This window comes from Streptomyces sp. E11-3 (assembly GCF_046540415.1).
Lineage (GTDB): Bacteria > Actinomycetota > Actinomycetes > Streptomycetales > Streptomycetaceae > Streptomyces.
On record NZ_JAZGRL010000002.1, the window covers coordinates 1,547,672 to 1,590,621 of the forward strand.

The window sequence follows — 42,950 nt, forward strand, 5'->3', positions numbered from 1 at the left end:
CTGGTCGGCGTCCGGGGCGGCGGGGCCGGGTCCCTCGTCCGAGTCCGCGCCGGGACCCTCCGCGGGGACCGACTCCGCGCCGGGCGCGGCAGCGTCGCCGGGCCCCGGCGCGGAGTCAGCGGTGCCGGGCTCGGCGCCCGAAGCGGCAGGTCCTGGGGCGTTTCGGCGGGTGGGGGCGGGCGCCAGAGACTGGTCCCCCGCCCCGCCCCTTCCCGAAAGGCCTCGCCGGCCGGGCTCACCGATGGCCTCAAACGCCGGCCGGGCTGACATTCGGTCCGATGCCGCCGACGCGCGGGCCTCGTCCTGTTTACCGATGGCCTCAAACGCCGGCCGGGCTGACATTTGGTCCGCCGCCGCGCGGGCTTCGCCCTGTCTGCGGCCTCTGCGGAGGCCGAAGTAGTACGCCAGTACGCCCGCGCCCAGTGCCGCCTGCAGGGCGAACAGGGCCGACTCGACCTCGCCCGACGGCGGTTCGTAGAGCGGGGTGAACCAGGGCTCGTAGTCGGGGTCGATCTCGGTGATCGCGCCCTCCGCCTCGCCGTCGGCTCCCGTGAACGGCTCCTCCTTGTCGTCGCCGAGGCCGAGCGCCAGGGGCAGTACCGCCAGCGCGGCCACCACCAGCAGCAGGAGGGTGTTGATCTTCGCGTTCCTGGTCATCGGGACTCCGCCTCCGTACCCTTCGCCGCCTGCGCCTGCGCCTGCGCCCGCGCCTGCTTCCGCGTCAGGAGCACGCCGAGCCGGGTCAGCTCCCCCTTGCTGGACCGCACCAGAAGGCGCATCACCAGCACCGTCAGCAGCCCTTCGCTGATCGCGAGCGGGATCTGCGTCACCGCGAAGATCGAGCCGAACTTGCCGAGCGATCCCAGGAACCCGCTGCTCGGGTCCGGGAAGGCCAGCGCCAGTTGGACGCTGGTGACGCAGTAGGTCGAGAGGTCCGCGACGAACGCGCCGCCGAACACCGCGCCCATCAGCGGCACGTCGAACCGCTTCAGGAGGCGGTAGACGCCGTACCCCGCCCACGGCCCGACGATCGCCATCGAGAAGACGTTGGCGCCGAGTGTGGTGAGCCCGCCGTGCGCGAGCAGCAGCGCCTGGAAGAGCAGGGTGATGGTGCCGAGTACCGCCATGATCGGCGGCCGGAAGAGGATCGCGCCGAGCCCCGTACCGGTCGGGTGCGAGCAACTGCCCGTGACCGAAGGGATCTTCAGCGCGGAGAGGACGAACGTGAAGGCGCCGGACGCGCCGAGCAGCAGCGTGCTCTCGGGGTTGGACCTGACCTCACGGGTCAGGGCGCGTACGCCGTGGACGACGAACGGCGCCGCCGCGGCGCTCCAGGCGACCGCGTGTACCGGTGGGAGAAAACCCTCGGCTATGTGCATGGCTGAGCAGACCCTCTCCAGCACCTCGTGGATGGACAACGCGCCTTGGCCGGTCTCCTGGCTTACGGGTCGTACCGCCCGAGACTCCGCCTTCCCGGGTACACGGAGGTACCCAGTGGCTGCCCCTGGGGGCTGGAGCCGGACTTCCCGATCACAGTGGCGAGGGCCGCATCGGCATCACACCGATTTCCCGTACACCAAGGCGTGGTGACACTAGTCCGCTGGTACCGGACCTGACAACTACAGACGACTGCGGGCCGTGACCCCCCACTTCCCGTGGGTTCTCGCGCGGTCTATGGGCAGTCGCCGTCGAAGATGCGCTCGTACGTGCGGAAGAGCTTGGCGCCGCCCTTGGCCTTGCCCTTGGGCTTCGGCTTGGCCGGGTACTCCATCACGGGCACCGGCTTGCACACCGACCACTTCTGCGTGTCGCCGGAGTCGTCGAAGCCGAACGTACCCGAGGCCCCGAGCACGCAGCTGACACAGCTGGTGCCGCCCGCGGTGTCGAGGATGCCCATGTTCACGATGGTTTCGTAGATGTCGTCCTTCGTTGGCATGACCCGAGGTTCGCCTTCCTCGGTCGTCTCGGGGTCGTTGATGTCGTTGTACGCCTGGTCGAAGGCCTCGGAGAGCACGGTGAAGGCATCCCGGTACATGATCGAGTAGCCGTCGTCCAGCGGCCGCTCCCCCAGCTTGTGCTGCTTCTCCACCGCCCCGAACTGCTCCAGGAAGGCGCCGAGCCCGTCCGGCCGCTCCTTGTGCTTTTTCTCCTCCCACCACGCGGGGTCGACCGAAGCCGCGTTCACCAGCGTGATGTTGGCGTCCCGCATCCGCTGGGTGAGCTCCGGCGTGGTGTACTCCAGGCCGAGCCCGATGCCCACCTTCAGGATGCGCAGCGGCCGGGAGCGGTCGCAGGAGGGTTCCTTCACCAGCCTGTTGATCAGGTACGGAAGGTCGTGGTCCCGACCGGCGAAGAAGACCGTGTCCGAACCGGTCACACAGACCTTCTGGGCCACCGAGGAGAAGCGGCGCGGGATTCCGGCGTCCTCTCCGGTCATGCCCAGGAAGTAGGCCCGGTTCTTGCGCAGTCCGTACTTCTTGCCGAACTCGACCTCGAACACCTCACGCAGGTCGAGTGAGTACGAGTCCGTCCGCCGGTTGTCCGCCACCAGGAATCCCCGCTTGCCCGGCTCCTCAGCCAGGTACCCGTCCAGGGCCTGCGCCAGAAGTTTGTTCGACGGAGAGGTCTTGAAGAGGTAGTCGTCCCGCATCGTCGTCCCGGTGAGGATCGGCCCGACCGAGGGGATGCTGTGCTCGCCGAGCGCCTCGACCGCGGCGAGGGTCTGCGGGGTGCTGCTCGGCATGCCGAGCACCCCGACCAGCGGTGAGTCGCCGCCCGTCATCCCGGCCAGCCGGTCCACGGCCGGGCGCCACTTGTCCAGGTCCTTGCCGTCGTTGGCCAGCAGGAGCTGGTAGTGCGGGCCCGCTTCCGCGTTGGCCTCCAGCTGGGCCGTGTAGGCGCCTGCCAGAGCCCGCCTGATCTCGACCGGGCTCATGGTGCTGCTGTCATCCGATGTGAAGGGCATCAGGAGCGCGATCCGCGCATAGGCAACGGGCGGCCTGCCGCCCTCCGGGTCCTCCCAGGCCTTCTTGACCCGGGCGTTCTCCTTCGCGACGGCGCTGATCAGGGTCTTGATCTTCGGGTCGCCGTCCAGTGAGTCGGTCGCGGTGACGCCCACGCACTCGCCGCCGACCTCCTCCAGACCGTCGCCACAGTCCTCGGGCAGCAGGGTGACGACGAGCACGCCGAGCCCGACGAGGAGTGCGAGGCACACCACCGCGGCGATGGCCTTGTCCAGCGGGCCCCAGACATGGTTCCTCCAGCGCGTCAGCATGGTTCGTCTCCCCTTACGACTGCGGCTGCGATGGTTCGATCAGGACTGCGACGGTGATGGTTCGACTACGGCTGTGACTACGACGACTACGGCTGCGGCTGTGATGGCTCGATCGGGCAGGGCCATCCGTGCCGCAGCGACACCGGCCAGGTCTGCGCGGCCCGGTTCAGTACGGCGTGGCCCGACGGGTGTTGTACGGAGAGGTACCGCAGCTCCGTACCGACGCCGTCGCAGAGGTCGTCCAGTGGCTCGGCGTACGTCTCGCGCAGGTACCAGACCGCGTGCAGCAGCCGGTTGACGGAGCGTGCGGTGGCGTCGGTGTCGGCGCGCAGGTGGTCGTGGGCGCCGCGGGCGATCTCGGCGCGCTGGTCCGTCCACTGGGCTCTCGGCGGGTGTGGTGCGGTGGTGATGTGGCGCAGGGCGCGCAGCCAGTCGGCCGCGTCCTGCTGGTCGAACCGCTCGGTCAGCCGGGTCACCACCGGGTCGGGGCCCGACGCGGCGAGGGTGTGCCGCAGGACGTCGGCCTCGTGTGCGGCGCCGAGTGCCTCGTAGTGCTCGCGCAGGACGGTGTGCGTGTGCTGCCACCGGCGGCCCTCGTCCGGGCCCCCGCGCGCCCGGTGGACCAGCAGGTCCCGCAGGAAGGGGTCGGGGACGAAGCGCGGGCGGCCGTCATCGGCCGCCTCGTCCGGGGCGGCCGTGTGGGCCGTGTTGGCCGCGTCGGCGGTCCAGTGCTCCTCTTCCAGGTACCGGGCGGCCTCGGCGGCGGGCAGCGGGGCGGTTCCGACGCCCGTCGACCGGGACGCGAGGGTGTCGGCGGCGTCGCGGTCGGGGGCCGGGGAGAGCAGCACGAGGTGGTCGCGGTGCTGGGGGTGCGGGATCAGGCGTTCCAGGAGCAGTTCGGCGACCGGGCGGTCGTCCTCGGTGCGCAGGTCGAGCAACTCATCGGGCCCGACGGTCCGTTCACCGGCCGCGCGGACGACGGCCGCGCCGAGCAGGGCGCTGCCCGCCGGGTGCCCGCGGGTGAGCGCGTGCAGGGCGGATGGCAGTTGGCGGTGCAGGGGTGCGTCGGCGCGGTCGAGCATCAGCAGGACATCGTCCAGGTCGAGCGGTGCGAGCGGGACGACGAGGAGCCCGGCCGATGTCGACGCGGGTGTGGTGCGGGACCAGCCGGAGGTGCTGAGGAGTTCGGTGAGCTGGCGGCGGGTCGCGTCCGGGTAGCGGGCGGTGGCGTCGCCGAGCCGGGTCGCGACGAGGACCAGCGGGTCGAAGGCGCCGGGGCCGGCCGCCGCCCGGTGTTCGAGGATCAGGTCGAGCAGTTGCTCACCGCCCTCGGTGTGGACGTTGTCCAGCAGGACCAGCGGCCGGGGGGTGCGGTTCGCCCGCTGCCAGCGGCCGTAGGCCCCGGCGAGGTCCTCGACGAAGGCGGCGACCAGGAGGCGTTCGACCGCGTGCCGGTAGGCGCCGCCCTGGTGGAAGCGGAGGCAGAGCCGTACCAGCGCGGCCTCGCCGTCGTCGGAGCCCGCGACGTGGCCGTGGTACCACTCGCGCACGGCGCGGGCGGGGCGGGTCTTGGTATGCCTGCGGAAGTACTGCGTGACGACGGCGGTGGCCACGGCTTCCAGGTCCTGCTGTCCGCCGGTGTGGGCCAGGCCCTCGCTGACCTCGTACGTCCAGTCCCCGCCGCCGCCGTCCTGGCCCGCCTCGTCGGCCTTCTGCAGGTCGCAGGCGACGAGCAGCCGGTCGATACGGACGCGGGCCAGGCGCCGCTCGTGGTCGCCGCCGCGGTGCCAGCTGGAGATGGCGAACAGGCCGGGGAGCAGCCGGGGGAAGCCGGTGCGGCTGAGGGCGGGCGCGAGGTCACACACCAGCTGGACGAGCACCTCCACCACGGCGGAGGTGTTCGAGGCCGGGAAACCGGCGTGGCGCGCGGGGTCGACCTCCGCCACATCGACCCTGCCTAGGGGGACGCGCCCCCGGTAGGCCTGGTCCAGGGCGTCCAGGACGGCGGTCTTGCCCATGCCGTGGCGGCCGGTCAGCAGGACGACGGGCTGGTCGCCCGGGTGTTCCTGGCGCACCAGTTCGCGTTTGGCGGGTGCCAGGCCGACGAGTCGGGGCACCAGGGCGTGCAGCAAGGGGTCGCGTGCGTACAGGTGTGGCCGCATGGTCCTCCTCTTGCCGAAAGATCAGATGGGAAACGCGTCAACCGCCGAGCAGCCTTCCCAGGGCCTGCCCTATCGCGTCGAGCGCGACCTGTCGGCCCACGGTGTCCGGGCTGTCGCCGAGCAGCCGCCTGACCCTTTCCATCAGGCCGCGCTGGCGGTCCGGGTCGGGTTCGCCGTCCGGGCCGCCGGGCCGTGCCAGGTCGTCCGCGCTGTTCAGCAGTGCTGTGCGGGACGCGTCGTCCGGGGCCAGTACGGGCGCCAGCTGGCGTATCAGGCGGGACAGTTCGGCGGGTGACAGGGCGGTCTGGATCGACTGGTGGAAGTCGCCCTGCGCGACGTTGACCGTCTCGGCCTCGATGTGGGTCTGCTGGGGGCGTTGCCGCTGCCGCGCCACGAACTCCCCGATGTCGCCCGTCTCGCTCTCGCTGAGTACGGCGTCCGTACCGAGCGAGGTGAGGGCCACCTCCGATCCGACGCCGCCCTGGAACTCCGGTCCCGTACAGGTGATCAGGCGCGAGTCGGCGAGGTAGGACAGGGCGCGGGCGACTTCGGCTCGGGACAGGGCCTCGCCGAGGAAGAACAGCTCCGCCGAGTCGAAGAAGGCCTCGATGCGCAGCGGCTGCCGGTCGGAGCGTGCGTAGATCCAGCGCAGTACGGCGCTGGTGGCGTGGCGGCCGCGCCGTACCGGGTCGGCCCTGCGGGCCTGCAGCAGCCGGGCCTCGGCCACGCCCTCGGGCAGCAGGGTCACCGTGGGGGCGTACTGCCTGGGGCCCTGTGCGCTGATCAGCTGCTGCTCGCCGAGGCGGTCCACGAGGGACCATACGGTGCTCTGCGGGATGCTCTGCCAGGTGCCGAACTCGGCGCAGTCCACGGGGAGGCCGGGGCTGCGCATGACCTGGTCCCAGACCCACAGGAGCAGGCGTGAGCGGAACCGGTCGAAGCTCTCGCTGTCGTGGTCCGGGAACGGAGGCGCTGCGGCTGACACTGTCTCAGTCCTGTTCATCCTCGGCCGACGGCTTGGGCGGGTGCCATACCCGGGCGAGCTCGCTTGCCCCCCGAAACTACACAGGTTCCACGCGCCTCACCACGGAAAGTCAAAAGGCAACTACCCTCCTTCCCCCAGGAGTTCACCGCATGCGCGTACGAATGGATCAAACGTTCTGACGACGGTGTCAGCCGTGCCGGGCGAAGGCTTCGGCGATCTCGTCGCCGAGTACCTCCGGCGCCCGCGTGCGTCAGCGTGCCAGGGCGTCGCGTACCGCCTCGTCGGTGCGGGCGACGACTGCCGTGCCGTCGTCCGCGGTGATGATCGGGCGCTGGATCAGCTTCGGGTGCGCGGCCAGCGCGGCGATCCACCGGTCGCGGACGTCCGCGGTACGCGGCCACGCCTGACGGTCCGCCAGGCCGAGGGCCTTGGCGTCGGCCTCCTGGGTGCGGGTGATGTCCCAGGGTTCCAGGCCGAGTCGGGCGAGTACGGCACGGATCTCGTCCTCGGTGGGTACGTCTTCCAGGTAGCGGCGCACGGTGTAGTCGGCGCCTTCCGCGTCGAGCAGTTTGATCGCGCTGCGGCACTTCGAGCAGGCCGGATTGATCCAGATCTCCATGCCCCAAGCGTAGGGCGACAGGTGGGGCGGACGGGGCATCAAAGGGCTTCTGGCCAGCGGCTTTTGTCAGTGCCCCGCAGTAGAATAGAAGCAGTGTTCGAGATGGTCCGCGAGGGCCTCGACCACCCCTGGAGGATGCCCATGGCCGCTGCCGTACTCACCGCGAAAACCCTGCCGATCGACCTGCCCTACATGCCCCTGGTAAAGAAGCCGCTGCCCGCCGGACGACCGCGCGAGTGGTACATCCGGCACAACCGCCGACTGAAGGCCATGCGCCTGGCCATCGCCCTGCTCGACTCCGGCGTCTACCGCGCCGAGCAGGCCGACGACCGCAGGATACGTTCCACCGCCGAGCTCGTCGGCGTCCATCCGCCGTCCGACATCACCTGCCATATGGTGCGGGCACTGATGCGCTACAGCCGCTGATCACCCACCTCCACGGCTCCGCGCCACCGGGTCGTCGCTCAACGCGGCCTGGTGGCACGGACGATCGCGGAGTGCATACGGTCGGCGACCGCGTGCGTGGCGGTGATCTCGATGCCGGTGAAGCCAGCCGCCGCCAGGCCCGCGCGGTACTCGGCGAACGACAGGGCGCCCGCGACGCACCCCACGTGGTCGCCGCGTTCGGCGCGCTGCTCGGGGGTGAGTCCGTCCTCGGCGACCACGTCCGTGACGCCGATGCGGCCACCCGGCTTCAGCACCCGGAAGGCCTCCGCGAAGACGGCGGGCTTGTCCGTCGACAGGTTGATCACGCAGTTGGAGATCACCACGTCGACGCTCGCCGACGGCAGCGGCACCAACTCGATGGCGCCCCGGAGGAACTCCACGTTGGTGGCACCGGCCGCCGCGTTCGCCCGCGCCAGGGCGAGCATCTCGTCGGTCATGTCGAGGCCGTACGCCCGGCCGGTGGGCCCGACCCGGCGCGCCGACAACAGGACGTCGATGCCGCCGCCCGAGCCGAGGTCCAGTACGTGCTCTCCCGCGCGGAGTTCGGCCACCGCGGTCGGGTTGCCGCAGCCGAGTGAGGCGGCGACGGCGTCGGCGGGGAGGGCGTCGCGCTCGCCCGCCGCGTAGAGCTCGGCGCCGAACTCCGGGCCGGTCTCCACGGGCGTGGGGCCACAGCAGGCCGTGCCGCCTTCGGTGACGGTGCGGGCGGCGGCGGCGTAGTTGGCGCGGACGCGTTCGCGCAGGTCGTCGTGCGGTTCGTCGGGCTGATGGGTCATGGTCAGCTCCTGTATCGACATCCGTGAATACAGAGTGCTCCCTGAATCGACGAACGTCAACATAGGCGCTCATCGAATCAACATCCGCCGAATCAACGTCTGTCGAATCAACGTCCGTCGAATCAGAGCGTGCGGAAAACAGCCCAGGTCAGCTCGACAGTTCGCGCTCCAAGGGCGTGCGGAAGCGCGGAGTGAAGCGGACCGCCCCGGTCCAGGCGGCCAGACGGGCCGCCTCCGCGTCGATCGCCGCCTTCGCCTCGGCCCCCACGTCCGTCAGCGCGCGCCACACGATCTCGCCGTCCGCGCGCTGCGCCCAGCCGCCGACGACCTGCCCGTCCCACCACACGGTGGGCCCGATGTTGCCGCTGCGGTCGAAGAGCTCCCGGCGGTGCGCCTCGGCGACGTACCAGTCGCGGGCCTGCCAGCCCATCGCGGTCGGGTCGAGGCCGGGCAGCAGCGCCGCCCACGGCTCCGGCGGCTCGGTGGCCTCGGTGTCGCCCGGCAGAACGTACGCCGTCGTCCCGTCCGCCAGGTCGACCTCCTCCGCGCCGAGCCCGGCCAGGGCCTTGCGTACGTCGGTCACCTTCCAGCCCGTCCACCACTTCAGGTCGGCCTCGGTGGCCGGACCGCAGGCGGCGAGCCAGTGCCGCAGCAGCTCCGACTGGCTCTCGGCGAGTGGGAGTTCCGGCATGTCGGGGGCCAGCGCCCAGCGGAACTGGCTGGAGGTCCAGGAGCCGAGCGGCCGCCCGCGCACCACCCGGCCCTCGGTGCCGAGCACCCGCAGCAGCCGGGTCGACACGGACTGCGCGGTCTCGTAGGACTTGCCCGGCGCGTAGACGAACTGCTCGCGCAACCGCGGCTCGTCCTGGGCGAGTTCGGCGGCCGTGGCCTCGCCGCGTGCCCCGAGTGCGGCGAGCGTGCCCGCCTCGACCGAGGCCAGCCAGGCCTCGTCGAAGTCGCTGCCCGCCAACAGGCTCTTGACCATGCTGGCCCGTTCGCGTACGGCGCCCGCCCTGGCCGTAGAGGCCTCCACGACGGGGGCGAGGTCGGCCGGGAAGACGAAGATCGTGTGCCGCATGCCGTGCATCCGTACCAGCGACCGCTCCTCGTACAGGGCGCGTTCCAGTCCGGCCACCGGACCGCTGTCGTCCGCGAGGCGTGCGCCCACGGCCAGGAACACGGTCGCCGGGTCGGTGGCGTGCAGCGCCACCAGCGAACGGGCGACATCCTCGGTCACCTGGCCGCGGGCCTTGGCGGCGAGCCGGTGCCGGACACCGAGCCGGGCCCGCCGCTCCTCGTGGGTGATGGTCCGCCGCGCGCTGCCCATGCCCTAGGTCCCTCCGCCATCCGAAGTCCGCAGTCCGCAGTCAGTAGTCAGCAATCCGAAGTCCGAGACCGGAGATCCGTGTCGATCGCTGTCTGGCCCATGGTCTCGCGAATCCGGCGCACCGCCCCCTTGAAGTGTGCCGGGCACCTGTGCCACACATGTCCAGACCAATGTGCCGAAGAGAGGCCCACCTGTGCGACGTGCCCCCACACTCGCCGCGTCGACCGCCGCCGCCCTCTGTCTGCTGCTGACCGCGACCGCCTGCTCGGACGCGCGCGGCTCCGAGGACAACGAGCCCCCCACCGTGCCGCGCGGGCTCACCGTCGAGGCCGGGAGCGCCACCTCCGTCCATGTCATGTGGAACAAGTCCACCGACGACGTCGGCGTCAGCGCCTATCTCGTCTACCGCGGGAACACCAAGGTGAAGGAGGTGTCGGGCGACCGGCACATGGTGGACGTCACCGGGCTGACGCCGAAGGCCTCGTACGCCTTCAGCGTCCGCGCCCGGGACGCCGCGGGCAATGTCTCGCCCGTCGGCGAGAAGGTGCCGGTCACGCTGCTGGCCCCGACCGCCGACGACCGCGAGGCACCCACCGTGCCCACCGGCCTGACGGCGCGGGGTGCCGGGCCGCGGGCGGCGAAGCTGCGTTGGGATGCCGCGAAGGACAACGAGAAGGTCACCGCGTACGACATCTACCAGCGCGGTACGCGGATCCACAGCGTGGCCGGGTACGCCACCAGCACCCTGGTCACCGGGCTGCACCCCGGCACCGACTACACCTTCACGGTGAAGGCGCGCGACGCCGCGGACAACTCCTCGCCACCCAGCGGCGCCGTGGGGCTGACCACCGCGACCGCCCCCGCGTCCGGCGCCGGGCCCGGCAGCACGGCGCCCGGCGACTTCGAGGTGCGGGCCCGCGCCGAAGGCGGCGCGTACCACCTGGACCTGTCCTGGGAGCCGCCCGAGACGGGCGGCGCCGTCGCCGCGTACGAGATCCACCTCGACGGCCGGGCGGCCACGACCCTGATGTGGGGCGGCGACGCCCCCGAGGGCCGGGCCGAGCACAGCTTCTTCGTCACCAAGGAGCGCGGCCGCACCTACCGCGTGAAGCTGCGGGCCCGGCTGCCCGACGGCAACTGGGGGGCCTTCTCGGCCGAGCGGACGGTGACCACGAGGTAGCCCCGTGGCGGCCGTTCGGTCAGCGACCTTGGTCGAGGTAGGCGAGGACCGCGAGCACTCGGCGGTTGTCGTCGTCGGAGACCGGCAGGTCCAGCTTGGCGAAGATGTTGGAGGTGTGCTTGGCGATGGCCCGCTCGGTGACGAAGAGCTGGCCCGCGATCGCCGCGTTGGAGCGCCCCTGGGCCATCAGCTCCAGTACCTCGATCTCGCGCGGGGTGAGCCCGCCCAGCGGCGGGTCGGCGGCCCGACGGGACAGCAGCTGCTGGATCACCTGCGGGTCCATCGCCGTACCGCCCGCCGCGACCCGCCGTACGGCGTCGATGAACTGCTCGGCGTCGAAGACCCGGTCCTTGAGCAGGTAGCCGACCCCGCCGTTGCCGTCGGCCAGCAGCTCGCTGGCGTACAGCTGCTCCACGTGCTGGGACAGGACCAGGACCGGCAGCCCCGGCCTGGCCCGGCGTGCGGCGAGCGCGCACTGGAGTCCCTCGTCGGTGTGCGAGGGCGGCAGGCGTACGTCGCACACGGCGACGTCAGGCTGCAACTCGGCGAAGGCCTTGGTGAGTTCGGGTCCGGTCTCGACGGCGGCGACGACCTCGAAGTCGTAGGCCTCCAGCATCCGGACCAGACCGTCGCGCAGCAGGAAGAGGTCTTCGGCTAGCAGAACGCGCAAGGGATCTCCATGGTCACCATGGTGGGGCCGCCGGCGGGGCTGCTGACGGCCAGTACGCCGTCGAATGTACCCAGTCGCCGCTCAACTCCGGTCAGGCCACTGCCCGATCCGATCCGGGCGCCACCGCGGCCGTCGTCGGTGACCGAGATCCGCAGCATGCCGTCCGCGTGGTGCATGTCCACCCAGATACGGTCCGCACCCGCATGCTTGACCGCGTTGGTGAGCACCTCGCTCACCGCGAAGTACGCGGCCGACTCGACCGGCGCGTCCAGGCGGCCCGGCAGGTCCACGTCGACGTCGGTGCGCACCGGCAGCCGCAGCGCCAGGGCCCGTACCGCGTCGCCGACGCCGCGCTCGGCGAGCACCGGCGGGTGGATGCCGCGCACCAGGTCGCGCAGTTCGGTGAGCGCTTCGGCGGACGACTGGCGGGCCTGCGAGAGGAGTTGCTTGGCCTTCGCCGGGTCCTTCTCGATCAGGGCCTCGACGGTGCCGAGGTCCATGCCCATGGCGACCAGGCGGGCCTGGGCCCCGTCGTGCAGGTCTCGTTCGATCCGGCGCAGTTCGGCCGCCGAGGAGTCGACGGCGTCGGTCCGGGTCTCGGTGAGCCGGTCGATGCGCTGGGCGAGTTGGGCCTGGCGGGTGGGGGCGAGCGGGACGGCGGCGATACGGAAGTGGGTGCGGACCAGCAGCGGGTTGACGTACGTCGCGAGGATCAGCCAGACGCAGCCGAGCAGCGCGGCGAAGAACGCCGAGACCCAGCCGTAGACCGGGATGAACGCGTACCAGTAGCCGCCGATCGGCTGCCAGAGGCCGCCGAAGAGCAGCAGCCCCAGGACACCCTCGGCGATCAGTCCGGGGGCCAGGATCGCGACGACGGCCCCGGCCGTGATGTCCATCACCAGCCACTGCAGGTCCCGCCAGGTCGCCGGGTCCTTGAGCATGTGGACGGTGCGCTCGACCTGGCCGGTGACGCCGGTGCGCAGGTCGTGTGGGAAGGGGCGGTACGGGACGGGGATCTGGACCTCGGACCACTGGGCGGCGAACAGCCGCCGCTGGTTGGCGTGGGCCCGCACCACGCTGAGCACCAGGGGGGTGGTGAAGACACCGATGCCGAGCACGATGAAGACGATCGACAGCACCGACAGCACGAAGAGCGTGAGCGACCCGATGAAACCCAGCAGGGCGAGTGCCAGGCCCTGTGCGGCGGCGATCAGGGCGTCGCGCACCCTCGTTGTGTCCATCGTGGCTGGCTCCTTGTCGGTCCTCGTGTCAGGCCTTGTGTCCGGCCTTGTGTCCGGCCTTGTGTCCGGCCTTGTGTCCGGCCTTGTGGCAGCTGTCGCGCCGTCGCGCCCAGTCTGGCGCGTGTGCGGCTCCCGGCGCACGGGGGTGACACCCCGAGCGGGGGGTGTATCCAGCACCACCCCCCGGGCCTCGGGTTTTCCGGGGCGGTTAGGGGTGGCGCTGGACGGCTTGCGACTGCTGCTCAGGCGCCGAGTACCTTCGCCTCCACCGCGGGGTCGAGGCCCACGACCGGCCGGTCGGGCCGCTGCGGTGCCGTGCCGCCGACGGACTGGAGCCAGGCCCAGGTGTCGGCGACGGTCTCCGCGGCCGGCCGGCACTTCAGGCCCGCCGCGACCGCCTTGGACACATCGCTGCCGTGCAGCGCGTCATGCAGCTCACCGCCCGGCGGCACCCAGATCGGCAGCTGCGACCACGGCTCGATCCCGGCCTCGGCGATCACCTCGGGCGCGGTCCACCGCAGTTCGGCCGCACCGCCGGTGACCCGCACGCAGGCCTCAAGGAGCTCCCCGATGGTGGTGTGCCCACGCGGGCTGATCAGGTTGTACGGGCCGCTGAGCCCGGCCGCGGCCGCGTCGAGCACCCACTCGGCGAGGTCGCGGACGTCGATGTACTGCAGCGGCAGCTCGCGCGGCCCCGGAGCGAGCACCGGGCCGCCGCGCTCGGTGCGGCTCAGCCACCACGGCAGCCGCCCGATGTTCTCGTACGGCCCGATGATCAGCCCCGACCTGACAAGCAACGAACGGTCCTCGCCGAAGGACTCGAGCACGGCCAGTTCGCCACCGCGCTTGTCGTGCGGATAGGCGGTCTGTTCCGCGTCGGGCGCGCCGTCGACCAGCGGGGCGTCCTCGGTGAAACCGGCCGCCGGGGGCCAGGCGTACACCGAGCAACTCGACACATAGACATAGCGACCGACCCGGTCGGCCAGCAGCCGCGCGGTCTCCTGGATCACCCGTGGCGCCGCCGACCAGGTGTCGACGACCAGGTCCCACGCACCGTCGGCGAGCGCGGCCAGCCCGTCGGGGCTCGTACGGTCGCCGTGCAGTGCGGTGACACCGGCCGGGGGCTCATGCCGACCGCGGTGGAAGACGGTCACCTCCCAGCCTCGGGCCAGCGCCGCCTCGGTGAACGCGCGGCCTACGAACTCCGTACCACCCAGCATCAGAAGTCTCATGGCGGCGACTCTGCCCCGCCGCGACCCACAGGGGGAATCGGATTCCGCTGACAGGAAACACCTTCCGCTCGCAGGGGAAGAGGAACCACCCCCACCGCTTGTCTTCCGGGCGGGAGATGACACGATGTGCGGCCATGACGGATACCCGGTCGCCGATGCGAGCCCTGCGGGCCGCACTCTTCGCGGCGGTATGCGTCACCTTGGCCGGTGTGGGGCATTCCTCCATGTCTGGGCACGCCCTCCCGATCGGTTCCCTGCTGGCCGCGTTCGGCGTCACGCTGGGCGTCGCCTGGCTCGCGGGCGGGCGGCGGCGCGGGGCCTGGTCGATCGGGGGCGTCCTGCTCGGGGCGCAGGGCGCGCTGCACCTGATCTTCTCGATGGGGCAGGCGCACGCCGCGTCGCACGCGCCACCGCATGGCGCGCGGCACCACGGCGACGACGGCGTCCCCGGCGCCCACGGCGACTACGCGGCCCAGTCGACGGCCGTGGACACGATGGGCCACGCCTCCACCGGCATGCTCGCCGCGCATCTGCTCGCCGCGGTCGTCTGCGCGCTGTGGCTCGCGCGCGGCGAGGCGGCGTTCTTCGGACTGCTGCGTGCGCTGCGCACCCTGGCCCGCACTCCGCTGCGGCTGCTGCTCGCGGTCGTACGGGTGCCGTCGGTGCCGGGCCCGGTGCGGATGCCGCGGCCGGGGCGGGGCGGGGCCCGGCCGCGTATCGCCGACCTCGCGCATGTGGTGTCCCGGCGCGGGCCGCCGACGGGAGCCGTACCACTCCCTCGTTACGCGCCCACCGCGCTCTGACGCCTGCCTGAAGAACCCTCAGGACTCCTCGCGTTCGGCTCTGCCGTGGGTGCGCTGCCCCCTGCCGTCGTACGAACTCCGAAGGACGTCATGACCCTTGACGCCCGGCCCGAGCCGGACACCTCAGAACAACCCGACCAATCCACGCCGTCGAGCTGGTCCGCCCTGCGCCCGCTCCTGCTGCGGCTCCACTTCTACGCGGGCGTGCTGATCGCCCCCTTCCTGCTCGTCGCCGCCGTGAGCGGGCTGCTGTACTCGCTGTCCTTCCAGGCGGAGAAGGTCGTCTACCGCTATGAGTTGAGGGCGCCCGTCGGTGAGACGACCGTGCCGCTGAGCGAGCAGGTCGCGGCCGCCCGCGAGACGCAGCCGGACGCCACCGTCACCGCCGTCTGGCCATCCGCCGACGACGAGGCGACGACCCGCGTCCTGTTCGACTCACCGAAGGTCGCCGACGGCGAGTCCCTCGCCGTCTTCGTCGACCCGTACACCGCCGAGGTACGCGGGGAACTCGCCAGCTACGGCAGCTCAGGCGCCCTGCCGCTGCGCGCCTGGCTGTCCCGACTGCACGTGGACCTCCACCTGGGCGAGCTCGGACGGAACTACAGCGAACTCGCCGCCAGCTGGCTGTGGGTCGTGGCCCTCGGCGGCGTGGCGCTCTGGTTCGGGCGCAGGCGGACCAGGCGTCGCGACCTGGTCATCCCCGCCGCCGGGCAGCGCGCGGGGCGCGCCAAGACGCTGTCCTGGCACGGCACGGTCGGGCTGTGGGCCGCGCTCGGCCTGGTGCTGCTCTCGGCCACCGGGCTGACCTGGTCGCGGTACGCGGGCGAGAACATCGGCGACCTGAGGTCACAGCTCGGCGGGCAGACGCCCGCGGCGGACGCGACCCTCGCCAGCGGCGCGGGCGCGGCCACGGGCGGCGGGCACGAGGGCCACGGGGGCGGCCACAGCGCCACCGGCCACCAGGGCGCCGACATCGGCATCGACCGGGTCCTGGAGATCGCCCGCGGTGAGGGTGTCGACGGCAAGCTGTCGATCACACTGCCGTCGCAGGACAGCGGCTACGTCGTCAAGCAGACCGACAAGCACTTCCCGGTCCACCTGGACTCGGTGGCGATCGACCCGGCCGACGGCACGGTCCTGGACACCCTCCGGTTCGCCGACTACCCGGTGCTCGCCAAGCTGACCACTCTCGGCATCGCCGCCCACATGGGCGTCTTCCTCGGCCTGGCCAACCAGCTCGCGCTGGCCGCGCTCATGCTCGGCACCGTCCTGCTGATCGTCTGGGGCTACCGGATGTGGTGGCTGCGCCGCCCGACCAGGGACCGTGCGCTGAGCCTCGGGCGGCCGATGCCGCGTGGCGCCTGGCGGAAGGTCCCGCTGCCCGTACTGCTGCCGCTGGCGGCGGCCGCGGCGCTGGTCGGCTGGTTCGTGCCGCTGCTCGGGATCAGTCTGCTGGCGTTCCTGGTCCTTGACGTGGCGGCGGGTCTCGTCGCGCGGACCCGAGCCAGGGCCTGACACGCGCAGGGCGCCCCCGCAGGTGGCGGGGGCGCCCTCTCGCTGTTGTCGCCCGACTACGGGCGGCGGATCAGACCTGGCCGGCCTTCTCCAGACCGGTGCAGCAGGTGTCGACGATCAGCCGGGTCACCACGTACGGGTCGATGTTGGCGTTCGGACGGCGGTCCTCGATGTAGCCCTTGCCGTCCTGCTCGACCTGCCACGGGATACGGACCGACGCGCCGCGGTTGGAGACGCCGTAGCTGTACTCGTTCCACGGGGCGGTCTCGTGCAGGCCGGTGAGGCGGTCGTCGATGCCCGCGCCGTAGTTCTTGACGTGGTCCATCGGCTTGGAGCCCTCGCCCAGCGACTCGCAGGCGGTGATGATCGCGTCGTAGCCCTCGCGCATCGCCTTGGTGGAGAAGTTGGTGTGCGCACCGGCGCCGTTCCAGTCGCCCTTCACCGGCTTCGGGTCGAGCGTCGCGGAGACCTCGAAGTCCTCGGCGGTGCGGTACAGGAGCCAGCGGGCGATCCACAGCTGGTCGGAGACCTCCAGCGGGGACAGCGGGCCGACCTGGAACTCCCACTGGCCCGGCATGACCTCGGCGTTGATGCCGGAGATGCCGAGACCGGCCTTGAGGCAGTTCTCCAGGTGCGCCTCGACGACGTCACGGCCGAAGATCTCGTCCGAGCCGACACCGCAGTAGTAGCCGCCCTGCGCGGCCGGGAAGCCGCCCTCGGGGAAGCCGAGCGGGCGGGAGCCCTTGAAGAAGGTGTACTCCTGCTCGATGCCGAAGATCGGCTCCTGGGCGGCGAACTTCTCCGCCACCTCGGTCAGCTGGGCACGCGTGTTGGTGGCGTGCGGCGTCATGTCCGTGTTGAGGACCTCGCACAGCACCAGCACGTCGTTACCGCCGCGGATCGGGTCCGGGCAGGAGAAGACCGGCTTCAGCACGCAGTCGGAGGCGTGCCCCTCGGCCTGGTTGGTGCTCGACCCGTCGAAGCCCCAGATGGACAGCTCGGCACCGTCGGCCAGTATCTTCGTCTTGGAGCGAAGCTTGGCGGTCGGCTCGGTGCCGTCGATCCAGATGTACTCGGCCTTGAAGGTCACGGGGCGCCATCCTTTGCGGGCTCTGCTGCGGGTGGTGTCACGGCGGCCGGTGGCACGCACGCTGTAGCCGCAGCTTGGCAATCGGCGATTTCCCGTCCGTTGCCCGACTGTGAACCCCTTGTAACGCGGCACGCACACGCGCCCCAGGGGGTGTGGAGGGGGCTCGCACGGGTCGTATACAGGGCCGCGGCCCTCACTCACGGAGGCCACGGCCTCTCACTTCCAGAGCCCCGGCCCTCACTCACAGCGCCACAGCCCCTCACTTGATCAGCGCGTTGGCCCCGGCGATCAGCAGCCCGATCATCGCGTCCGCGCCGCCGATCGCCACCGCCGACCGGCGCCGGTAGCCCACGCGCAGGGCCGCGAAGGTGCCCCAGCCGAAGAGCAGCGCGGCGTTCAGGGCCAGGCCCGCGGTGGTGACGTCCTCCGCGGGCCAGTCGGCCGCACCGGCCGCCACCAGCAGCAGCGCCGTGGGGAGACCGGCCACCACCACCGGCCACTCGTCGGCGAGCGTACGGCCGAGCTGCCGCCACCGGTGGCTGCCGGAGCCCGGCTCATGGGTGGCCATGTGGTGGGCATAGCCGTGCGCGAGGGCGGCCGTGCCCGCGGTCACCATGACCCAGGCGGCGTCGTAGTACGGCGTGAAGCTGCCGTCCGCCTGCAGGGCGGCGAGCAGCGCGCTGGCCAGGACCGTGCCGTACACACCACCGAACATCCAGTTCCGCATGGGCACTCCTCCCGGCCGACTGATATGGCTGACGTGACTGACGTGACTGACGTGACTGACGTGACTGACGAAGCCTCCACGCTATGAGCACGAGCAGGTCCAGTTCCGCCCTCTTAGGGCCCTTTCGCACCCCACGAAGGTCCCGTCCGCTCCGGGCCGAAAGTCCCGGACCGGGATTTCGGACCGGGATTCAGGGCTTCCGCAGGACCTCGATCACGCTCGCGTAGCTGTCCGAGCCGTGGCCCGCCGCCCTGGCCCGCTCCATGGTGGATTTCAGGAGCGCGGGCAGCGCGTTGTCGAGACCGCGCGCGTCCGCGGCGTGCAGCAGGTGGTCGATGGCCGCGATCTGTACGTTCACGGTGGCGTCGTCGCCCGGGTAGGACCCGGCGTCCACCTGGGCCGCGTACGTCGTCATAAAGCCGGTGACGGCGGTCAGCCAGCGGATCGCGACGGGGGTGAACTCGGTGGCCGCCGCCTGCTCGGCACCGACCAGCGCGGTCCCGTGCAGCCAGCCGGTGAAGGCGGACCACATCAGTCCGAGCAGGGCGGCGTCGTAGAGCGAGGCCAGGCCGGGTTCCGTACCCAGGTGAACCGGGTCGCCCAGGGCCGCCAGGGTCGGCCGGTGGGTGTCGAAGACCGTACGAGCGCCGCTGTAGAGGAACATCATCTCCGGGCTGCCGACACCGGGCGGGGTGGTCATGATCGCCCCGTCAAGGTAGTCGGCGCCGTGCGACCGCGCCCACTCGGTGGCCTCGGCGGCCTGCTCCGGGGAGCCGGAGGTGAGGTTGACGAGGGTCTTGCCCGCGAGTGAGCCCGCGGCGGGGTCCAGGACCGAGTACAGCGCCGGATAGTCCAGTACGCAGGCGACGATCAGCTCGCCGGCCGCGATCGCCTCCTCGGGTGTCGCGGCAACCCGGGCGCCCCGGTCGGCCAGCGGCCGGGCCCTGTCGGCCGAGCGGTTCCACACGGTGGTCGGGTGACCGCGGTCCAGCAGCGTCGCGGCCAGCGCGGAGCCCATCGAACCCAGTCCGATGACGGTCACGGCCGGGTGGTCAGCGTTCTCGGCGTTCATTGCCACAACTCCTTGGGTACGTCCGGCACTTGCACCGGCGCGGTTGATCACGTGCGGACCACGTTCGCAGCGCCGGACGGCCCGGAACAGTGACAGTGGTGACGGCCACCACCAGATTCCTGCCATACGCTTCAGGTCATGAGCGCAGGTACCGTGGCCGTCGTCGTGCCGGAGGACATCGGGGTGCCCTCCTGGGACCTGTACGAACTGAGCATCCCCTGCACGGTATTCGGGAAGCCGCAGCCCGATCTCGCCGACCCCTGGTACGACCTGCGACTCTGCGCCATGGACGAGGGCGCGGCCGGCGACTCCCCAGGCACGGGCGGCGACTCCCCGGCCGGCGCCGGACTGTCTCTCAGGACCCGCCACGGGCTGGACGACCTGATCGGCGCGGACACCGTCATCGTGCCCTCGGTGCCCGATCCCTGCGTCGAGAACGGCAAGCCCCTGCCGCCGAAGCTGATCACGGCCCTGCGCGACGCCCACGACGCCGGAGCGCGGATCGTGTCCCTCTGCACGGGCGCCTTCGCACTCGCCGAGGCGGGGCTGCTCGACGGACGCCGCGCCACCGCCCACTGGATGCACACCGGCCAACTGGCCACGCGCTACCCGAAGGTGCGGGTCGACGACTCCGTGCTGTACGTAGACGAGGGCGACGTACTCACCAGCGCCGGGCTGACCGCAGGGCTCGACCTCTGCCTACACTTGGTCCGCCGCGACCTGGGCGCGCACATCGCCAACCAGCTGGCTCGCCGGATGGTGGTGCCCGCCCACCGCACCGGCGGCCAGGCCCAGTTCATCGACCTCGCCGTCCCCGCAACCGCGGACCAGGGCCTGGGACCCGTACTGGAATGGGCCCGAGCCCACCTGGACGAGCCGCTGACCGTCGACGACCTGGCCCGCAGGGCCGCGATGAGCCCGCGCACGTTCTACCGGCACCTTCAGGCGGCCACCGGCACGACCCCGCTGCGCTGGCTTCTCAACCAGCGCCTGGGGCGGGCCCAGAGCCTGTTGGAGACCACCGGCCTGCCGATCGAGAAGGTCGCGGAACTGAGCGGCCTCGGCACGGCCAACAACCTCCGCCACCACTTCCTCAAGCACATCGGGGTGTCCCCGGGCGACTACCGCCGGGCCTTCCCCGAGGCGGCGCCGGTGTAGAACTCCCCTGCCACCCGGCGCCGCCCGCACACCGGAGGGTCAGCCCACCCGCTCGATCCGGGCGTTGCGGATCAGGAACTTGCCCTCCTCGCGGACCTGCTCGAACGCCGCGTCGTTCAGCAGTGCGCAGCTGCCGGAGGCCGAAGTGACCTCCACCGTGGTCGACTTGTCGTTGTCCAGGTTGGTCACCTTCAGCTGGGTGCCGACCGGGAACTCATTGCTGGACGCGGCCGGAGCGCCGCCCTCGCCCGAGAGCGTCACGGTGGATCCGGCGCACACGACCTCGCCGACGGCGCCGGACTCGCCTGCTCCGGACGCCTCGGACTCCTCGGATGCCTCGGACTCCTCTGCGGCCGGCGGCGCCGTGGTGTCGTCGGAGGCTTCGCCCGAGCACCCCGAGGCCTCCTGTTTGCGCTTGATCTCCTCGATGACGGCTTCCCGGTTGGCGATCCGGGCCTCGGACTGGGCGTCCGGGTTCGACCGCTGCGCGGCGATGAAGCTCTCGTTGTTGCTCAGCGCCGTGGCCAGCCCGTCGCAGACGACGGACGAGCCCTGCGCTGACGATGCCTGGCCGGACGAAGCCTCGCTGACGGACGAGGCCTGACTCGTGGTCGCCAGCGTCGCGGCAGCACCACCGCCCAGCACCACGGCGCCCATCAGCAGCGCGATCTTCTTCTTCGGGGTGAGAGTCCTCTTACGTGACACGCGTACCTCCTCCCCGGCCATGGCGGAACCACGGCCGGAAGCGTTTCGTGTGCCGCTACGTACGAGTAACCCTTCGGCGTCGTTCACCCGTCACATCAGTCACGTGCGTCACACAGCGACACCCGGGTTCGCCGTATCCGCCCGCATTGCAGGGGAGTTGTGTACGGAGGTTTCTACGAAAAGGGCAACGGGCTGAACACCCGCCACATCATCCCCGTATGGAACGGAGCGCTTCTCCCCTGCCGGACCCCACACGTCCCCCGGCGCCGAAGCTGAGGAGTTCCATGCGAAACGCAACACGTAAACGACGCTCCACGCCTGCCAGGCGGGCGACCGCGGCCGCCGCGGCGCTGATTCTGGGTGCGGGCGGTCTGGTCGCGGTCAATGTCTACGCCTCCGCGGGCGAGGGCTGGTCCGGCAACCGCACGCAGTCCGGCGACAGCCGCGACAACACCGAGAACACCGCCCAGCGGATGTCCACGATCGACTGTCCTGACGTCGGCAACGAGATCCAGGAGGTTCCGGACAGCGCACGGGCCGAGGTGGACCGTGAACTCGCGGGCATCGACACGCAGATCACAGCGGCGTACCAGAAGTTCGCCGAGTCCAAGCGGCAGTTGGAGCAGGACCCGAACGCGGCACAGAACATCATCCTCGGGCCGCTCGAGTCGAAGAGAAGGGCGGCCATCGACCGGATCACCATCGCCATCGACCGGTCGGCCGACCGCCCCGAAGGCCTCGCCGTGCTGGCGCCGTGCACCCTGCGCGCCGACGACAACCAGAACGACGGCAACAACAACGACGGCAACAACAACGACGGCAATGACGGCAACAACGACGACGGGAACAACAACGACGGGAACAACGACGGCGACGGGCAGCAAGGCAACGACGGTCAGGACCAGGGAGACAACGGCGGTAACGGCGACAACACGGGCAACGGGGGCCAGGCCGGGAACGGTCCCGACGACGACGACTTCGTCGAGATCGAGTCCGTCCAGCCCAACGTCGACGAGCCCCGGCAGCGCCGCGGCGCGTCGAAGGGCACCTTCTCCACCGACTGCGGCGTGAACGAGAACGGCAAGTTCAACCCGGACAACATCATCGTCGCGCCCGGCGTCGCCAACGGCGCCCACCATATGCACGACTACGTCGGCAACCAGGCCAACGACGCCTTCGCCAGCGACCGCGACCTGGCCAGGGGCGACACCACCTGCCGCAACCAGGGCGACCGCTCCACGTACTACTGGCCGGTCCTGCGCGTCCAGAACGGCGCCGACGAACGCGACGCGGGCGACGACGGCGGCGGCAAGGACCAGAACGTGGGCGAGATCCAGACCCCCAGCGAGGTCGAGCTGAAGTTCGTCGGGAACCCGGTCAGCCGGGTCACCGCGATGCCGCGCTTCCTGCGCATCATCACCGGTGACGCCAAGGCGTTCACCAACGGCGACGCCAACGCGAACGCCTCCTGGAGCTGCACCGGCTTCGAGGACCGCCAGCTCACGGACAAGTACCCGCTCTGCCCCGAGGGCAGCAGTGTCGTGCGCACCTTCAAGTTCCAGAGCTGCTGGGACGGTCAGAACACGGACAGCGCCAACCACCGCACCCATGTGGCGTTCGCCCAGGAGGACGGCTCCTGCCCGCAGGGCTTCCAGGCCATCCCCCAGCTCCAGCAGCGCATCGTCTACGACGTGCCGGCCGAGCGGAACTTCGCGATCGACTCGTTCCCCGAGCAGCTCCACAAGCCCATCACCGACCACGGAGACTTCATCAACGTCTTCAACAGGCGGCTGATGGACAAGGTGGTGAACTGCATCAACCGGGGTGCGAACTGCCGCTGACGCGGTAGCCGCACCACCCCCTGTAGACCTGCGCGGTCAGCTCGACTGGTGACCGGAGTGATCTCCGTCCTCGCTCCCCCCACCACCACTACTCCCCGAGTGGTGCGAGGACTCCTCCACGGTCCCGCCGAGCTGGCCGCGCAGCGCTGTGACCACCTTCTTGTCACCGACCGCGACCCACTTCCGGCCAACCAGGTACGTACCGCCGTAGTCGTTGGCCTCGTTGAGCCACTCCCGCTGGCCGCGGTCGGTGCTGAAGGTGGCGAGTACGAACCGGCCGTCGTCGGTCTCGCAGTTGGCCTGGCGGAGCTCGGCCGCCTCCCGGCTCGCGCTGGGGTCGCAGTCGACCTTGGCGGCGAGCTCTTCCAGGCTGCCTTCGGCCGTGTCGGGGACGCTGTCGCCGTCCGTGGTGCATCCGGTCGCGAGCAGGGCCAACACCGCTGCTCCCGCTGCCAGTAGAGATCCCTTGTGCCGTCCGCGCATACGCCCCATCGTGCCCTTTCGGCCCGCCTGGCGAGGGAAAACCGCCAGGTTGCCGTGGCCCCGTTGTCCGCCTTGGTGCCCGTCGTTAACGTGCGCTGCGCACACTCCTGCTGTCGCCCGCGCCACTGTGGAGGAGCACTGATGACGGATCTGCCGCGCCGTACGCTGCTGGGAGCCGCCGGAGTGATCGGCGCCGGGATCGCGCTCACGGGGCACTCCCCCGCGACGGCGGCCCCAGGCCCTGAGGGTCCCGGGGACCGTGAGGACTTCGACACCGGGCCCGCGCGGCGGGCGCTCGGCCGTCTGCTGCCGCACCACGCGGGCCAGTTCACGCTCACGCGCCTGGTGGGCGGCCCGGAGCGGTTCCGGGTCACCGGGTCCACCGGCCGGATCAAGGTCGCCGCCACCGGCCCGGGCGTCGCCCTGACCGGGGTCCACTGGTATCTCAAGTACGTGTGCGGGGCGCATATCTCCTGGTCGGGCAGCCAACTGCGGCTCCCCGGGCGGCTGCCCGCGCCCGGTGCCCCGCTGGAGCGGTCGGCGACCGTCCCGCACCGGTTCGCCTTCAACGACACCCATGACGGCTACACCGCGCCCTACGCGGACTGGGCCCGCTGGGAGCGCCTGATCGACGTACTCGCCCTGCACGGCTGCAACGAGGTGCTGGTCACTGCCGGACAGGAGGCCGTCTACCACCGGCTGCTGAAGGACTTCGGGTACTCCGACGCCGAGGCCAGGGCCTGGCTGCCCGCACCCTCGCACCAGCCCTGGTGGCTGCTGCAGAACATGAGCGGCTACGGCGGCCCGCTCAGCCCCGAACTCATCGGCAAGCGAGCCGACCTGGGGCGCCGGATCGCCGACCGGATGCGTGAGCTCGGGATGCGCCCGGTGCTGCCCGGCTACTTCGGGACCGTCCCGGACGGCTTCGCGGAGCGCAACCCCGGCGCCCGTACGGTCCCGCAGGGCAACTGGGCGGGCCTGAAGCGGCCCGACTGGCTGGACCCGCGCACCGAGTCCTTCGGGCAGGTCGCCGCCGCGTTCTACCGTCATCAAGCCGAACTCTTCGGTCCCGTGAAGCATTTCAAGATGGATCTGCTGCACGAGGGAGGCAATGCCGGGGACGTCCCGGTCCCCGAGGCGGCCCGCGCCGTCGAGACGGCCCTGCGCACCGCCCGCCCCGGCGCGATCTGGGCGATCCTGGGCTGGCAGGCGAACCCGCGCCGCGACCTCCTCGACGCCCTGGACAAGGAGTACCTGCTGGTCGTGGACGGCCTCTCCGACCTGGAGACGGTCACCGACCGCGAGAAGGACTGGGGCGGCGCGCCGTACGCCTTCGGCACCATCCCCAACTTCGGCGGGCGTACGACGATCGGCGCGAAGACCCAGCAGTGGACCGAGCGGTTCACCCAGTGGCGGGACAAGCCGGGCTCCGCCCTGGTCGGCACCGCCTATATGCCGGAGGCGGCCGAGCGCGATCCGGCCGCCCTGGAGCTGTTCAGCGAACTGGCCTGGCGGCGCGATGCCGTTGACCGTGCGGAGTGGTTCAGGGGGTACGCGGATCTGCGGTACGGGGGCCGGGACAAGGCGGCTCGCAAAGCCTTCGCCGCGCTGCGGGACACCGCGTACGAGATCACCAGCGCCGACGGCCGTCCACACGACTCGATCTTCGCGGCCCGGCCGAGCCTGTCGGCCAACTCCGGTACGTACTACGCGACGCACACCCCGGCCTTCGACTCCGGCGACTTCGACCGGGCCTTCGCCGCGCTGCTCGACGTACGGGCGCCGCTGCGCCGCTCGGACGCGTACCGCTACGACCTCACCGACCTGGGCAGGCAGGCGATCGCCAACCGCTCCTGGCAGCTGCTGCCACAGCTGAAGGCGGCGTACGACCGCGAGGACCTGGACACCTTCCGGGCGCTCGCCCGGCTCTGGCTGAAGCTGATGCGGCTGAGCGAGGACATGACCGGGGCGCACCGGGCGTTTCTGCTCGGGCCGTGGCTGGCGGACGCGCGGCGGTCGGCGTCGTCGGCCGCCGAGCGGGAGCAGCTGGAGCGGACGGCCCGGGTGCTCGTGACCACCTGGGCCGACCGGGTCACCGCCGACGGCGGGCGGCTCGCCAACTACGCCAACCGCGACTGGCAGGGCCTGATCGGCGACTTCCATCTGCCGCAGTGGCAGGCGTATCTGGACGAGCTGGAGGACGCGCTGGCGCAGGGCCGCGAGCCCGACTCCTTCGACTGGTACGCGATCGAGGAGCTGTGGACACGGGAGCGCAAGGAGTACCCGGTGCGTCCGGTCGGCGACGCGTACCGCACCGCCCGCCGCGTGCACGACGTGCTGGCCACCGCCCCCTACCAGGGCACGGTCACCGTCACCGCCGAACCGTCGGTCTTCCCGCCTGGCGGCCAGGCACGGGTGCGGGCCGCCTTCCGCAACGTCAACGGGCTGCGGGCCACCGGCAGGGTCGACTTCACGCTCACCGGGCTCGACGCGGAGCCGGACGGTCCCATCTCGCTGCCGTCCGTGCCGCCCGCCGGGACCGGCGAGGCGGCCTGGCGGGCCACGGCCCCGGACGAGCCGCTCACCGACCCGCTGCGGCCGCTGCCGTACGAACTGAGCACACGGTACGGGCCGCAGGGCGAGCGGCCGGTCACCAGCGTGCGGCGGGGCAGCCTGTATGTGGCCGGTCCGCTGGACGCGGGCCTGCGGACGTACACCAACAGCGAGGCGGTCTTCGGGCAGTTGGGCGAGCGGTACGCCATCAACGGCGGAGGCATCGATCTGTGGAAGGGGAGGACGGAGTTCGGCGCGGTCTATCGCGCGGGCGCGCTGCGGGACGGGGTGAGTGTCACCGTGCGCGTGGACGCGCAGGAGGCGACCGGGCCTTGGGCGCGCGCGGGCCTCATCGCCCGCAGCTCCCTTGCCACACCTGGCTCACCGGGCTTCCTCAACCTCGCCGTCACCCCCGCGAACGGCGTCGTCCTCTCGTACGACACCAACGGCGACGGCACGGTGGACACTTATCGGCGCATCACCGGGATCAAGGCGCCGGTGCTGCTGCGGCTCACCCGTACGGGTGGTTCGTACCGCGCGGAGTGCTCGACCGACGGCGGGGACACCTGGCGTACGGTCGCGACGGTGCCGGTGCCGGGCGCGGCGGAGGTCCAGGATGTGGGGCTGTTCATGTCGGCCGCGCACGGCGGGCGTGAGGTGCGGGGCACGGTGGAGTTCAGCGGGTGGCGCATCGTCTGAGGCCCTGGCGAACGGGTGACCATCTCATGATTCGCTCGTTTTGCTGAACGTGAGTTCTCCGGATGTCGCCACGCGCCCCTCCCCCGAATCAGACCCGTCCGACCCGTCCGACCCCACGGTCGATGTGGAGCAGGCCGAGGCCGCACTCGTCGAGCACTACCCGCGCCTGGTGCGCCTGGGTTATCTGGTCCTGCCGCCGTCGCTCGGCCGCAACCGCCGCGTGCTGACCGCGCACTCGCTCACCCAGCGCGCGCTGCCCAGGGGCCGCGTCACGGGCGAGGGCGTGACCGTCCCCGGGCAGGGCGGCGGCCCGCAGGGGCCCGGTGGCGACCCCGGGTACGCGTATGTGCGGCTGCGGGTGCTGCGCGGCGCGCTGCGGGCGGGGCTGCCGCCGCGGCGGATCGCCTGGCCCCGGCGGGCGCAGCTGCCGCCGCTGCTGCCGCAGGTGTGGGGCCTCAGCCTCTTCCCACGCTCGGGCGGCGCCGACGAACTCGCCCTGGACCAACAGCTGTCCACACTGAGCGGCCCCGCGCGCGCCGCGTTCGTGCTGCGCGGTCTGGAGCGGCTGCCGGACACGGAGGTACACAGGCTGCTGGACGCGGCCGGGGTCGTCGACCCGCATGCCGCGCTCGACGAGGCGGACGACATCGAGGCGCCGTACGCGCTGCTCAGGTCCCCGGAGTTCGACCCGTGCTCGCTCCAGGCCAGGCCCACCGACCTGATGCGCCGCCGCCAGCACACCAAGGCCGCGCTCGCCGCGACGGCCGCGGTGCTGGTCTGCGGGGCGCTGCTCGGGCTGCCCGGTGACGGCTGGGGCCCGGACGGGGCCGCGGCACCTCCGTACGCGAAGAACCCGGCGGCCGAAGCGGCCCTCGACCCGGCCAAGTTGACGACCGCGCCGAACGCCGCCTGGCAGGACTCGTCCCGTACCGACTTCTCCGTGTGGCCCGCGCGCGGCTCCCTCACCGACGACAAGGAGCTGCTGCGCCGGGCGCTGGCGGTCTGGGCGCGGCCCGGCGAGTCGGTCCAGGTCTCGGCGACCCCCGGCACTCCGTCCGGGGCGCCCCCGGGCCCCGCGCAGCTGCTGTACGCGGGCGAGGTCGACCAGGCGCGGGTGGTGCTGCTGTACGACGGGCTGCGCATCGTCCGGTACGCCGAGCCGCGCGGCGGGAAGGGCGGGGTCGCGCTGGACTTCGCGCGGGTGGACGGCGCCGACAAGGCGGGCTCCGGTGCCGTGGTGGCGGGCCGCCAGAACGGCAACGTCCGCTATCTGACGGCCCCCTGGGTGCGCGGCACGGCCGTACGCGACCTCCTCACGCCGGACGCGGGACCGAAGACGCTGAAGCGCGCGGCCGACGGTGTCACCGATCCACTCGCCAGCCCCGTACGGGAAGGCGAGTGCCGTACGGTCAACACCCTGGAGCTGCGCGACGCGACCGCGACCCGACTCCTGGCCGACCTCGGCGAGCTCACCCCCGCCCAGCTCACCTGGGGCCGCCCCGAGTCCCCCCGCGACGTGTCCACCGCCAAGGCCCGCGCCAGCTGGTCCGGCACCGCCTGCCTGCTGCCCGCCGTGGGCTCGGGCGGCGTGCGTACGGTGAACTCCTGGCCGTACTCCTACCAGCGGCTGCCCGAGGCGAACGGCACCGCCACCTGGAAGTGCACCAGGGCGGAGACCTGGCGCGGCACCGGCAGCAGGACGCTCGCGCAGTTCCACCCGCCGGGCAGCGAGTCGGGCGCGATCGCTGCGAAGGCCGAGAACTCACCGGCCTGCGGCGCGCGCTCCGCGCGGGTGCTCGCCGGGGTGCTGTGGAAGTCCACGGGCGGCTCCTGGTACGTACTGGCGGCGGGCAGCAAGGACGTCACCTCGGTGACGGCGACGGGCGGCGCCAAGGGCTCGGCCCGGGGCAACGTGCTCGCGGTGCCCGCCGAGGAAGGTGCCCGGGCGGAGCTGACCGGCCGCCTCGCGGACGGGACCGAGGTGAAGGGTCTGCGCTAGAGCCTGATCCGACGGGCAGGCCCTGCTCCCTCCCCACAACTACCTCCCGCTGCATAGTCTTTCTGCAACTTTCACGGGAGGAGTGCGGAGATGCACCCCACGGATCACGCGGACCAGGTGGATCACTACGACGTGCTGGTCGTCGGCGGCACCGGAGTCGACACGGTCGTCCGGGTCGACGCCCTGGAGGTGCCACCGGGCGACTCGGTGTTCGTGCCCCCGGTCCGCGACTACGTCGGCCACACCGGCAACGGCGTGGCGCTCGGCTGGCAGGCGCTGGGGCTCGCCACCAAGTTCATCGACTTCCTCGGCGACGACATCCAGGGCCGGACGATCCTGGAGGCGTACGCCGCGCACGGCCTCGACTTCAGCCATGTCGTCTCGCCGCACGGCACACCGCGCGGCATCAACCTGGTCGACCGCGAGGGCCGCCGCTTCTCCTTCTACGACGGCCGCCACCCGTCCGACCTCCGCCTGCCACGGGACTTCTGGCTGCCATTCCTGGAGCGCACCCGGCACGTCCATCTGTCGATCGTCGGCCACAACCGGGACCTGTACGAGGACATCCACCGCCTGGGCGTGACCAGTTCGACCGACCTGCACGACTGGGACGGCGAGAACCCGCACCACCGTACGTACGCGCTGCACTCCGACTACGTCTTCCTCAGCGCGGCCGCGATCCACGACCGGCTCGACGACGTACTGCGCTCGATCTTGGACGAGGGCCGGGCCCGGCTGGTGGTCGCCACCGACGGCGGCGACGGCTGCCACCTCCTGGAGCGCGGCGAGGCGAAGGTCCGGCACTTCCCCGCGGTACGGCCCGAGCGGCCGGTCGTCGACACCAACGGCGCCGGGGACGCGTTCGTGACCGCCTTCCTGCGGGCGCACTTCGCCGGGGAGCCGGTGGAGCGGTGCGTGCTCGCCGGGTCGGTGTCCGGGGCGTTCGCCTGCGGCAGCGCGGGCACCCACACCGAGTTCATCGACGCGGCGGGGCTGCGCGCCGGATGCGTACGGGCGGCCGTGGACTGGTGAGAGCCCCCGCGTGAGAAACCCGGCGCACAAGGGTGTTGCCACCGCCGTACCCGTCAGTACATTGACGCCATGTCTAACAAGCAGGCCCGGCTTCCCCAGCCCGTCGTGTCTGAGCACGTACCGCTCAAGGCGCGCAAGGTCTCCTTCGCGTGGGAGGAGACGCCACTCCACTGGATTCCCGGCGACCCCTTCACCACGCACACCATCAACGTGCTGCACCTGCTGCTGCCCGCGGGTGAGCGCTGGTTCGTGCACGTCTACAAGCAGGTGCTGCCGTACATCAAGGACGAGCGGCTGCGCGCGGACGTCATCGGGTTCATCGGCCAGGAGGCGATGCACTCGCAGGCCCACGACGAGGTGCTGCCGCACCTCAGGGAGCAGGGCCTGGACCCCACGCCGTACACCGCGCAGGTCGACTGGCTCTTCGAAAAGCTGCTCGGGGACCGTACGCTGCCGCCGGGCAGGGCCCGCGAGTGGTGGCTGATGGAGCGGGTTGCGATGATCGCGGCGATCGAGCACTACACGGCCTTCCTGGGCGACTGGGTGCTGAACGCCGACGCGTTGGACCGGCGCGGCGCCGATCCGACGATGCTCGACCTGCTGCGCTGGCACGGCGCCGAGGAGGTCGAGCACCGCTCGGTCGCCTTCGACCTGTTCATGCACGTGGACGGCGGCTACCGGCGCCGGGCCAGGACCTGGGCGACGGCCTTCAGCGCGCTGGTCTTCCTGTGGCAGCGCGGGGCCCGGTACTTCATGGCCAACGACCCGACGCTGCCCGACGGCAAGGCGTCCCTCCAGGAGTTCTTCGCGAAGGGCAGGCAGGGCGTGCTGCCGACGGCGGGGGCGATGGTCCGGTCCATCCCCCGCTATCTGGGCCGCGCCTACCACCCGTCGCAGGAGGGCTCGACCAGGCAGGCCGTCGCCTATCTCGCGTCGTCGCCCGCCGCACGCGCCGCCGAGGCCCGCGAGAAGGGTGCCGCCTGAGATGCCGCGCACCCGCACGGTCGTCACCCTCGCCGGTGTCGGTGCCGCGCTGCTCGTCAGGCGGGCGATGCGGCGGCGTATCGCCCGCTCGCCGCTGTGGCCGCTGCCCGCCCTTGAGCAGCCGGTCTCCGGCCGTCCACGGGGCCGGACGCTCCGGATGACGGTCACCGGCCGGGACACCGTCGCCGACGGGGTGGTCCAACTACGCCTGGAAGGACGGGACCTGCCCGCCTGGTCGCCCGGAGCGCATCTGGATCTGGTGCTGCCGTCCGGCGCGGTCCGCCAGTACTCGCTGTGCGGCGACCCGGACGACACGTCCTCGTACACCGTGGCGACCCGGCTGATCCCCGCAGCGGAGGGCGGCCGGGGCGGCTCCCGCGAGGTCCACGAGCAGTTGCACGCGGGCACCGAGGTCGAGGTACGCGGCCCCCGCAACCGCTTCCCGCTGGTCTCGTCGCACGCGTACGTCTTCGTCGCGGGCGGCATCGGGATCACCCCGATCCTGCCGATGCTGCGCGCCGCCGAGGCGTCGGGGGCTCAGTGGCGGCTGTTGTACGGGGGCCGGACCCGGGCCTCGATGCCGTTCCTGGAGGAGATCGAGAAGCTGGGCGGTCCGGAGAAGGTGACCGTGGTCCCGCAGGACGAGGCGGGCCTGCCCGACCTGGGCGCGCTGTTCGACGGCGTACCGCAGGCCGCCGCGGTGTACTGCTGTGGGCCCCAGGGCCTGATGGACGCGGTGTCCGCCGCGCTGCCGCCCGGCTGCACCCTGCACCTGGAGCGCTTCACGGCCGCCGGGCCGGTGGCGGACGACGGGCCCTTCGACGTCGAACTCCGGCGCAGCGGCCGGACGATCACCGTCGCACCCGACGAGTCCGTCCTGTCCGCCGTGCGCCGGGAGCTGCCGGACACCCCGTACTCCTGCGAGCAGGGCTTCTGCGGGACCTGCCAACAGCGCGTCCTGGCGGGCGAGATCGACCACCGGGACGAGCTGCTGACCGACGCCGAGCGCGCCGACTCGGTGCTCATCTGCGTGTCACGCGCGAGTGGTGAGGGAATGGTGCTCGACCTGTGAGGTCTGGATCGCACCCCGGACCGTTAAAGTGTTCGTATGACGACCGGGGTGCGCCGCAGGATGGGTGTCGAGGAACGGCGGCAGCAGCTGATCGCCGTGGCGCTCGAGCTGTTCAGCCACCGCTCCCCCGACGACGTCTCCATCGACGAGATAGCCGCGGCGGCCGGTATTTCCCGCCCCCTCGTCTACCACTACTTCCCCGGCAAGATGAGCCTGTACGAGGCCGCGCTGCGGCGGGCCGCCGAGGATCTCGCGGAGCGGTTCGTGGAGCCGCACGAAGGCCCGCTGGGCGCGCGCCTGCTGCGTGTGATGGGCCGCTTCCTCGACTTCGTCGACGAGCACGGCCCCGGGTTCTCGGCCCTGATGCGGGGCGGCCCCGCGGTGGGCTCCTCGGCGACCAACGCCCTGATCGACTCCGTACGCCAGGCCGCGTACGAGCAGATCCTGTCCCACCTCGGCATCACCCGCCCTCCGGCCCGCCTGGAGCTGGTCGTACGCTCCTGGGTCTCGCTGGCCGAGTCCACGGCCCTGATCTGGCTGGACGGCCGCCGCATCCCGCGCCGCGAGCTGGAGTTGCAGCTCGTGCACGACTTCGCGGCACTGGTCGCGGTGAGCGCGGCGTACGACGAGGAGATGGCCGCGATCCTGCGCGAGGTCCTGGCGGCGGAACCGGCGGACGGCCCGTTCGGCGAACTGGTCGCCCGCCTGATCTCACTGGCCCCGCAGCCGGACCGGGTTGCCTGATCGTCGACCATGGTCGGCATGAACGTTTCCTTCCGTCCTGCGATGGACTGCGCAGCCGATCTCGCCCTGCTCGTCGGGCTCTACGACGACGCCGCACGCTGGATGATCGGCCACGGCATCGACCAGTGGAAGCCCGGCGAGAAGGACACGGACCACTTCCGGCGCTGGATACGGCAGGGCGAGGTGTGGCTCGCCGAGGCTGTGGAAGAGGCCGCGGAAGAGGCCGTGGGCGGCTGGGAGTTGTGGTGGGAGGACGTTCCGGCATGGGGCGAGCAACCGCCCGTGGCGGGCTACGTACACCGGCTGATGACCAGCAGCTCGGCCCCGGCCGGGACCGGGCGGGTGCTGCTCGACGCCGCCGAGCGCCGGATCGCGGCGGCGGGACGGCCGTTGGCCCGCCTGGACTGTCTGGCGACGAACCCGCGGCTGCGGGCGTACTACGAAGAAGCCGGGTACGCCGTGGTCGGTGAGCAGACCGCCAAGGAGGGTGCCGGGGGTGACACCTACGGCGTGATCCTGCTGGAGAAACGTCTGGCCGACACGACCGTGCCCCGCGCCCGGAGCAAGTCCGGGGCGGGGCACGGTCGTTCTCGTAGCGGCGGCTAGCGGGTGAACACCGCCACCGTGCGGGCCGGGACCGTGAAGGTGCCCGATGTCGCCTCGTACGAGGCCGACTTCACCGTGGAGTCGGAGCCGTCGGCCTGTACCGGGTGAAGGCTGTAGCCCGTTCCGGCCAGATCCGCGACCTTCTGCGTCTGCTTCTCGGGGGTCGCGTTGAAGACCACGACCAGGTCACCGACCTGCTGGGTGATGACGCCGGGCGTCTCGTCCTTCCCCGACAGCGGGAAGGACAGGGCGCCTTGGACCTGGTCCGCCGTCCGCAGCGAGAAGGACTTCTCGGTGGTGCGGATGCGCAGCAGGTCCTGGTACGCGGCCGACGCGCCCTCGATCTGCGGGCAGCCCGCCGCGGGGACCTTGGTCAGCAGCGGCTTCGCGTAGGACCACTTGTCCTTGTTGTCGGCGGCCGGAGGCAACCCGCGCCCGAAGCCGTTGCCGTCCCGGCAGTCCCAGTGGATGGCGTTGAACCAGTCGCCGCTGTCGTAGGAGTTGCGGTCCAGGGACTTGGAGCGCAGCAGGTCCGTACCGGCCTGGGAGAGCGCGGGCCCCTGCGAGAACGCGGCCGTGCCCATGGCGAGTACCTGCATCCGCGCACGGTCGTCCGCGGACGTGCCCTGCGGCAGCTTGAAGGCGAGTGCGTCGTACAGAGTCTCGTTGTCGTGCGCGTCCGCGTAGGACAGGGCCTCGCCCGGCGCGTCCGCGTATCCGGCCGGGGCGCCGTTGTAGTCGACCTCGTAGCCCTTGACCGTACGACCGCGCGTGTCGGTGAAGGAGTACGAGCGGAGGTTGCCGCTCAGGCCGACCTTGATGAGGTCCTGGTAGTGCAGGAGGCGGGCCTTCTGCTCGGCCGGAGTGCCGTTCTCCTTGGAGGAGTTGGGCTCCGTGTAGAGGCCGGAGGCGAAGCCCTGTACGCCCGGGTCCTCGTCGAACGGGCCGCCGCCGCGGATCGCGTCACGCGACCGGTCGTTGAAGGTGGCGATGCCCGTACCGGCCATGTTCAGCTGCGTGGCCTGGACGAAGCGCGCGTCGTCCGCGACCTCGCCGAAGTTCCAGCCCTCCCCGTACAGCACGATCTTCTTGCCGTCGACGCCGTCCTTGGCGAGGGTCAGCGCGTCCAGCGCCTTGCGCACCGCCAGGATGTTGTCCTTCGGGTGGTGTCCCATCAGGTCGAAGCGGAAGCCGTCGACCTTGTACTCCTTCGCCCAGGTGACGATCGAGTCGACGACCAGCTTGCCCATCATCTCGTTCTCGGGCGCGGTGTTGGCGCAGCAGGTGGAGGTGGCGACCGAGCCGTCCGCAAGCAGCCGGTGGTAGTAGCCGGGCACGATCTTGTCGAGTACGGAGGTGTCGTCCTGCCCGGACGCGGTGGTGTGGTTGTAGACCACGTCCATCACCACCCGCAGCCCGTCCTCGTTCAGCGACTTGACCATCTCGCGGAACTCGACCGTGCGCCGGGTGCCGTCCGGGTCGCTGGCGTACGAGCCCTCGGGAACCGTGTAGTGGTAGGGGTCGTAGCCCCAGTTGTAGGCGTCCTTGCCCGCGACCTTGGCGACGCACTCCTGCTGCTTGGGTGAGTCCGCCGGGTAGGAGGCGAGGTCGCAGTCGACGGTGGCCTGCTTCTTCTCCGGGATGGTGGCGATGTCGAAGGCCGGGAGGAGATGGACGTAGGAGGTGCCGGACTCGGCGAGTTCGCGCAGGTGCTTTGCGCCCTTGGTGTTCTTCTCGGTGAAGGCCAGGTACTTGCCGCGGTTCTTGGCCGTGGCGTCCTCGACCGAGAAGTCGCGGATGTGCAGCTCCTGGATCTGGGCGCCTGTGAGCGGCACGGCGGCGGGCTTCTTCAGCGACGTCCAGCCCTTGGGGGCCAAGCGCTTGTCGGCGAGGTCGGTGATGACGCTCCGCTTGGAGTCGGTGGTCAGGGCGACCGAGTACGGGTCGGTGACCTGGTTGGTGACGAGCTTCTGGACGCTGGGCGCCCACACCTTGACGGCGTACCGGTACGCCTTCCCCTTCCAGGACTTCTTGCCCCTGACGGACCAGACTCCGCTGCCGCTGTCGCGCTTCATGGCGACGGGCTTGCGGCGGCCGTCCAGCTGGAGTGTGACCTGCTGTGCCGTAGGGGCCCACACGCGCAGCGTGGGGCGGCCCTTGCGGTCGAAGGTCGCGCCGAGGTCGGCCTTGGCGGCCTTGCCCGCGTACAGGTCGTCCAGTACGCCCGCGAGCTGCACCCCGGTGGCGGTCAGCACAGCGCCGTTCGCGGCCCGCTGCGTGGCGACGATCTGACCCTTGAGCGCCGTACGGACGCGGTCCCGGTCGCGCGGGTCCACGGAGTAGGCGCGGACGTCGGCCAGGTGCGGGAACTTCTTCTTCTGCGCGTCGGTGAGCGACGTCTCGTTCAGCCGGAGCCACCGCGCGTCGCCTTCGCCGGTGAGCCTGCCGTCCTTGGCAGCGATACCACCGCTGCGCGAGTACAGCAGCTGGGCGGACGCGGCGCTGGAACTGCCGTTCCAGGCAAGGGTGTTCCGGTCGATCCAGACCGCCTCGGCCTTGGTCAGGTCGAGGTCCGCGCCGCCGCCCTTGGGCTGCGGCAGCAGGTACTTCTCCTGACCGCTCAGCATCCACACCTCGTGCCCGTTGGCCTTGAGGTCGAGCGACTGGTCGGACGGGAGGTCCTTCTCGTCGCCCTTGTGCAGGATGTAGCTGAGGGACGTGGCGCCGTCTTCGAGCTCCACCTCATAGACCGCACCATAGGCGTCGGTACGGACCGGCTCCAGGGGCTTGGACCAGTCGGTCGGGTTCGCCGCGCCGGTCCACACGTGCAGACCCCAGCCGTCGTAGTCGCCGTCGGCGCGCTGGTAGTGCAGGACCGCCTTGCTCTCGTCCTGCGGCGGGTAGGCACCGTCGGGCGCCTGGTCCGCCTGCCCGTCCTTGCCCTGCTCGATCCACACCTCGCCGGTCTTGACGAGGTCGACGGTGCGCTCGGGCCCGTCGGCGGTGCCGTCCTTCTCGACGGTGTACGAGACCTCACTGGCCCCCTTGTCCAGCTTGACCCAGGCGAAGGCGCCGTACGCGTCACGGCCGGTGAAGGGGGCGCTGGTGTCGCCGGACTTCAGCTGCCAGCCGTCGTAGTCGCCGTCGGCGCGCAGGTAGTGCACGACCGCGTAGTCGCGCTCGACCGCACCGCCGGGAGCCTCGTCGGCCGGGGGTGCGCCCGCGGTGCTGGTGGCCAGGTCGCTCGCGGTGCGGCCCGCCGAGTCGACGACAACGGCCTTGTAGCGCAGGGCCGTTCCCTCGGCGGCGGTTACCTTGTGGGTGACCTGGTACGGGGCGTGGTCGGCGGAGCCGAGTACCCGCCACTTGCCGTTGCCCTGCTGGGCGGCGAAGACCACGCGGTTGAGGCCGCCGCCCGAGACGTCGGCGGAGACCTCGACGGTGCCGGTGGCGCCCGCCTTGGGAGCCTTCAGGGTGAGCGACGGCTTTGCGGCGGGGGTGCCGACCGGGTCGGCGGCCTGGAGGACGAGCGAGGACAGCGCCGGGACGGTGACCTTGATCTTCTTGTCGGCGCCACTGGTGACGGTGGCCGCAGTGGCCGCGTCGCCCGAACCGCCGTACAGCGTACGGAAGTCCATGCCCGCGGACTCGGTCGTGAGCTCCACGGTCTTGGCGCTGTCGGCGTTGTTGGTGGCCACCACGTACTCGACAAGGCCGCGCTTGGGGGCTTCGGCGTCGATCCGGCTGAAGGCGTACACGCCCTGGCCGTCGGCGGCGTAGCGCTCGGCCTGGATGCCGTCGCGCAGCGCCGGGTGCTCGGCGGTGAGCTTCGACAGTTCGGCGATCTGCCGGTACAGCGGGTGCTTGGCGTCGTACGCGTCCTTGGCGTGGGTGCGGTCCGTGCCGAGCTGGTCGTCGTCCAGGTAGTCCGCGGTCTTCGAGGCGAACAGGGTCTGGCGGGCGTCCTTGTCGCCGCCCGCGCCGGTGAAGCCCTGCTCGTCGCCGTAGTAGACGACCGGGTTGCCGCGGGACAGGAACATCAGCTCGTTGGCGAGCCCGTACCGCTTGACCAGTTCGGCGTCGTCGGCCCCCGCATTGTCCTGCTTCAGGAAGGTGCCGAAGCGGCCCATGTCGTGGTTGCCGAGGAACGACACCTGTTCGTACGCGTTGGCCTTGTCGGTGGTGTACCGGAAGTCCTGCGCGAAGACGTTCGCCAGTCCGGCCGCGGAGCCGCCCTGCGAGGCGTACTGGCGGGCGGCCTCCTGGAAGGGGAAGTCGAGGGTCGCGTCCAGGCGGCCCTCGGTGACGTACTCCGCGTTGATCGCCGGGTCGGCGGAGTACACCTCACCGAACATGAAGAAGTCGTCGCGGCCCTGCTTGGCGGCGTACGCGTCCAGGGTGGTGGCCCACTGGGTCCAGAACTCGGTGTTGACGTGCTTCACGGTGTCGATCCGGAAGCCGTCGATGTCGAAGTCCTCGACCCACGTCTTGTAGATGTTCTCCATGCCCTCGACGACCTCGGGGCGCTCGGTCCACAGGTCGTCCAGGCCGACGAAGTCGCCGTACTGGCTGGACTCGCCCGCGAAGGTGGAGTCGCCCCGGTTGTGGTACATCGTCGGGTCGTTGAGCCAGGACGGGACCTTGAGGTTCTTCTTGGCGTCCGGGACGACGGGGGTGTACGGGAAGGAGTCCGCGCCGACCTTCGGGAACTTCGTCCTGCCATCCGCATAGTCGGCGTCGTCGAACGGCACGCCGTCCTTCGTCAAATAGGGGAAGGCGCCCTTGGAGAGGTAGTCGTAGGACTTCTCCTGGTAGTCGACGACATCGGCGGTGTGGTTGGTGATGACGTCGAAGAAGACCTTCATGCCCTTGGCGTGGGCCTTGTCGATCAGCTTCTCGAGGTCGGCGTTGGTGCCGAAGTGCGGGTCGACCTGGGTGAAGTCGGTGATCCAGTAGCCGTGGTAGCCGGCCGATGCGTCCTTGCCCGCGCCCTGCACCGGCTGGTTCTTGAAGATCGGCGCCATCCAGATGGAGGTGGTGCCGAGGCCCTTGATGTAGTCGAGCCGTTCGGTGATGCCCTTGAGGTCGCCGCCCTGGTAGAAGCCCTTGTCGGCGGGGTCGTAGCCGGTCTTCAGGCGGGAGCCGGTCAGGCCGCCCCGGTCGTTCTTCGGGTCGCCGTTGGCGAAGCGGTCCGGGAGGACGAAGTAGAACTGCTCCCTGGTCAGGTCGTGCCGCGCGGGCTGGGCGGCGAGCTTGGCGTCGGACGGCGGCTTGGGCGGCTTCTTGGCCGCCGCGGGCACGGCCGAGACGAGCGACCCGCACAGGGCGAGCGCGATGACGGCGGTGGCCGCTCTTCGCAGGGTGGGCGGGGGTATCACGGGACGGGCTCTCCTTCGGAGGGTACGGAGCATCCGGCCGCCCCGCGGGGGAGCGCGGGGCGGCCGGAGAGGGGAATCAGCTGCGGAAGGTGTCGTTCAGCGTGACCGTGCCGTCGGACGGCACGGTGGCGGTGCGGTTGTCGCCGCTCTCCCAGGTGACGTTGCCGTTGCCGTCCTTGCGGACGTACTTGTACTGGAAGGACGTGCCCGCGGGCAGCGAGACGTCGAGCTTCCAGACGGGGTAGCTCGCCGGGTCCAGCTTGAGGGCGCCCGCAGGGTTCCAGTCGCCGAGCTCGGAGCGGTTGCCGGTGACGTAGATGTTTTCGCCCCAGGATGTGGTGGCGTTGACGTTGAAGGACGCGCCGGAGACGCCGGGGTCCGGGTCGCCGCCCGATCCCTCGCAGTTCCTGGCGTCCGCGTGCAGGGCGACGGCCGTGTTGGCGCCGAGGGTGGCCGTGAACTGGCCGGAGCCGTTGACCGTGACGCCCTTGCCGCTCTGCACGTCGCAGTAGTCGCCGGCGGGCAGCGAGGTCTGGAAGGTACGGGTCAGCGAGGATCCCTCGTGGTTGATGGCGACGTACGCCTTGTCACCGCGCCCGAAGCCGATCTGGTCGCCGCCGTTGTCCCACCAGTTCGTGACGCCCTGACCGCGCGCCGCGTTCCGGAAACCGACCATCGAGGAGATCTCGCGCCAGTCGTACTGGCACGTCCAGCCGTCCTGGTAGCAGGCGTTGACCGTGCCGCCGTTCGGCGCCCCGGCGTCGAAGTCGGTGAACTCGTAGCCCGAGTGCACGTCCGGGGAGCCGTACGGCCAGGCCAGCATGAAGACGTTGGCCAGGGTGTAGTTCGCCCCGTCCTTGTAGGTGAGGGTGTCCCCGTGGCGCTCGGTGTCGTGGTTGTCCACGAAGACCGCGGACTTGCCGGACTCCATGAAGCCCCAGCCCTCGCCGAAGTTGCTCAGGTCGGAGAGGTTCCCGCCGTTGAAGACCTGCTTGAGGCCACGGGCGTAGCGGAACTCCTGGACGTCGCCGTTGCCGAGGTACTCGCTCGGCGATACGGCCTCGCCCGCGCCGTGGATCGCCTCCTGCTTCCAGTACACGTTCGGGTCGCTCAGCCGGGACTTGATGTCGGCGAGGTCGCCTGCGGGCATGTGCTTGGCCGCGTCGACGCGGAAGCCGTCGACGCCGAGCGACAGCAGGTCGTTCAGGTATCCGGCGATGGTCTTGCGGACGTACTCCTCGCCGGTGTCCAGGTCGGCGAGTCCGACGAGCTCGCAGTTCTGGACGTTGCCACGGTCCTGGTAGTTGTCGCCGATCTCGGAGCGGCAGTCGTCCAGGTCGGCGCCCGAGTAGAGGCCCGGGTAGTCGTACTTGGTGTACGAGGAGCCGCCGGTCCCGGTGCCGGAACCAGACGTCATGTGGTTGATGACCGAGTCGGCGACCACCTTGACGCCCGCGTCGTGACAGGTGTCGACCATGCTCTTGAAGGCGGCGCGGTCACCGAGCGGACCGGCTATCCGGTAGCTGACCGGCTGGTACGCGGTCCACCACTGGGAGCCCTGTATACGTTCCTGGGGCGGCGAGACCTGGACGTAGCCGTAACCGGCCGGGCCGAGCTTCTCGGTGCACGCCGTGGCCACCGAGGAGAACTTCTGCTCGAAGAGGACGGCGGTGACGTCCTTCTCGCCGGGCGGGACGGCCTGCGCGGCACCTGCGGGTGCGACGACCGCGGCCGCGGCGCCCGCCGCGAGGGCGAGTGCGGCGGCGACAGGTCTACGGGATCTGCGGGCCATGTTTCCTCCAGTTGTGGGGGAAGTGCGGGGGATGGTGCAGCCTCGCCCGGCAACGCGCCATGCCCGTAAGGCCTCTGGAGATTTCTTGCTGCAAGTTCTCAGAAAGTTCTTGCGGACGAGACCGTACGATCCCGCCAGGTTCCGGTCAACCCTCTGGACACGCTCTCGTATCAACCCTGAAATCCCGCCCTCACCGGGCTCGCAAGGTCTTCCGCAAGACATTGCAGTGGTGTTACGTTCAACCACGTTCCAGGCCGACCGGTCGAGGGTCCCGGCCGCGCCGGGTCCTACGCGCCCGGCCGGTCGGCCCGGTCACACACGTGGAGTGCGGTCGGCCAGCCGGACACTGGTGGCACCCCACACAGCCGCCTCGCGCACTGTGGCGGTCACACACATCGGCACGTCAGCCAGGTGTCCCTAACGTTTCCGGCCATGACAAGCGCATTCACCCCTTCGCCCGCCCCGGCCGAACTCGCGGGCCGTACCGCCCTGGTGACCGGCGGCGGCAGCGGCATCGGCCGGGCCTGTGCGACCGCGCTGGCCGCCGCCGGAGCACTGGTGCACGTCGTGGACCTCGACGCCGACGCGGCCAAGACGGTGGCCGAAACCGTCGGCGGCGAGGCCCACGCGGTGGACCTGGCCGACCCCGACGCCCTGCGCCGGCTGCCGGCCCGCGCCGACATCCTGGTCAACAACGCCGGGTTGCAGCATGTGGCACCACTGCCGGACTTCCCGCTCGAACGGTTCGAGCTGATCCAGAAGGTCATGGTCACCGCCCCGTTCCTGCTGCTCCAGCGGACGCTGCCGCATATGTACGCGCACGGCTGGGGCCGGGTGGTGAACATCTCCAGCGTCCACGGGCTGCGGGCCAGCCCTTTCAAGTCCGCCTATGTCGCCGCGAAGCACGCCCTGGAGGGGCTGAGCAAGGTCGCCGCCCTGGAGGGCGCCCCGCACGGCGTCACGAGCAACTGCGTCAACCCCGGCTATGTGCGTACCGCCCTGGTCGAGGGACAGATCGCCGCCCAGGCCGACGCCCACGGCATCTCCGAGGAGCAGGTCGTCGGCGATGTGCTGCTCAGCCGCTCCGCGGTCAAGCGGCTCATCGAGCCGGCGGACGTGGCCGCCGCCGTGGTCTGGCTCTGCGGCCCGCACACCGGCCATCTCACCGGCGCCTCACTCCCCCTGGACGGCGGCTGGACCGCCGCCTGAGACGCGTCCCACCGCTCCGCTCCCCCGTCCCCTCCCCACGGAACAACGGTGACTCATCCATGAAGCCCCAGCCCGCCAAGGCCGGTATCGGCCGCGTCATCAGCGCCAGCCTGATCGGCACCACCATCGAGTGGTACGACTTCTTCCTCTACGGGTCGGCCGCCGCGCTCGTCTTCAACTCCCTCTTCTTCCCCGACAGCGACCCCCTGGTCGGCACCCTGCTCGCCTTCCTCACCTACGCGGTCGGGTTCGCCGCCCGCCCGATCGGCGGTCTCGTCTTCGGCCACTACGGCGACAAGATCGGCCGTAAGAAGCTCCTGGTGATCAGCCTGCTGATGATGGGCGGGGCCACCTTCGCCATGGGCCTGCTGCCCACCCACGCGACCATCGGCGTCGGCGCGCCGATCCTGCTCACCACGCTCCGGCTGATCCAGGGCTTCGCGCTCGGCGGCGAGTGGGGCGGTGCGGTGCTGCTGGTCTCGGAGCACGGGGACGACAAGCACCGCGGCTTCTGGGCCTCCTGGCCGCAGGCCGGGGCACCGGGCGGCAACCTGCTCGCCACCGGTGTGCTGGCGCTGCTCGCCACGGTCCAGTCCGACGCGGCGTTCCTGGCCTGGGGCTGGCGCGTCCCGTTCCTGCTCTCCGGCGTCCTGGTGGTGATCGGCCTGTGGATTCGCGTCTCGGTCTCCGAGTCCCCGGTCTTCCTTGAGGCCCAGGCGAAGGCCGCGGCAGAGGCCGCTTCCGACGCTCAGGAGAAGCCACCGGTGGTCGAGGTCTTCCGGACGAACTGGCGCGGGGTGCTGACCGCCATGGGCACCCGCTTCGGCGAGAACATCTCGTACTACGTCATCACCGCCTTCCTGCTGGTGTACGTCACCGTCCAGTTGGAGCTGCCCAAGAGCGACGCGCTGAACGCGGTGCTGATCGGGTCCGCGGTGCACTTCGTGACCATCCCGCTGTGGGGCGCGCTCTCGGACCGGATCGGCCGCCGGGCGGTGACCCTGATCGGGGCGGTCGGCATGGCGGGCTGGGCCTTCGCCTTCTTCACGCTGCTGGACTCCAGGTCCTTCCCGGTGATCGTCACTTCGGTGACCGTGGGGCTGCTGTTGCACGGGGCGATGTACGGGCCGCAGGCGGCCTTCATCTCCGAGATGTTCGACACCAAGGTCCGCTACTCGGGCGCGTCGATGGGCTCCCAGCTGGCCTCGATCATCGGGGGCGCGCTCGCGCCGATCATCGCGGTCGAGCTGTTCAGGGAGTACGACTCGTCGTTCCCGGTCTCGCTCTACCTCTCCGGGGCGGCGCTGGTCACCGTGGTGGCCACGCTGATCGCCCGGGAGACCCGTGGCCGCAGCCTGGCCTCCCCCGTGCGGGCCGCGCCCGACCCGGCGCCGACCGGGGCCGACCCGGCGCGGCCGGATGCGGCGAGGACCGGCTCCGCCGCCGTCGGCGGCTGATCCCACCGGAGACGACCGCCGTATGCTCACCCCCGTGACAGAGGCGGGCAGCGAGCGGCCACCGCACCCCCCGGTGCGGCGGCTGCTCGACCTGCTGGCCCAGGGCGCCCCGGCCGAG

General features: G+C 71.2%; 32 protein-coding genes, 1 pseudogene and 1 riboswitch. Of the genes and pseudogenes, 15 read left to right on the plus strand and 18 right to left on the minus strand.

Features of this window, described 5'->3' with window-relative positions:
• Window positions 1–348: 348 nt before the first annotated feature.
• The 6 genes and pseudogenes from U9R90_RS26105 to U9R90_RS26130 form a co-directional block, all read right to left on the minus strand.
• Window positions 349–657 (minus strand): annotated as a pseudogene (locus U9R90_RS26105) (energy-coupling factor ABC transporter substrate-binding protein); the annotation flags it as partial.
• Complete coding sequence (locus U9R90_RS26110; protein ID WP_411059117.1) at window positions 654–1,379, minus strand: energy-coupling factor ABC transporter permease; 726 nt, start codon at window positions 1,377–1,379, stop codon at window positions 654–656. The gene U9R90_RS26110 and the pseudogene U9R90_RS26105, both read right to left, overlap by 4 nt.
• Window positions 1,380–1,408: 29 nt before the next feature.
• Window positions 1,409–1,596: riboswitch (cobalamin riboswitch) on the minus strand.
• A 76-nt stretch (window positions 1,597–1,672) separates the two neighbouring features.
• Entirely contained in the window at window positions 1,673–3,274 is a 1,602-nt protein-coding gene (locus tag U9R90_RS26115; RefSeq protein ID WP_411059118.1) for an ABC transporter substrate-binding protein, read from the minus strand.
• Between the two features lie 86 nt (window positions 3,275–3,360).
• A complete protein-coding gene (locus tag U9R90_RS26120; RefSeq protein ID WP_411059119.1) occupies window positions 3,361–5,436 on the minus strand; it encodes an ATP-binding protein in 2,076 nt (691 codons plus the stop codon).
• 37 nt (window positions 5,437–5,473) lie between these two features.
• Window positions 5,474–6,421: a hypothetical protein gene (locus tag U9R90_RS26125; RefSeq protein WP_411059120.1), complete on the minus strand. Its 948-nt coding sequence runs from the start codon at window positions 6,419–6,421 to the stop codon at window positions 5,474–5,476.
• Window positions 6,422–6,671: 250 nt separating this feature from the next.
• Window positions 6,672–7,040, minus strand: a complete 369-nt coding sequence (locus tag U9R90_RS26130; protein ID WP_411059121.1) for an arsenate reductase family protein — start codon at window positions 7,038–7,040, stop codon at window positions 6,672–6,674.
• A 141-nt stretch (window positions 7,041–7,181) separates the two neighbouring features.
• On the opposite strand from U9R90_RS26130, the gene U9R90_RS26135 reads away from it, so the two are divergent.
• Entirely contained in the window at window positions 7,182–7,466 is a 285-nt protein-coding gene (locus tag U9R90_RS26135) for a hypothetical protein (RefSeq protein ID WP_411059806.1), read from the plus strand.
• A 38-nt stretch (window positions 7,467–7,504) separates the two neighbouring features.
• On the opposite strand, the gene arsM is transcribed toward U9R90_RS26135, so the two are convergent.
• Both arsM and U9R90_RS26145 read right to left on the minus strand, forming a co-directional pair.
• Window positions 7,505–8,263: an arsenite methyltransferase gene (gene arsM, locus U9R90_RS26140; protein WP_411059122.1), complete on the minus strand. Its 759-nt coding sequence runs from the start codon at window positions 8,261–8,263 to the stop codon at window positions 7,505–7,507.
• A 148-nt stretch (window positions 8,264–8,411) separates the two neighbouring features.
• The gene (locus U9R90_RS26145; RefSeq protein WP_411059123.1) at window positions 8,412–9,590 is read right to left on the minus strand and encodes a winged helix DNA-binding domain-containing protein; all 1,179 of its coding nucleotides are present in this window, start codon (window positions 9,588–9,590) and stop codon (window positions 8,412–8,414) included.
• 193 nt (window positions 9,591–9,783) lie between these two features.
• Between U9R90_RS26145 and U9R90_RS26150 the strand changes: the two genes are divergently transcribed.
• Complete coding sequence (locus U9R90_RS26150; protein ID WP_411059124.1) at window positions 9,784–10,770, plus strand: fibronectin type III domain-containing protein; 987 nt, start codon at window positions 9,784–9,786, stop codon at window positions 10,768–10,770.
• Between the two features lie 19 nt (window positions 10,771–10,789).
• On the opposite strand, the gene U9R90_RS26155 is transcribed toward U9R90_RS26150, so the two are convergent.
• The 3 genes from U9R90_RS26155 to U9R90_RS26165 all read right to left on the minus strand — a co-directional run bounded on the left by U9R90_RS26155 (window position 10,790) and on the right by U9R90_RS26165 (window position 13,913).
• Entirely contained in the window at window positions 10,790–11,440 is a 651-nt protein-coding gene (locus tag U9R90_RS26155) for a LuxR C-terminal-related transcriptional regulator (RefSeq protein WP_411059125.1), read from the minus strand.
• Window positions 11,425–12,681: a sensor histidine kinase gene (locus tag U9R90_RS26160; RefSeq protein ID WP_411059126.1), complete on the minus strand. Its 1,257-nt coding sequence runs from the start codon at window positions 12,679–12,681 to the stop codon at window positions 11,425–11,427. The genes U9R90_RS26155 and U9R90_RS26160 overlap by 16 nt, the downstream gene beginning before the upstream one ends.
• 242 nt (window positions 12,682–12,923) lie before the next feature.
• On the minus strand, window positions 12,924–13,913 hold the full coding sequence (locus U9R90_RS26165; protein WP_411059127.1) for an NAD-dependent epimerase/dehydratase family protein: 990 nt from the start codon (window positions 13,911–13,913) through the stop codon (window positions 12,924–12,926).
• A gap of 134 nt (window positions 13,914–14,047) precedes the next feature.
• Here U9R90_RS26165 and U9R90_RS26170 point away from each other — a divergent pair, with 134 nt between their 5' ends.
• Both U9R90_RS26170 and U9R90_RS26175 read left to right on the plus strand, forming a co-directional pair.
• On the plus strand, window positions 14,048–14,716 hold the full coding sequence (locus tag U9R90_RS26170; protein WP_411059128.1) for a hypothetical protein: 669 nt from the start codon (window positions 14,048–14,050) through the stop codon (window positions 14,714–14,716).
• A 90-nt stretch (window positions 14,717–14,806) separates the two neighbouring features.
• Window positions 14,807–16,231 carry a PepSY-associated TM helix domain-containing protein gene (locus U9R90_RS26175; RefSeq protein ID WP_411059129.1) on the plus strand — a complete coding sequence of 475 codons (1,425 nt, stop codon included), beginning with the start codon at window positions 14,807–14,809 and terminating at the stop codon, window positions 16,229–16,231.
• Between the two features lie 70 nt (window positions 16,232–16,301).
• Here U9R90_RS26175 and glnII read toward each other — a convergent pair whose 3' ends face one another.
• The 3 genes from glnII to U9R90_RS26190 all read right to left on the minus strand — a co-directional run bounded on the left by glnII (window position 16,302) and on the right by U9R90_RS26190 (window position 19,120).
• On the minus strand, window positions 16,302–17,321 hold the full coding sequence (gene glnII / locus U9R90_RS26180; RefSeq protein WP_411059130.1) for a glutamine synthetase: 1,020 nt from the start codon (window positions 17,319–17,321) through the stop codon (window positions 16,302–16,304).
• 259 nt (window positions 17,322–17,580) lie between these two features.
• The gene (locus U9R90_RS26185) at window positions 17,581–18,048 is read right to left on the minus strand and encodes a hypothetical protein (RefSeq protein ID WP_411059131.1); all 468 of its coding nucleotides are present in this window, start codon (window positions 18,046–18,048) and stop codon (window positions 17,581–17,583) included.
• 190 nt (window positions 18,049–18,238) lie between these two features.
• Window positions 18,239–19,120, minus strand: a complete 882-nt coding sequence (locus U9R90_RS26190) for an NAD(P)-dependent oxidoreductase (protein ID WP_411059132.1) — start codon at window positions 19,118–19,120, stop codon at window positions 18,239–18,241.
• A 138-nt stretch (window positions 19,121–19,258) separates the two neighbouring features.
• On the opposite strand from U9R90_RS26190, the gene U9R90_RS26195 reads away from it, so the two are divergent.
• On the plus strand, window positions 19,259–20,278 hold the full coding sequence (locus U9R90_RS26195) for a GlxA family transcriptional regulator (RefSeq protein ID WP_411059133.1): 1,020 nt from the start codon (window positions 19,259–19,261) through the stop codon (window positions 20,276–20,278).
• Between the two features lie 39 nt (window positions 20,279–20,317).
• On the opposite strand, the gene U9R90_RS26200 is transcribed toward U9R90_RS26195, so the two are convergent.
• Window positions 20,318–20,983 carry a hypothetical protein gene (locus U9R90_RS26200; protein WP_411059134.1) on the minus strand — a complete coding sequence of 222 codons (666 nt, stop codon included), beginning with the start codon at window positions 20,981–20,983 and terminating at the stop codon, window positions 20,318–20,320.
• Window positions 20,984–21,267: 284 nt separating this feature from the next.
• On the opposite strand from U9R90_RS26200, the gene U9R90_RS26205 reads away from it, so the two are divergent.
• A complete protein-coding gene (locus tag U9R90_RS26205; RefSeq protein ID WP_411059135.1) occupies window positions 21,268–22,824 on the plus strand; it encodes a DUF1996 domain-containing protein in 1,557 nt (518 codons plus the stop codon).
• 36 nt (window positions 22,825–22,860) lie between these two features.
• Here the strand turns inward: U9R90_RS26205 and U9R90_RS26210 are convergent, their stop codons facing one another.
• A complete protein-coding gene (locus U9R90_RS26210; RefSeq protein ID WP_411059136.1) occupies window positions 22,861–23,307 on the minus strand; it encodes a hypothetical protein in 447 nt (148 codons plus the stop codon).
• 141 nt (window positions 23,308–23,448) lie between these two features.
• On the opposite strand from U9R90_RS26210, the gene U9R90_RS26215 reads away from it, so the two are divergent.
• From U9R90_RS26215 to U9R90_RS26245, 7 genes are all read left to right on the plus strand, one after another.
• On the plus strand, window positions 23,449–26,559 hold the full coding sequence (locus U9R90_RS26215) for an alpha-N-acetylglucosaminidase TIM-barrel domain-containing protein (protein ID WP_411059137.1): 3,111 nt from the start codon (window positions 23,449–23,451) through the stop codon (window positions 26,557–26,559).
• A gap of 49 nt (window positions 26,560–26,608) precedes the next feature.
• Entirely contained in the window at window positions 26,609–28,558 is a 1,950-nt protein-coding gene (locus tag U9R90_RS26220) for a hypothetical protein (protein ID WP_411059138.1), read from the plus strand.
• Window positions 28,559–28,648: 90 nt separating this feature from the next.
• Entirely contained in the window at window positions 28,649–29,590 is a 942-nt protein-coding gene (locus tag U9R90_RS26225; protein WP_411059139.1) for a carbohydrate kinase family protein, read from the plus strand.
• Window positions 29,591–29,659: 69 nt separating this feature from the next.
• Window positions 29,660–30,574 carry a metal-dependent hydrolase gene (locus tag U9R90_RS26230; protein WP_411059140.1) on the plus strand — a complete coding sequence of 305 codons (915 nt, stop codon included), beginning with the start codon at window positions 29,660–29,662 and terminating at the stop codon, window positions 30,572–30,574.
• Window position 30,575: 1 nt separating this feature from the next.
• Window positions 30,576–31,646 carry a PDR/VanB family oxidoreductase gene (locus U9R90_RS26235; RefSeq protein ID WP_411059141.1) on the plus strand — a complete coding sequence of 357 codons (1,071 nt, stop codon included), beginning with the start codon at window positions 30,576–30,578 and terminating at the stop codon, window positions 31,644–31,646.
• Window positions 31,647–31,682: 36 nt separating this feature from the next.
• The gene (locus U9R90_RS26240) at window positions 31,683–32,390 is read left to right on the plus strand and encodes a TetR/AcrR family transcriptional regulator (RefSeq protein WP_411059142.1); all 708 of its coding nucleotides are present in this window, start codon (window positions 31,683–31,685) and stop codon (window positions 32,388–32,390) included.
• A gap of 18 nt (window positions 32,391–32,408) precedes the next feature.
• Window positions 32,409–32,996: a GNAT family N-acetyltransferase gene (locus U9R90_RS26245; protein ID WP_411059143.1), complete on the plus strand. Its 588-nt coding sequence runs from the start codon at window positions 32,409–32,411 to the stop codon at window positions 32,994–32,996.
• Here U9R90_RS26245 and pulA read toward each other — a convergent pair.
• Together pulA and U9R90_RS26255 are read right to left on the minus strand one after the other, a co-directional pair.
• A complete protein-coding gene (gene pulA / locus U9R90_RS26250; protein ID WP_411059144.1) occupies window positions 32,993–38,407 on the minus strand; it encodes a pullulanase-type alpha-1,6-glucosidase in 5,415 nt (1,804 codons plus the stop codon). The two genes, U9R90_RS26245 and pulA, sit on opposite strands and share 4 nt — an antisense overlap.
• A 43-nt stretch (window positions 38,408–38,450) precedes the next feature.
• Complete coding sequence (locus U9R90_RS26255) at window positions 38,451–40,166, minus strand: carbohydrate-binding module family 20 domain-containing protein (protein WP_411059145.1); 1,716 nt, start codon at window positions 40,164–40,166, stop codon at window positions 38,451–38,453.
• 432 nt (window positions 40,167–40,598) lie between these two features.
• Between U9R90_RS26255 and U9R90_RS26260 the strand changes: the two genes are divergently transcribed.
• Both U9R90_RS26260 and U9R90_RS26265 read left to right on the plus strand, forming a co-directional pair.
• Window positions 40,599–41,375, plus strand: a complete 777-nt coding sequence (locus tag U9R90_RS26260; protein WP_411059146.1) for a 3-hydroxybutyrate dehydrogenase — start codon at window positions 40,599–40,601, stop codon at window positions 41,373–41,375.
• A 59-nt stretch (window positions 41,376–41,434) separates the two neighbouring features.
• Window positions 41,435–42,832: an MFS transporter gene (locus U9R90_RS26265; RefSeq protein WP_411059147.1), complete on the plus strand. Its 1,398-nt coding sequence runs from the start codon at window positions 41,435–41,437 to the stop codon at window positions 42,830–42,832.
• Window positions 42,833–42,950: the final 118 nt, after the last annotated feature.

Coding starts and splice junctions, on each gene's coding strand:
- U9R90_RS26210 (WP_411059136.1), bottom strand. CDS start 23,307: ATGCGCGGACGGCACAAGGGATCTCTACTGGCAGCGGGAGCAGCGGTG.
- pulA (WP_411059144.1), bottom strand. CDS start 38,407: ATGCTCCGTACCCTCCGAAGGAGAGCCCGTCCCGTGATACCCCCGCCC.
- U9R90_RS26215 (WP_411059137.1), top strand. CDS start 23,449: ATGACGGATCTGCCGCGCCGTACGCTGCTGGGAGCCGCCGGAGTGATC.
- U9R90_RS26225 (WP_411059139.1), top strand. CDS start 28,649: ATGCACCCCACGGATCACGCGGACCAGGTGGATCACTACGACGTGCTG.
- U9R90_RS26205 (WP_411059135.1), top strand. CDS start 21,268: ATGCGAAACGCAACACGTAAACGACGCTCCACGCCTGCCAGGCGGGCG.
- U9R90_RS26230 (WP_411059140.1), top strand. CDS start 29,660: ATGTCTAACAAGCAGGCCCGGCTTCCCCAGCCCGTCGTGTCTGAGCAC.
- U9R90_RS26160 (WP_411059126.1), bottom strand. CDS start 12,681: ATGGACACAACGAGGGTGCGCGACGCCCTGATCGCCGCCGCACAGGGC.
- U9R90_RS26245 (WP_411059143.1), top strand. CDS start 32,409: ATGAACGTTTCCTTCCGTCCTGCGATGGACTGCGCAGCCGATCTCGCC.
- U9R90_RS26185 (WP_411059131.1), bottom strand. CDS start 18,048: ATGCGGAACTGGATGTTCGGTGGTGTGTACGGCACGGTCCTGGCCAGC.
- U9R90_RS26110 (WP_411059117.1), bottom strand. CDS start 1,379: ATGCACATAGCCGAGGGTTTTCTCCCACCGGTACACGCGGTCGCCTGG.
- U9R90_RS26135 (WP_411059806.1), top strand. CDS start 7,182: ATGGCCGCTGCCGTACTCACCGCGAAAACCCTGCCGATCGACCTGCCC.
- U9R90_RS26165 (WP_411059127.1), bottom strand. CDS start 13,913: ATGAGACTTCTGATGCTGGGTGGTACGGAGTTCGTAGGCCGCGCGTTC.
- U9R90_RS26120 (WP_411059119.1), bottom strand. CDS start 5,436: ATGCGGCCACACCTGTACGCACGCGACCCCTTGCTGCACGCCCTGGTG.
- U9R90_RS26145 (WP_411059123.1), bottom strand. CDS start 9,590: ATGGGCAGCGCGCGGCGGACCATCACCCACGAGGAGCGGCGGGCCCGG.
- U9R90_RS26115 (WP_411059118.1), bottom strand. CDS start 3,274: ATGCTGACGCGCTGGAGGAACCATGTCTGGGGCCCGCTGGACAAGGCC.
- U9R90_RS26260 (WP_411059146.1), top strand. CDS start 40,599: ATGACAAGCGCATTCACCCCTTCGCCCGCCCCGGCCGAACTCGCGGGC.
- U9R90_RS26265 (WP_411059147.1), top strand. CDS start 41,435: ATGAAGCCCCAGCCCGCCAAGGCCGGTATCGGCCGCGTCATCAGCGCC.
- U9R90_RS26190 (WP_411059132.1), bottom strand. CDS start 19,120: ATGAACGCCGAGAACGCTGACCACCCGGCCGTGACCGTCATCGGACTG.
- U9R90_RS26130 (WP_411059121.1), bottom strand. CDS start 7,040: ATGGAGATCTGGATCAATCCGGCCTGCTCGAAGTGCCGCAGCGCGATC.
- U9R90_RS26255 (WP_411059145.1), bottom strand. CDS start 40,166: ATGGCCCGCAGATCCCGTAGACCTGTCGCCGCCGCACTCGCCCTCGCG.
- U9R90_RS26175 (WP_411059129.1), top strand. CDS start 14,807: ATGACCCTTGACGCCCGGCCCGAGCCGGACACCTCAGAACAACCCGAC.
- arsM (WP_411059122.1), bottom strand. CDS start 8,263: ATGACCCATCAGCCCGACGAACCGCACGACGACCTGCGCGAACGCGTC.
- U9R90_RS26195 (WP_411059133.1), top strand. CDS start 19,259: ATGAGCGCAGGTACCGTGGCCGTCGTCGTGCCGGAGGACATCGGGGTG.
- U9R90_RS26170 (WP_411059128.1), top strand. CDS start 14,048: ATGACGGATACCCGGTCGCCGATGCGAGCCCTGCGGGCCGCACTCTTC.
- U9R90_RS26235 (WP_411059141.1), top strand. CDS start 30,576: ATGCCGCGCACCCGCACGGTCGTCACCCTCGCCGGTGTCGGTGCCGCG.
- U9R90_RS26240 (WP_411059142.1), top strand. CDS start 31,683: ATGACGACCGGGGTGCGCCGCAGGATGGGTGTCGAGGAACGGCGGCAG.